The organism is Amycolatopsis tucumanensis (assembly GCF_021654135.1).
Taxonomy (GTDB): Bacteria; Actinomycetota; Actinomycetes; order Mycobacteriales; family Pseudonocardiaceae; genus Amycolatopsis_E; species Amycolatopsis_E tucumanensis.
On sequence record NZ_JAKGSD010000058.1, the window covers coordinates 1 to 50,686 of the forward strand.

Consider the following 50,686-nt stretch of genomic DNA (forward strand, 5'->3'; position numbering starts at 1 on the left):
GCCGCAACGTCATCGAACGCAGCTTCAACCAGCTCAAACAATGGCGCGGCATCGCCACCCGCTACGACAAGTTGGCCACCGTCTACCGCGCCGCCATCCTCATCCACGACGTCATCACCTGGACCGACGCAATGTCAGACACGCCCTAGCCCCGGCAGGCCGGCTAGCCCGGGCACATCGGCTAGCCCGGGCACATCGGCTTGCCCCGGCAGGCTGGCTTGCGCGGGCAGGCCAGCTTGCCCGGGCAAGCCGCCGCGCCGGTGAAGCGAAGAGCTGCCACGCTACGCCCGGCCAAGCGGATCCACCGGACGTGCCACCCCGGGCCAAGCGGACCCACCGGACGTGCCGCCCCCGGCCAAGCAGATCCACCGGACGGGCCGCCCCGCGCAGGCAGATCCTGCCTCGGCGGGGCGCGGAACCTGCCGCGCCAGGCGGAACCTTCACCGAGAGCGCGCACGCCGATGGGCCTCGCGCAGCGAGGCCCATCGAACCCACCCTTGAAGAAGCAGCCCCAGAACCAGCCGACAGGCCAGCGACACCAGCCGACGGGCCAGACCACCTGCCCTCAGGCCGGCACCACCAGCCGTCAGGCCAGACCACCTGCCGTCAGCCAGCGACACCAGCCGACAGGCCAGACCACCTGCCCTCAGGCAGCCACCGGCCGTCAGGCGAGCGACACCGCGACCTGCTCCAGCTTGTCCAGCGACTCCTGCATGCCGCCCTCCATGCCGGACTCCAGGTGCCCGTCGCGGGTTTCCTTGTTCGGGTACTCGGCCAGCACGGTCAGCGTGGTGCGTCCCTCGTGCTCGGTCAGCGTCAGCGTGTTCAGCGACTCCGCGCCGGGCATGCCTTCGAACACCTCGGTCGACACGATCCGCTCGTGTGGCACGATTTCCCGGTACTCACCGTGGAAGGCGACCTCGAAACCGCCGTTCGCGGTCATCACGTTGCGCCATCTCCCGCCGACCCGCAGGTCGACCTCGACGGACGTGACCTCGCCACGCTCGCCCGCCCACCAGCGCTTCACCAGCTCCGGCGTGGTCCACGCCTGCCACACCAGCCGCGCCGGCGCGTTGAACTCACGCACGATCTGGATCTGGTTGTCCGCCGGGAGCGTCACCTTCGCCGTACCGCTGGTCGTCATCGTGCTCATCTCCGTCCTCCAGTTCCCTGAGTTCTTCCAACACCGCGTCCAAGCGGTCGAATCGCTCGTCCCACAACCGCTGGTAACCACTGACCCACTCGTGGATGTCCTTCAGCGGGCGGGCGTTGATGCGGTAGACCCGCTGCCGTCCGGAGTCGCGAACCTCCACCAGACCCACCTCCCGCAGGACCCGCAGGTGCTTGGACACCAGCGGCTGGGCGAGCCCGAGCACCGACACCAGCTCGTTCACCGGCTTCTCCCCGCCGGCCAGCAGATCGAGGATCTGCCGCCGCCGAGGTTCGGCCACCGCGTTGAACGCGTCCGCCGTAGTCGCTGCCCTTGCCATGCACCAAATATATACCCATATGGGAATGCGTCAAGGAATCCAGGCAACTGCATCGATTTCGACCAGGTAGCGGGGGTCGAACAGGGTCTGGACGCCGACCAGCGTGCTCGCCGAACGCGTGGTCACCCCGGCACGCATCGGCGCGAGGATCGCCTCCGCCAGCTCCGGGCGATATCCGGCGACGTAGATCGTGTGCTTGACCAGGTGCTCACGACTCGTGCCGGCCGCGGCGAGCGCGATGTCGATGTTGCGCGCGATCTGCTCCGCCTGCGCGCCGTGGTCACCCTCGCCGACGAGTTCACCCTCCGCGTTCCACGCGACCTGCCCAGACAGGAACACCAGCCGCGACGCGGGCACGGCGACGGACAGGCTGAACATCTCGGGCAGCGCGAAGAGCCCGGCCGGGTTGGCGTAGTGCGGCATCTCATCCTTGGTCATCGACCCAGCCTAGGCTATGTTTGGTCAGTGACCAAGAACATCGTCATCGCCGGAGCAGGCCCGACCGGGCTGTGGCTGGCCGCGGAACTCCGCCTCGCCGGCGCCGAAGTGACCGTCCTCGAACAGCGCACCGAACGGGACCCGCACTCGAAGGCGCTCACCATCCACCCGCGCACCATCGAGGTGCTCGCCTCACGCGGCGTCGAGCAGCCCCTCCTGGCCGAAGGGATCCCCATCCCGCAGGGGCACTTCGCCGTGCTCGACGACCGCCTGGACTTCGCCCTGCTCGACACCGATTTCCCGATCACCCTGGCGCTCCTGCAGGCGCGCACCGAGGAACTGCTGGAAGACCACGCACGCGACAGGGGCGCGGACATCCGGCGCGGCCACCGCGTCACCGGCCTCACCGAACACCCCGGCGAAGTGCGCGTGACAGTCGACGGCCCAGATGGCGGGTACACGATCGCCGCCGCGTACGTCGTGGGCTGCGACGGCACCCGCAGCACCGTCCGCGCCGCCGCCGGGATCGACTTTCCCGGCACGTCGGCGTCCGTGTACGGCTGGCTCGGGGACGTCGTGCTGACCGACCCGCCGTCCGCGGGCTCCTACAGCCGCGCGACCGCGGACGGGCTCCTCCTGGCCGTCCCGCTGCCCGGCGGCCTGCACCGGCTGGTCGGCCACAGCCCCGACGACATCCGCGCCGACCGCCCCGGCGAACTCACCCTCGACGAGCTGCGCGCCAAGGTCACCGCCATCGCCGGCCGCGACTTCGGCATGCACTCCCCCGCGTGGCTGTCCCGGTTCTCCAACGCCAGCCGCCAGGCCACCCGCTACCGCCGGGGACGCGTCCTGCTCGCCGGCGACGCCGCCCACATGCACATGCCGGCCGGTGGCGTCGGGCTCAACGTCGGCCTGCAGGATGCGATGAACCTCGGCTGGAAGCTGGGCGCGGTCGTGCGCGGCGAGGCGCCCGACGACCTGCTCGACACCTACCACGACGAACGCCACCCGGTCGGCGCCGAACTCCTGGAGCACACCCAGGCGCAGACCGCGCTGATGACCGCGTTCTCCCCCGACGGCCGCCGTCTGCGGTCGCTGCTCAGCACCCTCATCGCCGAACAGCCCGCGTTCGCCAAGACCCTCGCCGAGCGGCTGTCCGGTTTGTCCGTCCGCTACGCCGGCGCGCACCCGCTCACCGGCACCCGTGCGCCGAACCTGAAGTTCGGTGACACCACGCTCTTCCGGCTCCTGCACGCGGGACGCCCGGTGCTGCTGGACTTCCGCGACGAGCCCGGCCCCGCTGCCCCCGGCGCGATCGTCCACCACGGACGCCCACTGGACGACCGGCCGGACTGGGCCGCGCTCGACACCGCCCTCATCCGCCCCGACGGCCATGTCGCGGAGGTGACCCCCAGCGGCGAGCCTGACCAGCACCGCTGACGGCCACCTGGCTAGCATCGCCCGGTGATCACCCGGAACGGCGACAGCCGGCGCGACGAGATCGTCCGGGCCGCGCTCGACCTGCTGGACGAAGAGGGCCTGGAGGCCGTCAGCCTGCGCGCCGTCGCGCGGCGGCTCGGTGTCCGGCTCAACACCGTCTCCTGGCACGTCAAGACCAAGGCGCGGCTGCGTGAGCTGATGGCCGAGGCGATCTTCGCCGGCATCTCCTTCGACGGGCTCCCGGACGACTGGCGGGACCGCACCGCCGAGCTGGCCCGCCGCTTCCGCCGCGCGCTGCTGGCCCACCGGGACGGCGCGTTCGCCGTGGCCGGGACGTTCGTCGCCGAGCCGGCCACCCTGCGCGCCGCGGAAGCGCTGGTCGCCGCCCTGCTCGACGGTGGCCTCGAACCGCGCGACGCGGGCTGGACCTGCTGGACGATCCTCTACTTCACGCTCGGCCTCACGCAGGAAGAGCAGGGTGCGGCGGGCGCGGTGGCCGGCCTGCTGGAATCCGCGGTCACCCCGGACAGCCACCCCGCGCTGGCCCGCGTCCTGCCGCACCTCGTGGACAACGAGTTCACCCGCCGCTTCGAGTTCGGGCTCGACCGCATCCTGGACACGGCCGCACGTGGCTAGCCTGAACCCATGACGCCAGGCGAACTCAAACGACTGTGCCTGTCGCTGCCGGGGGCCCGCGAGGAGTTCCCGTTCGGCGAGGCCAACAGCGTGTTCAAGGTCGCGGGCAAGATGTTCGCCCTCAGCCCGCTCGAGTCGAAGCCGCTGCGGGTCAGCCTCAAGTGCGATCCGGACCTCGCGGTGCAGCTGCGCCGCGACCACCCGGAGATCACCGCCGGGTACCACCTGAACAAGCGGCACTGGAACACCGTCGTGCTGGACGGCGGCGTCCCCGAGGACCTGGTGCGGGAAATGGTCGAGGACTCCTACGACCTGGTCGTCTCCGGGCTGCCGCGCCGGGAGCAGGAGAAGCTGCAGTGGGTCGCGCTCAGCCAGGAGAAGACGCCCCGCGGATCCGGCAAGCCGGCCCGGTGACCGTCGAACTGACCCTGCTGCCGCGGGTGACCTGCCGCGGCCGGGAGATCACCGCGCCCCGGCTGCGCGACCTCCTCGCGCTGCTCGCCGCCGACCTCACCACCGGCTGCGGCACCGGGCGGCTCGTGGACGGGCTGTGGCCGGACGAGCAGCCGGAGAACCCGGTGAAGGCGCTGCAGATCCTGGTTTCGCGCGCCCGCTCGCAGCTCGGCCCCGACCTCATCGCCAGCACGCCAACCGGGTACCGCCTCACGCTCGAACCCGCTCAGGTCGACGCCGCCGCGCTGCTCCAGCACGTGTCCGCGGCCCGCGCGGACGATCCCGCGACCGCGCTCGCCGAGGCCGACGCCGGGCTCGCGCTCTGGGATGGCACCGCCGACGACGCGCTGGACCCGCTGTCCACCTTGCGCCGCGAACGCCGTGCCGCCCACCTCTTCCTCGTGCGCGCCCGCGGGCTGGCGCTGTCCCGGCTCGGCCGCCACGCCGAGGCGGTCGAACCGCTCACCGCCGCGGCGGCGGACCGGCCGCGTGACGAGGAAGTCCTGCTGGAGCTGCTGCGCTCGGAGTCCGCGACCGCCGGGCCGTCCGCGGCGCTGGCCCGGTTCGAGTCCTACCGCCGCGAGCTGCGGGACCAGCTCGGCACCGATCCCGGCCCGGAACTCCAGGCTTGGCAACGGGAAACGCTCGCCGGGGAGCGGCCCGCGGTCCGCCACGGCATCCCGCACGAGCCCAACCCGCTGCTGGGCCGCGCGGACGACATCGCGGCGGTCACGCAGCTGCTGCGCCGGTCCCGGGTCACCTCGATCGTCGGTCCCGGCGGGCTGGGCAAGACCCGCCTCGCGCATTCGATCGGCCGGGACGCCGAACAGCCGCTGGTCCACTTCGTCGGGCTGGCCGGCGTCCGCGCCGACGCGGACGTGGCCGGGCACGTCGCGACCGCGCTCGCCGTCGGCGAGGCGCGCCGCACCCCGAGTCCGCCGCCGCCCGACGACCTGACCGGCATCGCCGAAGTCCTCGGCGCCGCACCGGCGCTGCTGGTGCTGGACAACTGCGAGCACGTCCTCGACGGGGTTTCGGAGCTGGTCCGGGCCTTGGTGTCGATGACGCGGGACCTGCGCGTGCTCGTCACCAGCCGCGCGCCGCTCGGCCTGTCGTCGGAGTCGGTGTACCCGCTGCCGGAACTGGACCTCGACACGACGATCGAGCTGTTCGTCCAGCGCGCACGGGCCGCGCGGCCGGACGTCGACCTGCCCGCGGACACCGTGGCCGCGCTGTGCCGCCACCTCGACGGGCTGCCGCTGGCGGTGGAACTCGCGGCGGCGCGGGTGCGCGTGCTGTCGGTCGCGGAGATCGCGCGGCGCCTCACCGACCGGTTCGCGCTGCTGCGCGGCGGCCCGCGCGACGCGCCCCAGCGGCACCGGACGCTGCAGGCCGTCGTGGACTGGAGTTGGAACCTCCTCGACGAGCACGCGCAGGTGGCGATGCAGGCGTTGTCGGTGTTCCCCGGCGGGTTCACCGAGGACGCCGCGCGCCACCTGCTCGGCAGCCGCGACACGCTCGACGTGCTGGAGGAGCTGTCCGGTCAGTCCCTGCTGAAGGTCGTCGACACTCCCGTCGGCGCGAGGTTCCGGATGCTGGAGACGGTGCGCGAGTTCAGCGCCGCCCGCCTCGACGAAGCCGGCGGGACCGCGCGCGCCACCGAGGATTTCCTGGCGTGGGCACGGGATTTCGGCCTGGCCCACCACGAACCGGTGTTCGGTCCCGACCCGTACACGGCGAGCGAGCGGATCCGCGTCGAGCAGGACAACCTCCTGACGGCGATGCGGCTGGGCATCGAGCGGGCGGACGGCGCGACCGTCGCGGCCACGGCGGCGGCGCTGGGCGCGCTGTGGACGGCCGACTCCAACTACTCGCGCATGGCCGCGCTCACCACGGACGTCCCGGCGGTGCTCGCGCACTTCCACCCGAAACCGGAGTTCGTCGAGGTGACCCGCACGGCCGCGACCGTGTGCGCCACCACGACCTTCATGCTCCAGGGTCCGCGCGCGGTGCGGTCGCTGGTCGTCCTGCGGCGGCTGCCCGAAGCGCCGCCGACGACGCTGGTCCGGGCGCTGTCCACCGTCCTGTCCACGCTCCCCAAGATCGATCCCCGCGAACTCGGCGCCCTGGGCGACAGCGATCAGCCGCTGCTCGCGTTCGTCGCGCACGCCGTGCACAGCTACTGGTGGGAGACCGCGGGCGACGGCGAGCAGGCACTCGCCTCGGCGGTGCGGATGCTGGACGCGGCGGGCGATTCCGGTCTGCCGTGGGTCCGGTTGATGGCCCGCGCCCGGCTCGGCGAGCTGTACCTGCAGCGCGGCGAACCGGACGAAGCCACGCGGCACCTGCTGGTCGCGATGCGGGTGCTGGCGGAGCTCGCGCCGTGGCCCGACACGATCGGCATCCGGTGGGGGCTCATGCTCGCCGCCCTGCAGAGCGGCGCGGTCGACGAGGCCGAACGCTGGCTGGCGAAGACGAGCCCGGGCGGCGGCGAGGACCGGTTCGACGTCATCACCTTCGACCTGGGGGTGCGCGCCGAAATCGCCTTGGCGCGCAACGAAATCGACCAAGGGCTCGCGCTGTGGCGGCAGGCGGTGGCCCGTCAGCGGGACAGTGGCGTGCTCCCCCTGCCGGAGGCGCCCGGCCTGGACGCGTGGTCGCTGGAGCTGCTCTGCGTCACCGTGATCGCGCACGCGCAGCACGGCAGGCTCGGACTGGTCGCCGACCTGGTCGCCGAGCTCCCCCCGCTGGCGCCGCCGTTGTTCAGCGAGAGCGCGGCGAAGGTGCCCGCCTACCTGATCGGGATGCCGGTGCGCGGCACCGTCCTGCTCGCGCTCGGTGTGCTCGCACTCGACCGCGGGGACCGCACCGGGGTGCGGCTGGTGGCGCTGGCCGAGCGGCTCGGGTTCCTGCGCAACTTCCAGCCGACCATGACACCCGCCGGGTTCCGGGCCGCCGCCGAGAAAGCCGACGGGCCGGCGTACGCCGACGCGGTGTCGGAGTACGCCGGCCTCGGGCCGGACGAGCTGCGCCTGGCGGCGCTGGACCTGCTCAGCGGGTCGGTTCCCGGTTGAACAGGCGCTTGGACCAGAAGTAGCCGAGGACGGTGATCCCCGCGCCCCAGCCGATGGCGCCCCAGCCGTACCAGCCGATCGGCGTGCCGGCGAGCAGGCCGCGCAGGGTTTCGATGACGGCGGTGAACGGCTGGTACTCGGCGAACCAGCGGATGCCGGCGGGCATCGAGTCCAGCGGCACGAAGGCGCTGGACAGGAACGGCAGCAGGAAGGTCATCGGCAGCACCACGTTGCTGGCGCCCTCCGGGGTCTTGGAGACCTGGCCGAGCGCGGCGGAGAACCAGCTCAGTCCGAGCGTGAGCAGCAGCAGGACGGCGGCCGCGAGCAGCCAGTCGCCGAAGCCGGCCGAGGTGCGGAACCCCATCGCGACGGCCACCGCGAGGACGATCACGAGGCTCACCACGGTCTGGATGACGTTGCCGATGACGTGTCCGGTGAGGACGGACGCGCGGGCGATCGCCATGGTGCGGAACCGGGCGACGATGCCTTCGGTCAGGTCGGTGCAGATCGCGACGGCGACCGGCATCGAGGCCGAGCCGATGGTGAGCAGCAGGATGCCGGGCACGAGGTAGCCGAGGTAGTCGCCGCCGCCGGCCGGGGCGCCCGCGATGCCGTTGCCGATCGCGCCGCCGAAGACGTAGTTGAACAACAGCAGCATCATGATCGGGACGGCGACGACGCTCGCGGTCATGGACGGGTAGCGCATCGCGTGGCGCAGGTTGCGCCGCAGCATGGTGGCGGAATCGGTGAACATCAGCGGGAGACCTTCTCTTCGGTGGGGTGGCCGGTCAGGGCGAAGAAGACGTCGTCGAGGTCAGGGGTGTGCACCGACAGGCCCTCGGGCTCGATGCCGGCGTGGTCCATGCGGTCGAGCAGCGCGCGCAGCGAGCGGACGCCGCCGTCGCTGGGGATCTGCAGGGTCCGGGCCTCGTCGTCGCGGGTGACCTCGCCGAACGTGCGGGCGGCCAGGTCGAGTGCGCGGTCGTCGGCGAAGCGGAGCTCGACGTGCCCGCCGGGGATGCGGCGCTTGAGCTCGGCCGGGCTGCCCTCGGCGACGAACACCCCGTGGTCGAGCACGGCGATGCGGTCGGCCAGCTCGTCGGCCTCCTCCAGGTACTGGGTGGTGAGGAAGACGGTGACGCCGCGGGCGACGAGGTCGCGGATGATCTCCCACATGGTGTGGCGGCTGCGCGGGTCGAGGCCGGTGGTCGGCTCGTCGAGGAAGATGATGCGCGGCTCGCCGACCAGGCTCATCGCGAGGTCAAGGCGGCGCCGCATGCCGCCCGAGTAGACCGCGGCGAGCTTCTTGCGCGCCTCGACCAGGTCGAAGCGTTCGAGCAGCTCGGCTGCCCTGCGGCGGCCCTCGGCCTTGGGCAGGTGGTGCAGGTCCGCCATCAGCCAGAGGTTCTCCTCGGCGGTCAGCTTGTTGTCGACGGCGGAGAACTGGCCGGTGACGCCGATGGCGGCGCGAACGCGGTCGGCCTCCGCGGCGACGTCGTGCCCGGCGATGCGGGCGCTGCCGGAGTCGGCCCGCAGGTAGGTAGACAGGATCTGGACCATGGTCGTCTTGCCCGCGCCGTTGGGCCCGAGCAGGGCGAAGATCGAGCCGGCCGGGATGCGCAGATCGATCCCGCCGAGCACGACCTTGTCCCCGAACGCCTTGCGCAGCCCGGCGACCTCGATGGCCGGGGTGGTCGTGGTGGTGGTCAAAGCCCCCTCCTCCGTGTGCTGTTCCGTTGCTGGTGACGAGCTTCGGAGGAGGCGGCTTCAGGAGGGCTTCAAGCCGGTTTCAGGGGTGGCGGGGCGGGGTTTCAGGGACCTTCGCCGGGACGGCGGTGGCTCAGCCAGCGCTCGCCGAGCGAGTCCCAGATCCCCTGGTACTCGCCGAACATGCGGCGGATCACCTCGCGGTCCACCTGCTCGGGCGGGGTCTCGGCCAGGTAGTAGGTGAGGTCGTCGCGCAGCCGGTAGAAGCGGTACTGCGTCTCCTCCATGAGAACCCACAGCGAGCGCCAGGCGAAGAACGGTTCGAGGGTGTTGACCACGGTCACCAGCGCGACGAGCGCGAAGCCGAGGCCTGCCCAGAAGTCCAGGTCCTGCAGGCCGAGGATGATCGTGGACGCGCCGGACAAGACGAGCGTCGCGACCCGGACGAGCGCGGACCGGCGGCGGAAGCGGTTCTTGCGGACCCGCGCGTAGCGGTTGCCGGTCTCGATGCGGGACAGCAGGTCCTGTGCCAGCTCGGCCGGGCTCAGCCCGGGACGCGGCACCGCCGACTGGATGGGTTCCTCCATCGCGGCAGCTTAGGCGACCGTGATCATCGGGAAGAAGCCTGCGAAGACGCGCCCGGCCTACCGGCTGCGCCACCAGGACACGAGCCGCTCGGCGATGGCGTCCACGTCGGCTGTCAGTCCGAAGTGGTCGGACATCTCGTGGCGCAGGTACTCCCGGATCCCGTCCACGCCGGCGCCCGCGCGCAGACGGGACAGCAACGGCCAGACCAGGCAGTCGTACTCGTCGTCAACGGAATCCGCCACGCCGATCGGATCCCACTCGTTGAGCAGGAGGCGGATCGGCTCGACGGGAAACACGGGACCAGTATGGAGGCATGCGGCACACCCGATGCGCGGCGGTCGACGTGCACTACCCGGACGCCGGTGGCGCCAAGGCGGCGTTGGTGCTCGCCGCCGGGCCCGCCTTCGCCGAGATCACCGGGGAGCACGTGGCGCGGCTGGACGAGGCCGAGCCGTACCGGCCGGGCGCCTTCTACCTGCGGGAGCTGCCGGCGATGCGCGCGGTGCTGCGCCGCGCGGGGCCGGTGGACCTGCTCGTCGTCGACGGGTACGTGCACCTCGACCCGGACGGCCGTCCCGGGCTCGGCGCCCACGCGCACGAGGAGTTCGGCGTCCCGGTGATCGGGGTCGCCAAGACGGCCTTCCGCACCGCCACGCACGCCATTCCGGTGCTGCGCGGCAAGGCGGTCCGGCCCCTCCACGTCACCGCGATCGGCCTCGCGCCGGACGAGGCCGCGCGGATCGTCCGGACGATGGCCGGCCCCCACCGCCTGCCGGACGCGCTGCGCCGCGTCGACCGGCTGTCACGCGAGTAGGGGCCCGTCCCCCCGTGGACGGGCCCCACCACCCCCGCGATCAGACCCGGGCGAGTTCCGGTTCCGGCGCCCGCCGCAGGCGCACCACGCCGGACAGCGCGATCAGCAGTCCGAGCGCCGCGATGCCGGTGATGACCGCCAGCGCCGGGGTCAGGCCGGTCAGCAGGTTGCCCTCACCGCTGCCCGTCAGCACCGCCGTCACGATCGCCAGGCCGATCGCGCCGCCGACCTGCAGCGACGTGTTCAGCAGGCCACCGGCGAGTCCCTGCTCGTTGTCGCTGATGCCGGTCGTCGCCTGGATGTTCAGGGACGAGAAGGCCAGGGTGAAGCCGATGCCGAGCAGGATCATGCTCGGCAGCACCGAACCGGCGTACCCCGAGTGCTCGTCGACGCGCAGGAACAGCACGTAGGCGAGCACGTGCGCCAGCACGCCACCGAGGATCGTGCGCGACGTGCCGACCCGGTCGATCAGCGGCTCGATCCGCGGCGAACCGAACGCGACGATCAGCGCGGCAGGCAGGAACCCGAGCGCGGTCTCCAGCGCCGACCACCCCAGCACGTCCTGCAGGTACAGCATCACCACGAACTGGAACCCGATGTAGGCCCCGAAGAACAGCGCCGCCCCCAGGTTCGCCCGCGCCAGCGGCCCGGAGCGCAGGATGCCCAGCCGCAGCAACGGGTGGCTGCTGCGCTTTTCGATCAACACGAACGCGGTCAGCAGCGCCGCCGCGACGACGAAGGTGATCAAACTCTGCGGCGAGGCCCACCCGGCCTCCGGCGCCTCGACGACACCGAACACCAGCAGCAGCGACCCGGCGGCACCGGTGATCGCGCCGGGCAGGTCGTAGCCCCCCGCCGAGTGGTCCCGCTCGTAGGCCGGGACGACCTTGATCGCCGACACCAGCGCGATCAACGCGATCGGCACCGGCAGCAGGAACGTCCACCGCCAGCCGACCTCGGTCAGCAGCCCGGAGAACACCAGGCCCGCCGAGTACCCGCTGGCGCCGAACACCGCGAAGATGCTGATGGCGCGGTTGCGGGCCGGGCCCTCCTGGAACGTCGTGGTGATGATCGACAGCGCGGCCGGCGCGGTGAAGGCCGCCGCCAGGCCCTTGATGAAGCGGCTCGCGATGAGCAGCGCGCCGTTGTCGACGAGACCGCCGAGCAGCGACGCGACCGCGAACACGGCCACCGCGACGAGGAACACCCGCCGCCGCCCGAGCAGGTCCGCCGTGCGGCCGCCGAGCAGGAGCAGCCCGCCGTAACCGAGCACGTACCCGCTCACGACCCACTGCAACGCGCTGGTCGACAGGCCAAGATCGGCCTGGATGGACGGCAGCGCGACGCCGACCATCGAGACGTCGAGGGCGTCCAGCCCCACGACCGTGGACACGGTGAGCAGCACGGCCCACAGCCGTGCGTCCCACCGCGTCGACGTGGTGGACAGGTGCGCAGGAGAAGTCATGGCAGCCAGGTTACATGCGCGCGCATCTAATGCAAGGGGATTTAATGTCTTTGCATCAGATTCCCGTGCATGCTAAGGTGTCGCCATGGGTGACGTCGCCGAAGGCCGGCTGGTGCAGCAGTGGCACGAGCTGCTGGCCCTGCACGCGACCGTCTTCGGCGAGCTGGAATGCCGCCTGCAGGAAGCGCACGGCATCGGGGTCAGCGAGTTCGAGGCCCTCGAACGGCTCGCGACCTGCGACTTCAAGTGCCGCTCCGCCGACCTCCTGGAGGCGGTGCACCTGAGCCAGAGCGCCACCTCGCGCCTGGTCGCCCGCCTGGAGAAGGAGGGCCTGGTCGAGCGCGCGATGTGCGAGCAGGACCGGCGCGGCATCTTCGTCTCGCTCACCGACGCCGGGCGGCGCCGCTACGAGGAGGCGAAGCCGACCCACCGCGCGGTGCTGCGCGCCACGCTCGGCGAGGCGCATCTGACGAAGGCCGGTTGACCCGCCGCTCCACGGGGTAGCTCACCGCCATCGCGCAGACGCCGACGGTGGGAGTGCAACCGTGAGCGAGCACAACAGGGAAAGCGTTGTCAGCAAGGCGAAGGCCGGCCTCGACCGCGCGGACGCGGTGCAGCAGCAGCACACCGCGCTCTCCGTGCCGGTCGCCGTGGTGAAGAAGTTCGTTGAGGACCAGTCCACGAACCTGGCGAGCATGATCGCGTTCTGGGCGTTCTTCTCGATCTTCCCGCTGTTCCTCGTCCTGATCACCCTGCTCGGGTTCTTCGTGCCGGACGACCTGAAGGGCGACGTCCTCGGGCACGTCGGGTCGATGTTCCCGCTGCTGGACCCCGCCACCATGCAGGGCTTCGGCGGCTCGGTGTGGGCGCTGGTCCTCGGGCTGGTGACCGCGCTGTGGAGCGGGATCGCGGTCGTGCGCGCCACCCAGACCGCGTTCAACTCGGTGTGGGAGCTGCCGTTCCACGCGCGCCCGAGCCTGCCCGAGCAGATCGGCCGCAGCGTGCTCGTGCTGGTGACGATCGGGCTCGGCCTGGTGGTGAGCACGCTCATCAGCGGGTTCGTCTCCAGCGGCACGGACCTGCTGAACCTGGGGTGGCTGGGCCGGATCCTGGGCTACGCCGTCGCGATCGTCCTGGACATCGCGTTGTTCGTCGCCGCGTTCCGGATCCTCACCGACCGCGACATCTCCACCCGCGACGTGCTGCCCGGCGCGGTGCTCTCCGGCGTGCTGTTCTGGGTCCTGCAAACGCTTTCGTCGCTGATCATCAGCCGCTACCTGCAGAACGCGCAGAGCACCTACGGCACGTTCGCCACGGTCATCACGCTGCTCTGGTGGTTCTACCTGCAGAGCATCATCACGTTGCTCGGCGCGCAGCTCAACGTCGTGCTCAAGGACCGGCTGCACCCGCGCGCGCTGGTCGGCGCCCCGGAGACGGACGCCGACCACCGCGCTTACGAGTCCTACGCGGAGGAACGCTCCTACCACGAGCAGGAACGGGTGGACACCGAGTTCCCGCCCGAGCAGCGCCGCTGACTACTCGGCGCCGGTGACGAACGCCTCCCGCTCCGCGGCGGGACGTTCGCGCAGGGCGAGGACCGCGGCCAGCGTCACCAGGCAGGCCACCAGCATGTAGCCCGACACCGACAGCGACGTGCCGGTCTCCCCGACGAGCCAGGTCGACACCAGCGGCGCGAACCCGCCGCCGAGGATGGCGCCGAAGGCGTAGGCGAAGGACACCCCGCTGTACCGGATGCCGGCCGGGAACAGCTCGCTGTAAGCCGCTGCCTGCGGGCCGTAGGTCAGGCCGAGCCCGAAGCCCAGCACGATCACCGCGGCCAGCATGAGCGGCACCGAGCGGGTGTCGAACAGCAGGAAGAACGGGAACGTCCAGGCGCCCATCGCCAGCGTGCCGACGAGGTAGGTCTTCCGCCTGCCCCAGCGGTCCGACCAGTGCCCGGCCAGCAGCGTGAACACACCCCACGACACCGCGCCGACCATGCCGACGAACAACATCGTCGTGCTGGACAGCTTGAGCGTGCGGGTGCCGTAGGAGTTGATGAACGCGATCAGGATGTAGCCGACCATGTTGTTGGCGATGAACAGCCCGATCGCGACGACGAGCTCACGCCGGTTGGTGCGCAGCAGCTCGGCCAGCGGCGCCGACCGGCGGGCGCGGCGGGCGCGCAGCTCGCTGAACACCGGGCTCTCCGAGACCCTGGCCCGCACGAAGAAGCCGACCGCGATCAGCACCACGCTGAGCAGGAACGGGATCCGCCAGCCCCAGCGCGCGAACTGGTCGTCGGTGGTCGCGGCGGACACGCTGAAGAACACCAGGTTCGCCAGCAGCAACCCGATCGGCACGCCGATCTGCGGGAACGAGCCGAAGTAGCCGCGGCGGCCGGACGGCGCGTGCTCCACCGACATCAGCGCCGCGCCGCCCCACTCACCGCCCGCGGACAGGCCCTGCAGCAGCCGCAGCACGACGAGCAGCACCGGCGCGGCGACACCGATCGAGTCGTAGCCGGGCAGCAGCCCGACACCGATCGTGGAAATCCCCATCAGCAGCAGGGTCGCGACAAGAACCGCCTTGCGGCCGACCCGGTCACCGAGGTGCCCGGCGACGATCCCGCCGATCGGCCGCGCCACGAAGCTCACCCCGAGCGTCGCGAACGAGGCCAGCAGCGCCGCGGTCCCGTCCAGCGAGGGGAAGAACTGCTTGCCGAACACCAGGCTCGCGGCCGAGGCGTAGATGAAGAAGTCGTACCACTCGATGGTCGTGCCGACGAGGCTCGCGCCGACGACGCGGCGCAGCTGCCGGCCGTCGTGCGCCGAGCTCGTCCGGGCCGAGGCCTCGGGCGTGTGCGTCATGGGCCATCCCTTCCCGCCATTGGAAAGAAGATCAAAGGTTTGATTAGTTCCCTGGCAACCTAGATCCCACAGTGCCGGAAGACCAGTGGCGGGTGCAGACCTTTACCGTCCTGAGACCTTCGACCGCCCGGTCACAGGAAGTCACGCAGCCGCGCGGCGAAAGCGGCCGGGTCGCCGGCGAAGCCGGTGTGGTCGCCGGGGAACCGGACCGGTTCGACGCCCAGCTCCTTCGCCAGTGCCTCCGACGTGCGTTCGCACAGCTGCCCGGCGGACTCGGTGCCGATGCCGACCACAACGGGGCGGGTGCGCAGGACGTCGAAGTCCGGGATCCAGCGGGTGGTCGGGCGGTACATGTGCGCGTACTGGAAGTCCGCGTCGGCCCGGTCCCGCGGGCTCGGCTCCTGGGCGAAGAACTGCTGGAAGACCGGCTCCGGGAGGTCGATGCCGGCCATCACCAGGAACTTCCGCATGGCGCCGACCGGGTCGCCGCCGAAGTGGGTCGCGATGACCTCCTCGCCCTGCGCGCGGATCCGCTCGGCGTCCGGGAGCAGGTCGCTCAGCGGCGGTTCGTGCGCGATGACGGTGGTGACCAGGTCCGGGCGCGCCTGGGCGAGAGCGAGGACGCTGACCGCGCCGCCGCTGGAACCCAGCACCACGGCCGGGCCGGCGTCGGCGTGCTCGATGAGCCGGGCGAGGTCGTCGGCGCGCATCTCCGGCGTGGAGTCCTGGTCCGGGTCGTCGACCGGGCTGCGGTTGATGCCGCGCGGGTCGGTAGTGAGGACGGTGTGGTCGGTGGCGAGCAGCTCGGCGAGCGGGGTGAACGACCGCGCGTCCATGGGTGCGCCGACGAGCACGACGAGCGGGCCGTGGCCGCGGATCTCGTGGTAGAGCTCGGCGCCGGGGACGCGGAGTGTGCCGGCGATCTGGGACATCGGATCCTCCTCGGGAAGTGGGTTCACAGGTGTGACCGCCGGCGTGGGGCAGAATCATCGCTCGTGACGGAACTGGCCGTTGACCTGGAGCGGGCGCGCGCCGGGGACGACTCGGCGTTCACGCGGCTGGTCGAGCCGCTGCGGCGGGAGCTGCACGCGCACTGCTACCGGATGCTGGGGTCGGCGCACGACGCCGACGACGCGTTGCAGGAGGCGCTGCTCCGGGCGTGGCGGGGGCTGGCGCGCTTCGAGGGGCGCGCGTCGCTGCGGTCGTGGCTGTACACGGTGGCGACGCGGACCTGCCTGGACGCGGTGGAGCGGCGTGGCAGGCGGGCGTTGCCGATGGACCTCGGACCGTCCAGCGAGCACGTGGTCGCCGGTGACTCGCCGCGGACGGACGTCGAGTGGCTCGGGCCGTACCCGACGGGGCCGGACGCGCGGGCCGAGCAGCGGGAGGCGGTCGAGCTGGCGTTCGTGGCCGCGTTGCAGCACCTGCCGGGGAACCAGCGGGCGGCGCTGGTGTTGTTCGAGGTGCTGGGGTTCTCGGCGGCCGAGATCGCATCGATGATGGGCACCTCGGCGGCGTCGGTGAACTCGGCGCTGCAACGGGCCCGGCGCGTGGTGCCGGCGCGGGAGCCGGCGCCGTCGGACGCGCGGGTGCGGACGCTGGCGTCGGACTACGCCAGTGCCCTGGAGCGGGGCGACGCGGACGCGCTGGTGGCGCTGCTGACCGAGGACGTGACGTGGTCGATGCCGCCGATGCCGCACTGGTACCGCGGGATCGACGCGGCGATGTCCTTCGCGCGCCGGTACCCGCTGGCGTCCTGCGGCTCGTGGCGGCACCGGATCATCTCCGCGAACGGGTTGCCCGCGGTGGCGTCGTACCTGCGCTCGTCGCCGGGCGGGGCGTTCGAGAGCTGGTCGATCAACGTGCTCCGGCCGCGGGACGGGCGGATCGCGGAGATCACGTCGTTCGTGGCGCGGGAGCACTTCGCGGTGTTCGGGCTGCCGGACGCGCTGGACTGAACGGGCACGGTCCTCTGTGGACCGGTTTACTGTCGGTGACCCTGGGTAAACCGATGATCCTCCGGTTGACGAGTCAGCGGAGGAGGTGATGCATCGTGGATGACATGGTGCATCGGCCGGATCGGTTCACCAGCGTCGTGGACGGGCCGTCCGAACTGGCGGCCCTCCGGCGGCGGGTGCGGGTCATGCTCGCGGGCGTCGGCGAGGAACACGTCGTCGACGCGCTGCTGGTGACCGATGAAATCGCCGGCATCGCCTGGCTGTCCACGCGCCAGCCGTTCACGTTGCGGCTGGGCTGGGCGGGCGCGGACACCATCCGCGTCGACGTCACGATCGCCGCCGAGCCACCCGCCCGCGGGGAACTCGGCACGTCGGCGCGGGTCCTCGACGGGATCGCCGCCAGGTGGGGCATGACGCCACGCCGCGGCGAAACGGTGCTGTGGGCGGATGTCCCGGTCGCCGCCCCGGTCACGCCGGACGGTCCGGCGCTGGACGCGGTGCACGTCACGGAACCGGCGTGACGGTGGTCGCCGGTGGTCCGGGAACCGGGCCACCGGCGACGGCGGTTAGAGTGTCCGGGCTGAACTGACCGACGATGGAGGAGATCCGTGCCGCAGGCCTTCGCCACCCGCTGGACGCGCGAGGGCAGCGAAGTCATCGTCACCATCGTCGGCGAGGTCGACCTCACCACGGCGCCCCGCGTGCGCGAAGCCGTGAAGGACGCCCGCGACAGCGTCGGGCCGGTCGCGCTCACCACCGTGATCCTGGACCTGTCCGAGGTCGAGCACCTGGACTCCCTCGGCCTGGCGGTGCTGGTCGAGACCGCCGCCGAGTGCCACTCCGCGGAGCAGGCGCTCGCGCTGGTCTGCCCGACGCCGGTCGTGACGCGGCCGCTGGAGATGACCGGCCTCGACGGGATCCTCACGATCACCGCGTCACTGGACGAGGCCCGCGAGGCGGCGCGGGAGTACCTCTCCGGCAAGTCCTAGGCGCTGGTCGTCGAGCCGGGGCGGACGATCATCAGGACCGTGACTACGGCCCACAGGACGTTGAAGATCCCGGTGTACATCGCCAGTCGCGCCGGGGCGCGTGGCTCCGGTTCCGCCTGCTCCGCGATCCCGTCCAGGATGCCCTGCTGGCGCGGCAGCACCACCAGCACGAGCACGGCCGCCGCGATCGCGGTCAGCACGATGGACACGATCACCCACGCGTCGCCCGTCACGCCGAGGCTGCCCGCGGTCGCGAACCCGAACACCGGGATCGCGATGCCGACCGCGGCGTAGACCCGGCAGATGCGGTGCAGCGTGCGCAGCACCGCGAGGTCGTGGTCGGTGCCGCCGGTCGCGCGGCGGGTCGCGGCGGGGAACATGCTGGCCGCGACGGTGACCGGGCCGATCGCGACCAGCGCCGCGAGCACGTGGAGGGAGAGCAGTACCTTCGTCACGCCCCGGGACGGTAACGGCCGCCGGTGATCACCGGAACTGGCTCGATGGCCAACTTCCACAAGATTCTCGCCAACCCGCTGACCAGGGCGGTCCTGGCGCTGCGACATGGCGAGGACCTACGGTGTCGCCATGCACACGGTCGCCGTGCTGGCGCTGGACCAGGTGGTCCCGTTCGACCTGGCCACCCCGATCGAGATCTTCACCAGGACCCGCCTGCCCGGCGGGCGCCCGGCCTACCGGGTGCGCGTCTGCGCCCCGACCCCGGAGGTCAGCGCGGGCACGTTCACGGTCCGGGCCGAGTGGGGCCTGGAGGCGCTCGCCGACGCCGACACGATCATCCTGCCCGGCTGCGCCGATCCGACGGTGCCGGTGCCGGAGGACGTGCTGGACGCCCTGCGCAAGGCGGCCGCCGACGGCACCCGGATCGCGTCGGTCTGCGCTGGCGCGTTCGTCCTCGCCGCGACCGGCCTGCTCGACGGCCTGCGCGCGACGACGCACTGGGTGGCCGCGGACCTGCTCGCCCGGCGGCACCCGGAGATCGAGGTCGACCCGGACGTGCTGTACGTGGACAACGGCCAGTTCCTCACCTCGGCGGGCGCCGCGGCCGGGATGGACCTGTGCCTGCACCTCATCCGGCGCGACCACGGTTCGGCGGTGGCAGCCGACGCGGCGCGCCTGTCGGTGATGCCGCTGGAGCGGGAGGGCGGTCAGGCGCAGTTCATCGTGCACGACCAGCCGCCGGCGCCGCGGGGTTCGGTGCTGGAGCCGGTGCTGCGGTGGATGACCGACCACCTCGACCGGGACCTGACGCTGAACGACATCGCGGCGCGGGCGGGCATGAGCACGCGGTCGCTGAACCGGCGCTTCCGCGAGCAGACCGGGACGACGCCGCTGCAGTGGCTGCACCGTGAGCGCATCCGGCAGGCGCAGTACCTGCTGGAAACGACGCGGCACCCGGTGGACCGCATCGCGGGGCAGGTGGGTTTCGGTTCGCCGACCGCGTTCCGCGAGCGGTTCCGGCGGGTGGTCGGCACGAGCCCGAACGCCTACCGGGCGGCGTTCCAGCGGCGGGAACCGGCGCAGCCGGGCACGCCTTCGTAGCGGTGCCGGGGCTTTGGCGCACTGTCAGCACAAGCGCCACCCCGCCGCGCTCCAGCGGCGGGAACCGGCCCAGCCGCGGTCGTCTTCGCAACAGCCACCCGAGCCGGGTTTCGATTCCCGCGGCGAACCGGCTCAGGCCCCGCGAACCCTCGCAGCAGCGGCTCCACGGCCGATTCCGGTGCGTCGACTCCAGCTGACACCGACCGCGCTGCGGTCAGCAAAGGGAACCTACCCAGCGAGGCACCAAACCTTCCGGCCCGGCGCGCCGTCGCCCTCTCACGGGCCGAACCAGCGGGCCGTCCGCTCCGGATCGGTGACGTCGGCCAACACCTCCTCGACCGGCGCACCGATCTCCCGGCTCAGCATCAGGTCGCTCCCGTCCAGCCGTCCACCCACCCGACCGCTCCTCCCAGTGAAAGGGCGATCCTGACCACGCCAACGATCGAGACGGGGCCGTCCCGTCCACTCCTGGTACTGTCCGGGACATGACCCGGACCCGTCGCGCGCCCAGTGGCGCCGCCGTGCTACGTGTCGAGCTCACGGACGCCATCGTCGAGGTCGTGATCGACGAACTCGCCGAGAAGGGCTACGCCCGCACCTCGATGGACGGCGTGGCCAGGCGGGCGGAGGTCGGGAAGAGCTCCCTGTACCGCCGGTGGCCGTCGAAGCAGGACATGGTGGCCGACGCGGTCTCCCAGCTGAGCGTCCCGCTGGTCGACATCCCCGACAGCGGCTCCCTGCGCGGCGACATCGAGCGCGCTTTCGAGATGGTCGTGCAGTGGCTCAGCGACGAGCGCCTCGGCCGGATCCTGCCCGACCTGACCGCCGAGGCGAAGCGCAACCCGGCACTGGCCAAGGCCATGACCGAGCACCTGGAGGAGCCGCGCCGCGCCAAGGCGGAACCGGTGCTGGACCGCGCGATCGCCCGGGGCGAGCTGCCGCCGGACGTCGACCGGGAACTGGCGCTCGACATCTTCGCCGCCCCGATCTACTGGCGCTACACCGTCCGCCGCACCGAGATCACGCCCGAGTTCCTGGCGACGCTGACCGATTCGACGCTGGCGTTCCTCGGCGCGCGGCCGGCGAAGAAGCGCCGCAGGTAGTTCACCGCAGCACCCGGAACGTGCTGCGGTGGAACACCACCGGCTCCGCGCCGGGGAAGTCCGTCAGCGCCGTGATCCCGAGCAGCGCGATGACGTGGTCCCCGGCGTCGACCTCGCCGGTCAGCCGGCATTCGAGCTGCAAGGCGCTGTCCTCGACCAGCACGGCGCTGCCCCGCGCCACCCACGGCACCTCGGCGAACCGGTCCCCCTCCGGCATCGCCAGGCTGCGGCAGATCCCGCCCTGCCCGGCCGACAGCACGCTGACCCCGAGCTCCGGCGCCGCCCGCAACGTCCGCCAGGTCCGCGACTCCTTCCGCACGCACACCGAAACCAGCGGCGGGTCCAGGGAAACGGCGGTGAACGTGCTCGCGGCCATGCCCACCGGTTCACCGCCGACCAGCGCGCACACCGCCGCCACCCCGCTCGGGAACTGGCCGAACGCCGCCCGCAGTGTGCTCCCGTCGATCATGTCGCCACTCCTTCCAGCTCGAACGCGCCGCGGAGGAACTCGACCGCCGGGCCAACCACCTCCGGGCTGCTGAACACCGCCGTCGCGTGGTCCGCGCCCGGCACGACCTCCAAAGTGGACTTTCCACCCGCGGCGAGCACCGCCTCGTGCAGCCGCCTGCTCTGCCCCAGCCCGCACCGGCGGTCGGCGTCGCCGTGGCTGATCCGGAACGGCGGCACCCGCGACGCCGCCGCCACCGCGCGGGACACCGCCGCCCCGGCCACCACACCGGGCCGCGAAGCCAGCGGGAACCCGAAGAACTGCGACCCGACGTCGACCATGTTCCGCAGACCGGCCTCCGTCGGCTCGAACGCGTCCTCGGTGATCGTCGAAAAGTCCGTGACCGGGTAGTGCAGCACCACCGCGGACAGCCGCGCGGACACCGCCGGGTGGTCGCCGACCGGCCGTCCGATCCGGTCGGTGAGCGCGGCCAGCCCCATCAGGTACCCGCCGGCGGAACTGCCCCACCCGGCGACGCGCGCCGGGTCCAGCCCGTACCGGTGGGCGTGGACGCGGACCCACCTGATCGCGGCGAGCACGTCCTCGACCGGCTCCGGGTACCGCGCCTCGCCGGCGAGCCGGTAGTCCACCGACGCCACCGCGATCCCGTACCGCGGCAGGCTCGCCCACGGCCCCATTTCCTTGACGCCGCCGAGGAAACTGCCGCCGTGCGCGTAGACCACCACCGGCACCGGGCCGGTCGCGCCGAGCGGGACGTGCAGGTCCAGCGTCAGCGGCCGCCAGCCGACCGGGATCGCGTACTTGACGTTCAGGTACGACTCGGCGTCGTCGAGGACCCGCACCGGCCGGACCGTCCACAAGCGAGGGTCGGCCATGTGGTGCGAGGCGGGCCGCGCGAAGGCGACGTCGGACGGGTGCGGCAGCGTCATGCCTTGCGCACCCCCGGCAGGTAGCGGCCGGCGTCGGGGATCTCGCCGCTCAGCTCGGCGGCGCCGACGAACGCGTTCTTGGCGTCGATGCTGTCGTGGCTGGCGAACGTGCGCGCGTTGCGCCAGAACCGGTCCAGCCGGTACTTGTTGGCGGTGCTGCGCGCGCCGGTGAGGTCGTGCACGCGTGCCGTGACGTCGAGCGCCGCCGTGGTGCACACGACCTTGACCTTGAAGAACTCGGTCATCAGGGCGCGCAGGTCGGTGGTGTCGTCGGAGTTCGCCAGCTTCCGGCAGGTGTCCAGCAGGTAGGCGCGGCCGGCGGCGAGTTCCGCGGCCATCTCGCCGATCTGCCGGTGCATCAGCGGGTCCTCCATCGCGGAGGCGAACATCGGCATGCTCGCGCGGTTCAGCCCCCGCAGGTACTCCAGCATCGCCGCGTACGCGCCTTCGCCGATCCCCTGCAGCAGCAGCGCGTGGCCGGGCAGGACGAGGTCGACGAACACGACCTCCGACTCGGGCGCCGCGTAGTGCCAGCCGTCGGGCACGAACACCTCTGCGTAGGTGATGGTCTGGCTGATCGTGCCGCGCTGGCCCATGTTGTCCCAGTCGCCGTGCACCTCGACGCCGGGCGCGTCGAGCCGGATCAGCGCGTGGTGCCGGGTTGTCGCACCGTCCGGCCCGGTGAGGCGGAAGCTGACGTTCGCCAGGTCGCGGCCACCGCCGCCGCTGTTGGTGTTGAAGGTCTTCACGCCGTTGACGACCACCCCGCCGTCCACCCGGCGGCCGGTGACCGGTCCGGTGCCGCCGGTTTCGGCGTTGGAGGCGACGATCCGGCGCCCCTCGGAGATCAGCTCGTCGGCGAGCGCCTGCTTGGTCGACGCGGGCAGCGGCGCGGACATCACCTCGCGGGCCTGCAGCGCGGTGGTCGACCAGCACTGGCCGGTCGACCCGTCGCCCGCGGTCACCTCCAGCGCCGCCTCGACCACCCGGTCCCAGCCGGCGAAGGTGCCGCCCGTCCACAGACCGCCGAACTCGACGGGGACGTTCGCGCGCTGCAGACCGGCCTCGCCGAGCAGGCGCATCGCCTCGGTGGGATCGACGCCGCGTGCGTCCACCTCGACGCCCAGCTCGGCGATGCGCGGCCGGAGCGCCCTGGCGCGCTCGACGACCTCGTCGTAGCTCGCGGGTGCCGAGGGCCAGGCGGGGATTTCGCGGAATTGCGTGGAAACGGACATGAACGCCGTCCTTCCGGGAGGAATCAAGAAATGGACGAGACGGTATCGTCTCGACCACGGTAACTCGTCCGGAGCGGACCAACAAGAGTCTGGACACGCCGGGAGCGCCCGGCGTACGCTGCTCGGACGCGACGATACCGTATCGACCATTCGCGAGCGCTGTTCCGTGGCGTGGTGGGGGGACCGCCATTCACCCCGGATGTCCAGGAGTGCTCATGAACCCAGACGGAAACCACCACCGGTTGCGACCCAACGCGGTGGGCATCTTCGACATGATCCTCATGGTGATCGCGGTGACCGCACCGCTGACCGCGGTCGCCTCGAACCTCTCGCTGAGCCTCGCGTTCGGCGCCGGCACCGGCACGGTCGGCGTGCTCGTCCTGGTGCTGGCGATCCTGCTGGTGTTCTCCGCGGGCTACGTGGCGCTGAGCCGCCAGGTGGTCAACGCGGGCGCCTACTTCGCCTACATCGGGTTCGGCCTCGGCCGTCGCATGGGCGGCGCGTCGGCGCTCGTGGCGACGCTGGCCTACAACGTCGCGGCGGCCGGGATGTCCGTGGCCGTCGGGTACTTCGGCCACGCCGGGCTGTCCGCCTACCTCGGGGTGGACGTCCCATGGTGGGTGATCGCGCTGGTGGCGGTGGCGGCCACCTGGGTCGTCGGCTACTTCGGCGTGACGATCGCGGGCAAGGTCAACGTGTTCGTGGCCGTGACCGAGTTCGCGGTGCTGCTGGCGTTCGCGATCGCGGTGCTGGTGCGGCGGCCGGGCGGGTTCTCGTTCGACGTGCTCGCGCCGGGCACCGTGTTCGGCGGGAACTTCGGGCTCGCCGTGGTGTTCTGCATCCTGTCCTTCGCCGGGTACGAGGCCGCCGCCATCTACGGCGAGGAGGCGCGGTCGGCGCGGCGGAACGTCGGCCGGGCAACGTACTCCGCGCTGATCGTGCTGGCCGTGACGTTCGTGTTCGTCATGTGGGCGATCGCGGCGGCGTTCCCGGACGCCTCCGCGGCGGCGCAGGCCGATCCCGGCGCGCTGCTGGTCTCGGCGATCACCGCCTACCTAGGCGGGTGGGCCGGGCCGGTGCTGAGCCTGATGATCACGTTCAGCTTCTTCGCCGCGGCGCTGTCCTTCCACGCGATCGCGTCGCGGTACATGTTCTCCCTGGCGCGCGACGGGTTCCTGCCCCGGTCGCTGAGCCGGGTGCACCACCGGCGGCGGACGCCGGTGTCCGCGGGGACCGTGCAGCTGGTCGTGTGCGTGCTGGTGGTGGTGCCGTTCGCGGTGGCGGGCGCCGATCCGATCGCGACGTTCTTCCCCGCGGTCTCCGGGATCACCGCGCTGGCGATCATCTACCTGATGGCGGCGTGCTCGGCGAGCATCGTCACCGCGGCCGCGCGCGGGCGGATCAGCGGGTCCACGTGGGCGGTGCGGGTGGCGCCGTCGATCGCGTGCGTGGCGCTGGTGAGCTGCGGGGTGGTCATCGTCGCGCACTACACGGAAATCACCGGCAGCGATTCGCCCGTCATCAGCGCACTGCCGCTGTCCCTCGTCGTCGCCGCGGTCTACGGCTGGCTCGCGGCGCGGACCCGGACCGTCACCGAGGAACCGGCTCTGGCCTGAAAGGAAGTCCGATGAGCTACACCCCCAATCCCGGCGACACGCTGGTGTTCGAGAACGACCGCGTGCGCGTGTGGTCGATGACGCTCCCGCCGCGCGGGATGTACGACTGGCACCAGCACCACCACGACCACCTGATCATCTGGCCGGACCCGGGCCGCGCGGAGGCGCAGCGCCTCGGCGACGAGGACTGGACGCTGCGGCAGACCGCGGAGGCCGGGTACGTGGCGTTCAAGACCGTCGGCAGCGGCGGACCCCTGACGCCGCACCGGATCCGCAACCTGGAGGACCACGCCGTGACGCACTACATTGTGGAGCTGATCAGCGAACCGTCACCGAGCCCCGTGGAGCTGCCGTCGGAGACGAACGACCGCGGCTCGGCGGTGGACGTCCGGACGGGCGAGCCGTTCTAGGGAGGTCATGTGCGAGTCGCCCTGCGCTCAGCGTTGAGCAGCGCGACGGCTCGCTCTACCTGAGACGGATCGAGCTCTGCCGGACCGGCGGCTGCGGAACGCCTTGATCGGCTACGGCATCATGATCCGCGTGAAGCGTGGATCTTTCTTCCGGACAGCAGCGGTGGTGGCGGCGGCGCTGACCGCCTCGGCGTGTGGATCGTCCTCTTCGGACGCTCCGGCCCCGCCTGCGACGAGCAGCAGCGCCCCGCCGCCCATCGTGGAACCCACGACGCCGCCGGGCACTTCGCTGACCGTCGGGCAGCGCGCGGTGGTCAGCTACTCCGACGGGATCGACGAGGGCCTGCTGGCGATCACCGTCACCGCGATCGAGCAGGCGGACCAGAACGAGTTCCGGACCGCGTTCGGGGACCGGGCGCAGGGGCTGGCGCCGTACTGCATCCGCTACACCGTGGAGAACCTGACCGGGATCGACTTCGGCACCAAGGTCGGCCCGAAGCTGGAGGCCCTGGTCGGCGACGGGGAGACCACGGGAACGTTCATCACGGGCGACATCCCGAGCTGCGCCCCACGCCTGTCCCCCGGCGACTTCGACCACCCCGGCGCGCGGTACGAGAACGCGGACCTGGACGCGACGTCCCCGGACGCCCTGGTGGTGGCGGCCCGCTACGACGGCAACGACTACGACGGCAATCCGCTGGTGTGGCGCATGCCCTGACCCCCGGTGTGTGGTGTTGGCGCGGTGGTGGTCATGGTGACCGCCGGGTACCACCACCCCCGACGCCGCGGCCACGGTGCCGAGCGCCGCTGCCGACGGGCCACGCCACGACCGAGCGCCGCTGCCGGACGAGCCACGCCACGACCGAGCGCCGCTGCCGGACGAGCCACGCCACGACCGAGCGCCGCTGCCGGACGCGCTGCTCGTGGGCGGCATCGCCGCCGGGAGGGCCGCCCGGCGGCCCTCCCGGCAAGCAGCGCCATGGCTCCGCGCCGCCGCCGCAGAGCGCGCCGCGAGCGGGTGGGACCGGCAACCAACGGTCCCACCCGTGCGGAGTCCTACCCCGCCACCGGCTCCAGCACCTTCGCGCCCGTCTTCTCGCGCAGCTCCTCCTCCGTGACGCCCGGCGCGAGGCGCACCAGGCGGAGGCCCTCCGGTGTCACGTCCAGCACCGCGAGGTCGGTGATGATCCGGTCCACCACGCCCGCGCCGGTCAGGGGCAGCGTGCACGTCTCGACGATCTTCGGGCTGCCGTCCTTCGCCACGTGGTCGGTGATCACGATGATCCGCTTGGTGCCCGCGACCAGGTCCATCGCGCCGCCCATGCCCTTCACCAGCGCGCCGGGCACGGTCCAGTTCGCCAGGTCGCCGTTGGCGGCCACCTGCAGCGCGCCGAGGATCGCGAGGTCGATGTGCCCGCCGCGGATCATGGCGAACGACGTCGCCGAGTCGAAGAAGCTCGCGCCGGGCTGGACGGTCACCGTCTGCTTGCCGGCGTTGATCAGGTCGGCGTCCTCCTCGCCCTCGAACGGGAACGGGCCGAGGCCGAGGATGCCGTTCTCGCTCTGCAGGGTCACCCGGACGCCGTCCGGGATGTGGTTGGCCACCAGCGTGGGGATGCCGATGCCGAGGTTCACGTAGTCCCCGTCGCGCAGTTCCGCCGCCGCCAGCGCGGCCATCTCGTCGCGGCTCCAGCCCATGGTCACGCCTCCGTCCCGGCGAGCGCCCGCGGGCGCACCGTGCGCTTTTCGATCTCCTTCTCCCGCGGCGTGGCGACCACCAGGCGGTCCACGAACACGCCGGGGGTGATCACCAGGTCCGGGTCGACGTAGCCGTCGAGCAGGACCTCGGTCTCCACCACGGTCACCCGGCCGCAGGTGGCGACCACCGGGTTGAAGTTGCGGGCCGCCATCCGGTACACGAGGTTGCCCTCCCGGTCGGCGGTGTGCGCGTGCACCAGCGCCAGGTCGGCGACGATGCCGCGCTCCTGCACGTAGGTCTCGCCGTCGAACTCGGCGTGCGGCTTGCCCTCGGCAACGGGCGTGCCCACGCCCGTCTTCGTGTAGAACGCCGGGATGCCGGCGCCGCCCGCGCGCATCCGCTCGGCCAGCGTGCCCTGCGGCGCGAACTCGACCTCGACCGAACCGTCCAGGTACTGCTGCGCGAACAGCTTGTTCTCCCCGACGTAGGACGCGATCACCTTGCGGACCTGCTTGTTCTCCAGCAGCAGCCCGAGGCCCTTGCCGTCCACACCCATGTTGTTCGACACGATCGTCAGGTCGCTGACCCCGGCTTCGCGGACGACCTCGATCAGGTCGTAGGGGATGCCGGACAGACCGAAGCCGCCGACCGCGATCGTCATGCCGTCGCGCAGCGCGCCTGCCATCGCGTCGGCGGCCGCGCCGAACACCTTGGACACGTGAACTCTCCTTCGAGCGTCCGTGGGATGAGCACCTGCCCGCAGTCAAGACGACCTGGGGAAACCCGGTCAAGCGCGCCTTCTGGATCTCTCGTCAGGTGAACGACTCGAGGCATGGCGTTCACTGAGTGGACGTACCATGGGGACATGCCGCCCGCCCATCTGATCGGCCGGGCCGCGCTGGTGCTTCGCGCGCTGTCCGCGGCCGGCGAGCCCGGCGCGTCGACCTCCGACGTGTCGCGGCTGACCGGGCTCGCCCGGCCGACGGTCCACCGGCTGCTGGCGGCGCTGGCCGACGAGGGGTTCGTCGACCGCGACCAGCGCAACGGCCGCTGGTACCTGGGCCCGGAGCTGTACCTGCTGGGCGAGTCGGCGGCCGCGCGCTACGACGTGACGCAGCACGCGCGGGCGAGCGTGCACCGGCTCGCGGCGGCGACCGGGGAGAGCGCGTTCTTCTCCGCCCGGCGCGGCGACGAAACGGTGTGCCTGCTGCGCGAGGACGGCGACTTCCCGATCCGGTCGTTCGTGCTGTACGAGGGCGCGCGGTTCCCACTGGGCGTGGTCTCGGCCGGGCTCGTCGTGCTGTCGCTGCTGTCCGACCGGGAGATCGACGACTACCTGGCGCGGGTCGACCTGACGGAGCGGTGGGGCGAGGCGCACGCGCCGGGGCCGCTGCGGGAACGGATCGCCGAGACGCGGGAGCGGGGGTACGCCGTCAACCCGGGCCTGGTGGTCGAGGGCAGCTGGGGCATGGCGGCGGCGGTGTTCGGCTCGTCCGGGGAGCTGGCGTGGGCGCTGACGCTGACCGGGGTGGAGTCCCGCTTCCGCGAGCCGCGGCGGGCGCAACTGGGCGCGCTGCTGCTCAAGGAGGCCCACGCCCTGACGACGACGCTGCGCGCGGACCGGCAGCGCGGCGGGCTCTGACGCGGGCGCCGGTGTTCGGGTGTCGCAGGTCGGCAGGGGCGGCCCTTGATGAGCCGCCCCCGCCGGGCCTCAGCCGCGCGTCACCGGTCCAGCGTGCGCAGCGCCCGCTGGTACAGCCGTCGCGCCTCGGTCAGGTTTCCGTGCGCCTGGTGGTCCATCCCGAGCGTCGTCAGGCCCGCCGCGGACACCTCGGGCGCGCGCCGGGCCAGGTGGCGGACCACGTACTCGGCGTCGCGGCCCGCTCCGCCCACCAGCATCGAGCTGAACGAGTGCAGGAACGGCAACCCGACGAAGTACAGGCCGGGCACCGGCGTCACGCCGCGCTCCTGCTCGGGATAGCCGTCCTCGCCGGTGACGGGCAGGTCGATCCAGCCGTAGTCGGGGCGGAAACCGGTGCACCACACCACGTTCGCGACATCGAGCACCCGCCCGTCCGCCAGCACGGGCATGCCGTCCCGGACGCCGGTCGTCTTGTCGACGACCCGCTCCACACCGGCCTTGCGCAGGTCCTCCTTCTTGACCCGGATCAGCGGCCCGCCGTGCCCGCGCACCTCCTCACGCAGCTTGCGGCCCACCGACCGGTTCACGGTCAGGACCCGCGTCGCGGCGAACCACAGCACCCGCAACGCCACCGACGCGACACGGCTTTCGAAGTAGAACGGGATCTCACCGGTGTCCGTGCCGGACAGGATCGTCGGGTGCTCGCGGGCCACCTCGTAGGCGATGTCCGCGCCGGAGTGGCTCGCGCCGACGACCAGCACCGGCCCTGGCCGCAGCTGCGAAGGGTTCCGGTACTCGCTCGAGTGCATCTGGCAGATCTCCGGGCTCAACTCGCCCGCGAAAGCCGGGACACGCGGGACGCCCCACACCCCCGAGGCGACCACCACGTTCGCGGCCTCGAACCGCTCACCGCCCGCGGTCACCACGAACTCTCCGTCCTCTTGCGACAGCCGGTCCACCCGCGTGCCGCAGCGCACCGGCAGGTCGAACCGCCGCGCGTAGGCCTCCAGGTAGTCGGCCATTTCGTCCCGCGTGGGGAAACTGCCGGGTGGCGCGGGGAACCGCATCCCGGGTAGCCCGTCGTAGCGCGCCGGGCTGAACAGCCGCAGCGAATCCCAGTGCCGCCGCCACGAGTCGCCGATCCGTTCGTGCGCGTCGAGAATCACGAACCGCCTGCCGTCGCGGGCCAGGTGGTACCCGGCCGAGAGCCCGGCCTGCCCACCGCCGATGACCACCGTGTCGAACCTCATCGTCCACCTCCTGTTTCGAGGAGACCGACGCTAGGCCGCGGCGCGCCATGGGAACTTCGGGCGAACGACCCAATTCCCGCCGCCGGGCATGGGTAGTTCTGCCCAGTCAGCCGATCCGGTGCTGGAACGCGTACGCCGCCGCCGCGGTCCGTGAACCCACCCCGAGCTTGGCGAAGATGTTGCTGACGTGCCGCGCCACGGTCTTCTCGCTCAGCACCAGCTCCCGCGCGATGCCGCGGTTGGTGGCGCCGGCGGCGAGCAACCGCAGCACCTCGGTCTCCCGCGGGCTCAGCAGCGACGCGCCGCGGCGGGCGTCGCGCACGCGGGCCAGGTCCGGTTCGGCGCCAAGCCGCGCGAACACCTCCGCGGCCGCGTCCAGCTCCACCTCGGCGGCGTCCTCGTCGCCGAGCGCGCGGCAGACCAGCCCGACGAGGCACCGGGTCCGCGCCGCCTCGTAGGGCGCGTCCAGTTCGCACCACAACCGCAACGCGGTCCGCAACGGCGGCAGCGCCGCGGACTCGTCACCCGCGGCGAGGTGCGCCGCGCCGGTCGCGCCCGACGCCAGCGCACGCAGGGCGGGCGTGTGGAACCGGCCTGCGATCGCGGTCAGCTCGGCCGCCGCCGCCCGGGCGCACTCCGGGTCGCCGTTGCCGATCGCGGCTTCCACCTGCGCGGGCAGCAGGCGGGACCGGCTGATGTCGTCCTCGGCCTCGGCCAGCGCGCGGCGCAGGGACACGTCCGCCGCGTCGGCGCGGCCCTGTGCCAGGCGGAGCAGCGCCAGGCCCGGCTGGACCTCCCACCCGCTCTCGCCGGCCCGCCGGTACGAGCGCTCGGCGTCGGCGAACTCGCCACGCAGCCGGTGGATCTCGGCGAGCTGGTAGTAGGCCATGCCCGCGACCACGTGCCCGTACCGCTGGTCCAGCCGCGCGCACGCCGTCCGCGCCTCTCGGACCGCGTCCGGCCAGTCGCCGACGAGCTGCAGCAGTTCCGAGCGGTGCACGCGGCAGATGCCGGAGTAGGCGCCGGTGAACTGCGGCATCGCGTCGCACCAGGCGTTCACCGCGGCGGTCCACTCGCGGGCGCGGCCCAGCTCGTGCACGTCGCGGCAGGCCGCGATCATGCTGCAGTACATCCACCCGGTCACCTGGGAGGAACACGCGCCCGCGGCGATGTCGAGCATCGCCTCGTCCAGCAGCGCGAGCCCCTCGTCGACGCGGCCCTGCGCGAGCCGGGCGCGGCCCTGGACCTGCACCCCGATGGTCACCAGATCCCGGTCGCCGCACCGGTTCCCCAGCTCGACGGCTTCCGCGGCGGTGGCGAACGCGGCGTCCCCGGTCTGCCGCTCGGCCTCGCCGATCAGCAGGTAGCCGCGCTGCGCGCAGTCCGGGTCGTGCGCCAGCAGCCGCGCCGCCCGCGCCATCCAGCCCTGCGCGCGGGAGAACTCGCCCTGGAACGCGCACACTTCGCGCAGCCAGAAGGCGCACCGCACGGCCCGGCCGATCGCGCCGGCGTGCACGTGCTGCTCGTAGCAGCGGCGGAACGCGTCGGCGGCCTCGTCCGGGCGGCCCAGCAACAGCGCCAGCTCGCCGAGCCGCTCCAGGTCCGGCAGCGCGAGCGGGGTTTCCCGGTCGGCGGCGGCCAGGGTGTCGCAGGCGTCGGCCCAGGCCCGCCGGTCGTAAGCCGCGCCGGCCCGTTCGAGCAGGACGCGCGTGTCCACCGGGTCATTAAACGCCCGCGATGTCCTTGTCACCAGGCCCGTCGGTCAGGCGGCCGCGCAGCTTCGCGGGCGCGACGGCGAGCCACCCGTCGGTGAGCGCTTCGCGCAGCGCGGTGCGGGACACCTTCCGCAACTGGACGAGCACCGCCGCGTAGCCGTCGAAGTGCGGGATGGTGAAGAAGCCGTCCGGGTTCGCCGCGAGGACCGCTTCCTTCTCGCCGAGGTCGTCCACGCGGATCGCGAGTATCGGCCCGTCCGGCGGGATCTCGTCGCCGAACCGGCGGAGGTCGGCCTTGCTGAACGGCCGCACCCAGGCGAACGCCTTACCGGCGACGAACCACGTCTGGTGACCGTGCCGCTCCCCCTCGGTCACCTCCGGCAGCTCGGAAACCAGCCGTGCCACGTCGCCGACAGTCGCCATCGCCGAACGGTACCGCTCTCACGGCGCGCCCGGCAGCTTCCGCCGCTCGAAGCTCTCGCGCAGGGCGGCGCGGCGGGCGTGGCCGCGCTCGTACAGGCGCCCGAACACGAACGCATCGGTCACCGAATCCCCCGTTCGCTGCCGGAGGAGCTCGCCCGCGCTCACCAGGTCGTGGTACTCGCCGAGCTCGCTCTGCACCTCCTTGACCGCCCGCCGCCACGAGCGCACCCGCTTCCCCAGCAACGGTTTCGCCACATCGGCCGCGTACCGCGCCGCCTTCGCCTTCTTGCGCACCTCGTGCAGGGCGGAGTCGGGGTCGCGCGCGTCGCGCACCGCCTCCGCCGCGGCCGTCAACCGCCGGTTCGCGCGGCGGAGGGCCTTGCGCAGCTCGCGGCGCCCCGACTCGGCGGCGGTCGTCAACGGCGGGTCGGCCACCCACTCGTCGAGCGCGCCCAGCAGCCGGGCGTAGCGCTCGCCGGTCAGTTCGGCGAGCAGCGCCTGCCGGTCCCGCTCGCTTGCTTCGTCCAAATGGGACACGAGTGTGCGGCGGGCGTGCTCGGTTTCCGGCTCGCGCGGGAGGTTCGCGAGCTCGGCGAGCAGGGTTTCGCGGCGGACCTCACCGTCCCGCGCCGGGGACAGCACCCGGCCGGCCCATTTGAGTTCGTCCGCCAGCGCCTTGGCCCGGTCACGCACGAAGAGGCGCCGGTAACCGCGCAACGCGCTCCGCAGCCGCCGCATCGCGACGCGCAACTGGTGCACCGCGTCGTCGTCGCCGCGCCGGACGCCCTCGTCGTGCCGCCGGATCGCCTCGACCTGGGTGCGCACGTAGGTCATGACGGTCTCCCCGGCGTTGCCCGGCTCGTCGTCGGCGGCCAGGTCGGCGGCGAGCAGGCGCCGCAGCTTCGACGGCCAGTGCGCGGGCCGCACCCCGCCCGCGACGAGGGCTTCGGTGAGAGTGTCGAGGAGTTCCGGTTCCGCGTCGTCGAGTTCGACCTCGAGTTCGCGCCAGTGGTCCAGGTGCGCCTGGTCGCCGGCGCGCTCGCCGTGGACGTGGTCGTCGGTCAGCACGGCCAGCCGCCGCCCGTCGGCGTCGGTGAGGTCGTGGGTGAAGCGGTCGACGCGGAGGCGTGCGATCTCGACGAGGTCCGCACCACCGGTCCACTCGCGCGCGGCGTCGGCGAGTTCCGGCGGCAACTGGTCGCCCGGCGGCAGCTGGGTCTCCTCGCGGACCCCGGCGGTCGCCGGGCGCTTGAGGTGCCAGCCCGCGTCGTCCCCGCCGGTGCGGCGGCGCAGGGTCACGCCGGCGCGGGCCAGGCGGAGGTCGCGGGTGTCGTAGTAGGTGTTGTCGAGCCGGGACTCCCTCGGCGGGGCCTGCTCCGCCACCGGACCCACCCCGGCCAGCCGCGGCACCGGCCGGCCGTCGTCGAAGTCGAACTTCCGCTCCCGCTCGGTGACCGTCTTGGCGCCCATGGCGAGGAGTTCCCGGGCGACGACCGGCGAAAACCCGCGTGCGGCACCAGCGGAGCGGCCATTGGCAGGCGCCTCGCCTACCGCCGGCGGACGCCGGTGCAGGCGATCAGCTCCGCGCAGCCGGGCCGCAGGAACAAGACGAAAGCCCACACGCCGTCGGGAGCAACGACCTGCCCGAGCGCCAGCTGCTCGTTGCCGAGCTGATCGAGGGCCTCGACGGTGTCCCGCAGATCCAAGGTCTCGACGCCACGCCGCTCGGTGTTGCGCAGCCGTGACCGGTAGGTACTCGCCAATCGGTAGGCGGGCACTGGACTCTCGTCCCAGACCCGGTACTCCCCGCCCCGCCGCAGAGCGAGCCGCGCGGCGCGGCAAGCCGCGGACGGCCGGTCGAGCAGCTCCGCCAGCGCTTCCCGGTCCAACCGCGCCCCCTCCCGTCGCGCCGGACGCCACCCGCCTACCGCAACCCGCCTGCCCGTTCAGCAGATCGCGTACACGTCCAGCACCACCGCGTCCGGGCGGCGCAGCGCCGAGCCCACCGCGACCACGTGGTTGAGCCACGCGTGCTCCGGCGAGTCCTCGGCCGTCTCGAAGGTGATCGCGGTGCGGAAACGGTACGTGGACGGGTCCGGGCACTGTCCGGCGAGCAACGCGGTCATCACCTCCGGCGGCCCGTGCCGCACGCCCCGGCTGATGATCGACACCAGCGAACCGTCGTCGGTGCGGGCGGTGTAGCGCGCCTCGACGCGCACCCAGCCGCCGGTCTGCAGGATCTGCCAGTCCGCGCCGCCGGGCAGGACGTCGGCGGACAGCCGCGGGCCGTCGACGCGGCCGCCGGTGATCGGCACGACCCGGCGACGGCCGTGCGGGGTGCCGCCCAGGTCGAGCACCTCGTCCAGCGTCACCTCCGCCCTGGCGAGGAACTCCAGACCGGGTCGCGGTGGCTCGTACGGGGTCGCCATGACCCGGCAAACTATCAGGGATTCTGATCGAGAACAGCCGTCGCGCGGAGGACGAGGTCCCGCAGGTACCGGTGCTCGGGATCGTCGTCGTACATCGGGTGCCACCACATCGCCTCGCGCAGCGGGCCGATCTCCAGCGGGCACGGCAGCGCGCGCACCCCCAGCTCGGCGGGCACCCCGGCGGCGAGCCGGCGCTGCAGCAACGCGACCCGGCCGGTGCCGCGGACCAGGCTCGGCACGGTCAGGAACGTCTCCGTCACCACCTGCACGTTCGGCTCGATGCCGAGCATCCGCATCTGCCGCGCGGCCGGAGTGGACGCCGTCGGCCCGTGGTAGGTGACCACCCATGGCATCGTCTTCAACTGCTCGACGGTCAGCTCCTCGCCGACGTCCGGGTTGTCCCGCGACACGAGGCACACCCAGTCGTCCAGGTACAGCTCGCGGTAGGGCAGGTCGGTGATGAACCCGTGCGGCATCAGCAGCAGGTCGTGGTTGACCAGGGCCTGCGCCGCCTGCTCGACCAGCGACGGGGTGTTCGCGGTCAGCCGCAACCGGGTGCCGGGCGCCTCCGCGGCGAGCAGCGCGGCGATCTCCGAGCCGAGCACCGCGACGCCGTAGTCGCTGATCAGCAGCGAGAACTCGCGCGCCGAGGACGCCGGGTCGAAGTCCGGTTCGGCGGCGAACACCCGCTCCACCCCGGAAATCGCGACGCGCACCCGTTCCTTGAGCTGCACCGCCAGCGGAGTCAGCCGGTAGGAGTTGCCGACCCGGATCAGCAGGTCGTCGCCGAAGTGGCGGCGCAGCTTGCCCAGGTGCGCGGACACCGCGGGCTGGCTCAGGCCCATCCGTTCGGCCGCGCGCGTGACGCTGCGCTCCTGCAGCAGCGCGTGCAGCGCAACCAGCAGGTTCAGGTCCAGGCTCGCGAGGTTCACCAGCGCAGGCTACATCAGCCAGGCTGATACCTCCCATAACCGATTTCGTCTTCCCTGATACCGCAGCGGTGCCCGACAGTGGACGAGTCGCTCAAGGAGGAACCGACGTGATCCACGACCGCACCGATCCCGAAGGCGCGATCGCCGCCGCGGCCAAGCGGTGCTCCAACTGGGGCCGCTGGGGAGCCGGGGACGTCCTCGGCACGCTGAACTTCCTGGACGAGGCCAAGCGCCGCGAAGGCGCCGCGCTCGTCCGGCAGGGCAAGAGCTTCTCGCTCGCGCAGCGGTTCGAGGCCGACGGCCCGCAGAAGGGCTGGCGCCGCCGCACCAACCCGGTGCACACGATGCTCGACACCGGCCTGGACGCCGAACGCGGCCAGGGTTTCCCGCACGGCCTCGGCGGCGCGGACGACGTCGTGTTCATGCCGCTGCAGGCCTCGACGCAGTGGGACGGGCTCGGCCACATCTTCGACCACGGCACCGCCTACAACGGCCGCCGCGCCGGCGACGTCGTGACCAGCGAGGGCGACCAGGTGACCGGCATCGAGACCACCGCGGGCCGGATCGCCGGCCGTGGCGTGCTGCTCGACGTCGGGCGCGCGATCGGTGAGGACGGCGAGCTGCCGGACGGGTTCGCGATCACCGTCGAGCACCTGGAGGACACCATCGCCGCACAGGGCGAGACCGCACGCGTCGGCCGCGGCGACCTGCTGCTGGTGCGGACCGGACGGCTCACCCGCGCCCGGCGCGAGGGCTGGGGCGACTACGCCGGTGGCGACGCGCCCGGCCTGTCCTTCACCACCGCGGACTGGCTGCACGGCACCGAGATCGCCGGGATCGCCACCGACACCTGGGGTTTCGAGGTGCGGCCCAACGAGTTCGACGTCGCGTTCCAGCCACTGCACCAGGTCTGCATCCCGCACATCGGCCTGTTCCTCGGCGAGATGTGGGACCTCGACGCGCTCGCCGCGGACTGCGCCGCCGACGGCGTGTACGAGTTCTTCCTCGCCGCCGACCCCATCCCGGTGACCGGCGCGGTCGGCGCCCCGGTCGCACCCGTCGCCGTCAAGTAGGAGTTGCCATGCCAGCCGTGAACAACGTCCTGGTGGTCGGCAGCGGCCTCGCCGGGACCGCCACCGCGATCGGCCTCGCCGCGCACGGCGTCGCCGTCGACCTGGTCGAGCTCAAGCCCGACATCGCCGCCATCGGGTCCGGGATCACCTTGCAGGGCAACGCTTTGCGGGAGCTGCGGAACCTGGGCGTGTGGGAACGGGTGCGCGCCGAGGGGTTCGGTTTCGACAGCCTCGGCCTGCGCGCGCCCGACCCCGCGGGCACCCTGCTCGTGGAGATCCCGGACGCCCGCACGGGCGGGCCGGACCTGCCGGCCACGATGGGCATGCCGCGCCCGGCACTGGCGCGGATCCTGCTGGAGCGCGCGGCCGAAACCGGTGTGAAGACCCGCTTCGGCGTCACCGTCACCGAGCTGGAGACCGACGGCAGCGTGGTGTTCTCCGACGGCTCGTCCGGGCGCTACGACCTGGTCGTCGGCGCCGACGGCATCCGCTCGTCGGTGCGCCGCATGCTCGGCGTCGAACTCGAGACCCGCGCCACCGGTATGGGCATCTGGCGCGCGTTCGGGCCGCGCCCGGCGTCCGTCACGCGCACCGACCTGTTCTACGGCGGCCCGTGCTACATCGCCGGCTACTGCCCCACCGGGGAGAACTCGCTCTACGCCTACGTCGTCGAGGACGCGCAGGACCGCTCCGCGCTCACCCCGGACGAGCGGCTCGCCACGATGCGCGAGCTGGCCGCGGCCTACCACGGCCCGTGGGACGAGATCCGGGAGACGCTGACCGACCCGTCCCGCGTCAACTACACCTGGTTCGAGACCCACGTGCTGCCGCCGCCGTGGAATCGGGGTCGCGTCGTTCTCATCGGCGACGCCGCGCACTCCTGCCCGCCCACCCTCGCGCAGGGCGGCGCGCAGGCCCTGGAGGACGCCGCCGTCCTCACCGAACTGCTGCTCGCCGCCGACGCGCTGGACGACACGCTGTGGCAGGCCTTCACCGACCGCCGCTACGAGCGGGCCAAGGCCGTCGTCGACGCGTCCAACCAGCTCGGCCAGTGGCTCCTCGACCGCGAACAGGGCGACGTGCCGGGCCTGATGGGCCGCGTCGCCGCACTCGTCACCCAGCCCGCCTGATCCAGGAGGACCCATGACCGACCGACTCATCACCCACCTGCGCCACGTCGACCTCGCGGTGCCGGACCTGGCCCGGCAGCAGGACTTCTTCACCGGAGCGTGGGGCCTGACCACCGAGCACACCGACTCCGGCATCGCGTTCCTGGCCGCCGAGGGATCGCCCGAGCAGTACGTGATCCGGCTGCGCCAGGCCGACGACAAGCGCATCGACCTGATCTCGTTCGGCGCCGCCACGCCCTCCGATGTGGACACCCTCGCCGCGCGTCTGGCGTCCTCCGGCGTGCGGCTGGTCAGCGAGCCCGGCGCCATCGACACCCCCGGCGGCGGTTACGGCTTCCGGTTCTTCGACAACGAGGGCCGCACGATCGAGATCAGCGCCGACGTCGCCGTCCGCGCCCACCGCAAGGTCGAGGAGGGCGAGTCGATCCCGGTGCGGCTGTCGCACGTCGTGATCAACTCCGCCGACCCGGAGGGCACCCGCGCGTTCTACGAGAAGCACCTCGGGTTCCGGCTCTCCGACATCCTGATGCACCCGCGGATGGGCGAGATGATGTGGTTCATGCGGGTGAACTCGTGGCACCACAGCATGGCCATCGCCCGCTGCCCGCACCCGTCGCTGCACCACGTGTCGTTCGAGATGCGCGGCCTGGACGAGTACATGCGCGGCACCGGGCGGCTGCTGCGCGCCGGGGTGGAGAAGATCTGGGGCCCCGGCCGCCACCTGGCAGGCAACAACACGTTCAGCTACTTCCTCGACCCGCACGGCAACACGATGGAGTACACCACCGAGCTGGAGCTGATCGACGAGGACACCTGGCACCCGCACCTGTACGACTTCAGCGACCCCGAGGTGTCCGACCAGTGGGGCACGGCTAACGCGATGAACGAGTTCGTCGCCCAGAAGTCGTTCAACGACCCGGACAAGGGCCTGTTCGTCGCCCCGCCGGTGTGAGGAGGTCCTGATGCGTTTCGCCACCTACTCGCTGGACGGCGCGGTGCGGGCCGGTGTCGTCGACGGCGACGGCATCCACCCGCTGCCGCCGGACGTGACGGTGCTCGGCCTGGTGCGGTCCGGGCTGCCGGCCGCGCTGGAGGCCGGTTCGGCGGTCCTGAGTGGACCGTCCGTGCCGCTGGATCGCGTGCGGTTGCTGCCGCCGTTGGAAGCGCCGACGGTCCGGGACTTCGTCGCGTTCGAGGAGCACGTGGAGGGTGTGGTCGCGAGCGTCTCCGGCGGCTCCGGGGTCGTGCCGGAGTGGTACGAGGCGCCCACGTTCTACTTCACCAACCCGTACGCGCTGCTCGGCGCGTTCGACGACGTGCCGGTGCCGCCGGGCTCACGGCTGTTCGACTTCGAGTTGGAGGTCGCAGCCGTGGTCGGGCGGGACGGCTCGTCGCTGGCGCCGGACGAGGTGGAGATCTTCGGCTACACGGTGCTGAACGACTGGTCGGCCCGCGACCTGCAGCGGCGCGAGATGAAGGTGCAGCTCGGCCCGGCGAAGGGCAAGGACTCCGCGACGACGCTCGGCCCGTGGCTGGTCACCGCCGACGAGCTGGAGTCCTATCGCGACGGTGACGGGTTCCTGGAGCTCGACCTGCGGGTGTCGGTGAACGGCACGGAGATCGGCCAGGACCTGCTGTCCAACATGGGCTGGCCGTTCGAGGAGCTGGTCTCCTACGCTTCACGCGGCACCTGGGTCCGGGCCGGGGACGTGCTGGGCTCCGGGACCTGCGGCAACGGCGGCTGCCTCGCCGAGCTGTGGGGCCGCGGCCGGGAGCTGCCGCCGCTGGCGCCGGGCGACGTCGTGGAGATGACCGTCGAGGGCATCGGGACGATCCGCAACACCGTCGTCGCCGGGGTGGAGCTGCCCCCGGTGCGGGCCGCGCGGCCCCGGCCGCGGAAGCGCAAGCGATGAGGGTCGCCGGCAAGGTCGTCGTCGTGACCGGCGCCGGGCAGGGGCAGGGCGCGGCGGAGGCGCGGCTGCTCGCCGAGGAGGGTGCCCGCGTGATCGGCGTCGACCTGGGCGCCTCGCCGGTGGAGCCGTTGCCCGGGGTCGAGTACCTGCAGCTCGACGTCACCGACTCGGCGGGCTGGGCCGCGCTGGCGTCCCGGCTGGATCGGGTGGACGGGCTGGTCGCGAACGCCGGGGTCACCTGGCGGGCGCGGCTGGACGAGGTCGACCCGGCCGACCTGGCGCGCGTGCACGACGTGAACGTCGGCGGGGTGGTGCGGGCGATCCAGGCCGTGCTGCCGCTGATGCCCACGGGCGGGTCGATCGTGACGGTCGGGTCGGTGGCGGCGCTGACCGGGCACTACCCGGTGGCGTACACGGCGAGCAAGTGGTCGTTGCGCGGGCTGACGCGGGCGGCGTGCCTGGAGCTGGGCGCGCGCGGGATTCGGGTCAACGCGGTGCACCCCGGCTACATCGAGACACCGATGACCGCGTCCGCCGCGGCGGCCTTCCGGGACGCGAACATCGCCGAAACCCCGCTGGGGCGCACCGGAACCGTCGACGAGGTCGCGCCGCTGGTGGTGTTCCTGCTCTCGGACGAGGCGTCGTTCATCACGGGCGCGGAGATCCCGGTCGACGGCGGCCTCACCGCGCACGGTGGCGTGAAATCGATCAGTGACAGACTTCTGAAGGGTATCTGATGTTCGAGTACTTCCCCGGCAACTACGTCTGGAACCTGGGCGTCGTGGCGACGCTGAACAGCGGCGGGCTGATCGACGAGGTCGACCGCGCGTGCCGCCCGATCAAGGAGGCCGCGCAGCGCGGTGAGGACGCCGGGACGGCCGACTTCCTGACGGCGTGGACCGCGCTGACCGACCAGCTCGTGGGGCAGGCGGAGGAAGCGGAGGCGGCGGGGCACACCCGCACCGCGCGGCAGCTGTACGCGCGGGCGACGAACTACCTGTGCCAGGCCGAGCGGATGCAGAGCGCCTCGGCGCCGGGACGGCTGGACACCTACCGGCGGGTGCTTTCGTTGCAGGAGAAAGCGTTTGCGCCGGGGGTGTCGCGGGTCGAGATCCCGTACGAGGGCACGACGCTGCCCGCGTACTTCAGCGCGGCGCCGGTCGACGGTCCGGCGCCGGTGATGATCATGTGGAACGGGCTGGACTCGACCAAGGAGCACATGTACTCCTCCGGACACTGGGAGGAGCTGGCGGCGCGCGGGATCTCGTGCCTGATGGTGGACTGCCCCGGTTCCGGCGAGGCGTTGCGGCTGCAGGGCCTGACGGCGCGCGTGGACACCGAGGCGTGGGCGTCGGCGTGCGTGGACTACCTGGCCGGGAGGTCCGATGTGGACTCTTCGCGGATCGGCCTGGTGGGCTGGTCGCTGGGCGGCTACTACGCGCCCCGCGCCGCCGCCTTCGAGAAGCGGCTCGCGCTGGTGGTGGCGTGGGGCGCGAACCACGACTGGGGAGCCGTCCAGCGGCGGCGGCTGGAGCGCGAGGGTGAGCGGCCGGTGCCGCACTACTGGGAGCACGTGCTGTGGGTGTGGGGCCACGACGACCTGACGGAGTTCATCGACTTCGCGGACGCCGTCAACCTGGACGGCGTGGTGGAGAAGATCGACGTCCCGTTCCTCATCTGCCACGGCGAGAACGACCGGCAGATCCCGCTGGCGTATGCGCACCGGTCGTACGAGCAGGCCACCGCCAGCCCCCGGCGCGACCTGCGGATCTTCAGCGCCGCCGAGGGCGCGACGGAGCACATCGGGCTGGACCACCTGCCCCACGTGAGCAGCTACGTGGCCGACTGGGTGGCGGACGTGTTCGAGGGTCGCTGACCGAATGGTGGTGTCCCCGCCTCAGGGCGGGGACACCACCGAGCGGAAAGGCGCGCCCGTGCGTCCACCGCCGGGCCGCGCGACCCGCACCCGGTCAACCGGCCAACCGCGCCCGCGCGTCCATCAGCGCGAAGCCCAGCAGGTTCAGCCCCGGCCACCGCTCCGGCTCCCCGGCGCGCGGATCGTCCGCCGCGACGCCGATACCCCAGATCGCATCCACCGGGCTGGCCTCCACCAGCACCCGCGAACCCGTGCCCAACAAGAACCGCCCCAGCTCCGGGTTCTGGCCGAACTTCGCGACCGATCCGGCGACCACGATGTCGTACCCGGACGCCTCCCAGCGGGCCGGCTCGAAGCCCGCCACCTGGCGGCCCAGCTCCTTCGCCCGCCCGGGGTGCAGGGCGCGCAGCACCTCATCGGCCACCGCCGCGTCGCCGAACAGCTGCGCCTTGCGCCACATCATGTAGTGCTCCGCCGTGTCGAACTCGCGCCCGTCCACGGTGAACGGCGCCGGCCACCACTGGCTCAGGCACCCGCGCCCCGCACTGCCGTTCGGCTCCGGCCGGTGGCCCCAGAAGAACAGGTACTCCACCCGCTCGCCCCGCCGCACCCGTTCGATCAACTCCGCTCGCACAACCGGCAGTATCGCCGATCAGAAGCCGGAGATCACCGTCTTTCCGACGGTCCGCCCGGTCTCCGTCAGCTCGTGCGCCTGCCGCACCGTCGAAGCGTTGATCGGCTTCAGCTCGGTCGTCAGCGTGGTCCGGACGGTACCCGCGTCGACCAGTTCGGCGACGTGCGCGAGCAGGTTGTGCTGGGCGATCAGGTCCCAGCCGTGCAGCGGCCGGGTGAACATGAGCTCCCAGTGGAAGCTGATGCTCTTCCCCTTGAGCGGCAACAACTCCAGCCCCGGCGGCTCGTCGATCGCGGTGATCGCGCCACCCGGCCGCAGCAGCTCGGCGAACTCCTCGATCCGGCCGGCGGTGTTCGGCGAGAACACGTAGTCCACGCCGTCCGGCGCCACCTCCCGCACGCTCGCGACCAGGTCCCGGTGGTCGGCCACGTGGTGGGCGCCCATCGAGCGCGCCCACTCCCGCGACTCCGGCCGGGACGCGGTCGCCACCACGGTCAGCCCGGTCAGCGCCCGCGCCAGCTGGATCAGGATCGACCCGACCCCGCCCGCGCCGGCGAGGACCAGCAGCGTGCCGGTGCTGTCCGGGCCGACCCGGAACCGGTCGTGCAGCGTCTCGTACGCGGTGATGGTGGTCAGCGGCAGCGCCGCGGCCTGCGCGAACGACAGGCTCCGCGGCTTCGGGCCCACGATGCGCTCGTCGACGACGTGGTACTCGGCGTTCGTGCCCGGCCGGTCGATCGTGCCCGCGTAGTAGACCTCGTCACCGGGCTGGAAGAGGGTCACCTCGGCGCCGGTCGCGGTCACCACGCCGGCCGCGTCGAAGCCGAGCACCCGCGGCTCGCCGCCCGGGTCGGAGCCGGCACGCACCTTCGTGTCGACGGGGTTGACCGACACCGCCTCGACGCGCACCAGGAGGTCGTGCGGCCCCGGCTCCGGGACCGGCAGTTCGACGTCCTCGAATGCGGCGGGATCGGTAATGGGCAGGGACTTGCGGTAGGCAACCGCGCGCATGGTCGTCATACCGGTGACGGTAGTAGGAAGGTAGTAGTTACCTGCAAGGCGTACAAGTTCCCATCGGGTACCATCGCAGCGTGCAGACCTGTGGTCCGAAGGACGTCTACGCCGCCGCGTGCCCGTGCCGGGACATGCTCGACCTGCTGGCGAACAAGTGGAGCGCGCTCGTGCTGGGCGCGCTGGAGGGCGGCCCACAGCGGTTCGGCGCGCTGCGGGCGCGGCTGCAGGGCATCAGCCCGAAGGTGCTGACCCAGACGCTGCGCAAGCTCGAGTCGCACGCGCTGATCGAGCGCGAGGTGTTCCCGGACGTGCCGCTGCGGGTGGAGTACCGGCTGACCCCGCTCGGCGCCGACGCGGCCGTCCCGCTGGCCGCGCTGCGCACCTGGGTGGAGGACAACATCGACCGCTTTCCGCAGCCCGCCTGAGAAAAGCGCGCTTGACCTCGAGTTAGCTCGAACTTCTAACGTCGTGACCATGACGGATGCGACGGCGACCGCGGTGCGGATGCCACCCAGGACACTCCTTCTCACGCTGCTCGGCGTCAGCACGATGACGATCATGGCCAGCGCCACCATCACCCCGGCGCTGCCGGGCATGGAACAGCACTTCGCGGCCACCCCGAACGCCGCGCTGCTGGTCCGCCTCGTCCTCACCCTCCCCGGGCTCGCGATCATGCTCGCCGCGCCGGTGCTCGCCCGGCTGAGCGGCCGCGCCGGGCGGGTCCGGGTGCTCACCGCCGGGCTGGCGCTCTACGTCGTCGGCGGCGGGTCGGGCCTGGTGCTCGACTGGCTGCCCGGGCTGCTGGCCGGCCGCGCCCTGCTCGGCGTCGGCATCGCGGCCATCATGGTCACCTCGACGGCGCTGCTGGCCGACCACTACCCGGCCACCGAGCACGGCCGGGTGCTGGGGCTGCAGGGCGCCGCGATGGGCTTCGGCGGCGTCGTCGCGCTGCTGCTCGGCGGGGTGCTGGCCGACCTGAGCTGGCGCGGGCCGTTCGCGGTGTACCTGCTGGCGGTGCCGATGGTCGTGCTGGTCCTGCGGTTCGTGCCCGAGGCGCCGAAATCCCCGCCCGCGCCCGGCGGTCCACAACGGACACCGCGGTTGTTCGGCCTGTACGCCCTGATGTTCCTCGGCGTGGTCGTCTTCTACACGGTGCCCACGCAGGCGCCGTTCTGGCTGGGCGCGGTCACCGGCGCCGGCCCGGTCGTCGTCGGCGTGCTGATGGCCGCGCTGAACCTCGTCATGACGCTGGTCGGCCTGAACTTCCGGCGGCTGCGCGCCCGGTGGGACTTCCGCGTCCTCGCCGCCGTGCTCTTCGCCGCCTACGCGGCCGGGTTGGTCGTGCTCGGCCTCGCGGGCGGCATCTGGATGGCGGCACTCGGCATGCTCGTCACGGGCGTCGGCATCGGCCTGCAAAATCCGGTGATGAACGGGTGGGTGGTCGCCTCGGTCGACCCCGCGGCCCGCACCCGCGCGCTCGGGATGCTGACGTCCGCGTTGTTCCTCGGCCAGTTCGCCTCGCCGCTGCTGGCGCAGCCGGTGGTCGACGGCGTGGGCCTCGGCAACACCTTCGTCCTCGCCGGCGCCCTCGGCCTGGTGGTTTCCGTGGTCCTGGTTTTCCTGCGCGGGCGGGCAACCTCGGATTCTCCCGCCGCGTGAGGAGGTGCGTAGGCCCACGAAAGGGAGGAAAGGGCATGCGCATCAAGGGAATTCTCATGGGTACGGCGGCCGGGGCGATCGGGCTGGCATTGTTCGCGGCACCTGCCGCGAACGCGGCGGCGCCGGTGGACTGCGACCCGAACCCCGGCTCGACCGGCTCGTGCGGGTGGGTGAACGTGGTGCCGGAGGTGGTCCACCGCGGGGACGTGGTGGACGTGGAAGCCAACTGCCTCAACGCGGTGGCGCTCCCCGAGTCCGACGTGCTGCTGAACTTCACGCCCACCGGCGAGCCGACGCACTGGTCGGCGACGGTGTCGCCGAAGGCGAAGCGGGGCGCGCACACCGTGTCGATCACCTGCCCGGAAAACACCTACACGAAGACGTTCTACGTGGTCCGATGAGGACGGACGGCGCGCTCGCCCGGCCACTGGCCGGGCGGCGTGACCGCGGGTAGCGTCCAGGCCATGAGGCCCGCTCGCCACCAGCAGGATCCGGCGCACGCGCAGTGGATCCTCGTCGACGCCCGGCACGGGCCGAAGGTGGGTCTCCTGCTCGCGATGGGGAACGCGAGCTACCACGGGGTCGCGCCGCGCAACGCGCTCGACCACCGCGTCGCCCAGTACCTGCTGCGGCAGCGGCTGGACCAGGCCGTCCGGACGGGCCGCCCCGCCGACGCCGCACGCGTCGCCTACGCGGGCCGCGAGTGGCAGGTCCGCGTCCGGCCGGTCCGGGCGCCCGTCTCCGCCGCGGTCGTCGGCGCGCTCGCCTGCTACATCGAGGCCTCCGCCGACTGGGCCGACCACCCCCCGCCGGTCGTGGGCAGCTGGGAATGGCGCATCACCGAGGGTGGCACCGACCACCGCAACGTCGTCGCGTGGAACGACGAGACCTTCGAGCTGTACGGGCTGGCGCCGCCGGAGGACCGCTCCGCCCCCGCGGACGCCCAGCCCCGCTTCCCGCACGGCCGCTGGTGGGACGGCACGTACTACCTGAACAACCTGGTGATGGACTCCTGGCGGCCCGCGGTCCGGGAGTTCCGCGACGCGCTGCTGCGCGACCGCGCCGGCGAACTGTACCTGTGCAGCTACAAGGCCCAGCACCGCGCGTCCGGCGAACCGGTCGCGCTGCGGCTCGCCGGCCGGGCGGATCCGGACCGCCCGGGCTGGTTCCGCGGCCTGGTCACGCGGGACGCCGGGGCGCGCGAGAACGTCCCCGTCCCGGCGCCCGGGCCGCTGGTCCGCGCGCTGCTCCTGGCGTCGCGGGATCCGGTGGTCGTGGTCGACCGCGTGCTGGAGGAACTGGAATCGGCCAACGCCCTGTTCGACGCGCTCAACCTCGCGGTGCCGTCGGACCACCACATCCGCAAGCTGGTGCACCCGTTCGACGTCCCGGCCATGTCGAAACTGCTCAACGCCGCGGCCGCGGACCCGGACCACGTGGTGGGCCCGCAACGCCTGCGGCTGGCGACGCTGTCCGCGGAGGTGTGGCGGGAGTTCGACGTGATCGCGGTCGGCGGCGCCGCGAGCGACGGCCCGGCGCGGCACGTGGTGTGCCGTCTCGCCGCGGTCTAACCCGGCACCCGCGCGACCGCGCCACGCATCGCGCGTTTGGCCCAGTCGGTGTAGCTGACCTGCCGTCCCGGTTCGGCGAGGCAGTCCGTCAGGTAGGTCACCGGCGTGACCAGGGACAACCCGTCGAAGAACCGCTCGACCTGGGACACGTTGCGCAGCACGTACGGCGTGCCCAGTTCGCGTTCGTAGACCTCGGAGAGCAGGTAGAACGGCGGCAGCGACTCGGCGGGCATGTCCTCGCCGCACCCGATGGACAGGGTGAAGCAGCTGCCGGGGGCCAGCCGGTCGGTGTACTGGCGCACGACGTCGTAGAGGTCCTCGCCGTGGCAGAGGCGGACGAACGACAGCACGCACAGCATCCCGAGCCACACCGGCTCGCCCAGGTCCAGCCGCTCCGCGGCCTGGGCCAGCACGCGTTCCGGCTCACGCAGGTCGGCGTGCAGGACGTGCGTTTTCCCGTTGCCGGACAACAGCTTCCGGTACTCCTCCACCGGCCCCAGCTCGTAGTCGACGTAGACGACGCGGGCGTCCGGGTGGCGGGGCTGCGCGACCTCGTGCACGTTGCCCCACCGCGGGAACCCGCAGCCGAGGTCGAGGAACTGCCGGATCCCCTGGTCGAGGGCGTAGCCGACGGACCGCACCAGGAACTGGCGGTTGAACCGGGCCGCCCGTTCCGGCACGTCCCGCTGCCCGGCGGGGAACTCGGCGACCATCCGGCGCGCCGCTTCGCGGTCGTGGCGGGTGTAGCCGCTGCCGCCGAGGTGGATGTCGTAGACGCCGCCGCAGGTCGCGCGATCCGTCGTGCACCGTGGCCCGTACGTCACCGGTCACCTCCCAGTCCGGCCAGCCGGGCGGTGAGCCCGGCGATCAGCAGGTCCAGCCCCGCCCCTCGGGACATGCAGATCTCCACCAGTACCGCACGGGCCGCCAGCCCGCTCTCCGCGCCGAAGCCGGCGTCGGCGAGGCGCGCCGCGACGGCCTCCAGCAGCGGAGCGGCCGGGCCGGTTCCGGTGGCCGCCACCGCACCGACGCCCGGGTACCGGTCGAAGACCGCGTGCATCCGGCAGGCGAGCGCGCGGATCCAGCCCGCCCACTCGCCGTGCGCGGGGAGGCTGATCCCGGCGCACACGTCCGCGACGACGGCCGCCTCGACGTCCGCCCGGTTGCCGACGTGGTACCGGATCACGTTGGTGCGCGCGCCGACCGCGGCAGCCAGGTTCCGCATCGTCCAGCCGGACAGGCCCTGCCTGCGGGTCAGTTCCAGGGCGGCGGACACGACGACCGAACGCGTGATCGGCGCGCGCTCACGGATGGGCGTCGTCATCCCGGCCCTCGATCGCGTGCGGCCGGAGCGGTCCCAGGTGGGGGCGGTCGCGGAGGGGGTGGACGAAGCCCGGCACAGCAGGATCCCGTTCGGCGAGGGGTCACGGCTGCCACACCCCATGATCGCGGGGACGGGCTCACCTCTTTCTATACCAGGAGCACCGCCACCGCCAACCCCCGTGCGGGGCAGGTCCGCCCCGTACTATCGACCGGCACTCATCGTGGTCGATGGGAGGACTGGTGGTCGCCGAGGAGGAGCCGGCGGGCGGGCGTGCCCTGTGGCGTGCCCGGCGCGCCCCGGACGCCGCCGACGTCCTCGCCACCGCACGGCGCGTCGCCGGGCACCTCGCCGACGGGCTGTCCGGGCCGGGCGCCCGTGCGGCGGCGAAGGGCGTCCGGGCGCTGCTCGGCGTGCCCGCGGCCGGGCTGGCCGACCTCTCCGGCGCGACCACCTGGGCCGGTCACCCCTCCGACGAGAACGCGGCCCGCGAACTCGTCTCCGCCGTCCTGCACAGCGAGACCCCCGCCGGGAAGGCGCCGCTGCGAGCGGTGCCCCTCGACGTCGACGGCGAGCTCGCCGGGGTGCTCGTCGTCGACGGCGAGGCGCCGCGCAAGGCCGTGCAGGAGGTGGCCCGGCTGGTCGCCGCCGCGCTGGAACGGGGCAGGCTGGAGGCCTCCGCGGAGCTGGCGGCCCAGTCGGAACTGCGGGCGCTGCGCGCGGAGATCTCCCCGCACTTCGTCTACAACGCGCTCACCGTCATCGCGTCGCTGGTGCGCTCCGACCCCGACCGCTCCCGCGAACTGATGCTCGACTTCGCCGACTACATCCGGCACAGTCTCGCCAGGCACGGCGAGTACACCGCGCTCGCGGACGAGTTCCACGCCATCGAGACCTACCTCGCGCTGCAACGAGCCGTCCTCGGCGACCGGCTGCGCGTGCAGATCCGCGTCGCGCCGGACGTGCTCGCCGTGCCGGTGCCGTACCTGGTGCTGCAGCCGCTGGTCGAAAATGCCATCCGGCACGGGATCGAGCCGCTCGGCAGGCCCGGCACGGTCTCGGTGCGCGGCGAGGCGGAAGGGAACGACTGCGTGATCAGCGTGGAGGACGACGGCGTCGGCATGCCGCCCGCGGACGCCGAAGCGGTGCTCTCCGGCGACGGCGAGCGCGTCGGGCTGGCCAACGTCGACCGGCGGCTGCGCAGCGTGTACGGCCCCTGGTACGGCCTGGTCGTGGAGACCGCGCCGGGCGCGGGCACCCGCGTCGTGGTGCGGGTGCCGATGTTCCAGCCCGGGGTGGTCCTGCCGTGACCGGGTTGCGCGTGCTCGCGGTGGACGACGTGCCGCCCGCGCTGGAGGACATCTGCCAGCTGCTGCGGGAGGCGCCCGAGGTGGCGGAGGTGACCGGCGCCGGTGACGCGCTGACCGCGCTGCGGATGATCCAGAGCGAGCGGTTCGACGCGGTGTTCCTGGACATCTCGATGCCCGGCCTGGACGGGCTGGAGCTGGCCGGCCTGCTGGCGAAGCTGAGCGAACCGCCGGTGATCGTGTTCGTGACGGCGCACGACGGGCACGCGGTGACGGCGTACGGCATCGGCGCGGTGGACTACCTGCTGAAACCGGTGCGCGCGGAGCGATTGTCGGCTGCCCTGGGGAAGGTGCTGCGGATGCTGCCCGCGGGCGCGCCGAGGTCGCCCGGACTGGCCGACGCGCTCGCCGCGCTGCCGGTCGAGTCGCGGGGGCGGACGCGGTACGTGCGGCGCAGCGAGGTGCTGTTCGTCGAGGCGCAGGGCGACTACGTCAAGCTGCACACCCGCGGCGGCGTGCACGTGGTGCGGATGCCGATCTCGCGGCTCGCGGAGTACTGGGAGGGCAGCGGGTTCGTGCGGGTGCACCGCGGTTACCTGGTGGCGCTGGACGCGGTGCGCGAGCTGCGGAGCGACTCCGTGGGCGGGCTGCTGGCGCACACGGCGGCCGGGGACGTCCCGGTGAGCCGGCGGCACGCCCGCGAGCTGCGGGAACGCCTGTTGCACGCGGCGCAGCGCAGCGAGCTGAACCAGCGGGGGCGGTGATGGTGAACGCTTGGCGGGTGCTCCCGGGTCGCGCGGGGTGGATCCCGGGACCGCCGCGACGCCGGGGGCGCCCGCAGCGCGGCGGCATCTCCGCGCCCCGCAACACCCGCGGCCCGGCGGAGCCCTCCAATCGGCGACCGGGCAGGTGCCCGGCGGCTGCCGCGCGCCCCTGGCACGGTTCCCAGATGCCCTCACAACACAGGTGCAAGGCCGGGGTACTGGCCGCTACCCCGTGGGGAGGTGCTGAATGCCCAACCGCCGCGTCGCGGTGATGAGTCCGCAGACCCGGCTCGCCCATGCGCGTCGTAGGCAGCGCGGACGCTGGCGCCCGCCGCGGCTCGAAGCGGCCGACGCCGAGCGCGCCTTGCAGAACTACCGCAGGCAACGCCGCCGGGCGGTCGCCGCGCTGCTGCTGCTCTTCGCGATCCTCGCGGGGCTGCCGGTCCTGTTCGCGGTCTGGCCCGCGCTCGACCACGCCCGCCTGGCGGGGGTGCCGGTTTCCTGGCTGGTGCTGGCGGTGGTGCCGTACCCGCTGCTCATCGGGCTCGGGCACTGGCACCTGCGCCGCGCCGAACGAGCCGAGAAACGTTGATGGCCGGCCGCTCCGCACCCGCCTCACGCCGAACAAGCCAAACAGCGCTGATGGCGGGCCACCGCGCACCCGCCCAGCACGCCCGAGCACTGCCCCCGCAGCGAACAAACCGAGCGGCGCTGACGGTCAGCCACTTCGCGGCCAGCACCCCCGGGCACCTGTCCCGCGCCGAACGAACCGAGCAGCTCTGATGATCGATTTCCCCGCGGCCGCCCCGAACCCCGCTGCCCGCCACTCCCGCCCGCTGGCCCCGCGCCGAACAATCCGAGCGGCCCTGATGATCGATCCCCTCGCCACCGCCCCGAACCCCGCTGCCCGCCACTCCCGCGCACTGGCCCCGCGCCGGACAAACCGAGCAGCCCTGATGCTCGATTCCCTCGCCACCGCCCCGAACCCCGCTGCCCGCCACTCCCGCGCACTGGCCCCGCACCGAACAAACCGAGCAGCGCAGATGAACAGCCACTCCGCACTCGCCCCGCACCCCGCCGCCCAGCACGCCCA

56 protein-coding genes are annotated in these 50,686 nt (G+C 72.5%); 29 read left to right on the top strand and 27 right to left on the bottom strand.

All coding sequences use genetic code 11. The features are described from left to right. Positions 1 to 664: 664 nt before the first annotated feature. Genes L2C96_RS36660 through L2C96_RS36670 form a run of 3 tightly spaced genes read right to left on the bottom strand, consistent with a single transcriptional unit; the run spans position 665 to position 1,928 of the window. Complete coding sequence (locus L2C96_RS36660) at positions 665 to 1,144, bottom strand: SRPBCC family protein (RefSeq protein ID WP_237339451.1); 480 nt, start codon at positions 1,142 to 1,144, stop codon at positions 665 to 667. Continuing rightward, positions 1,080 to 1,490, bottom strand: a complete 411-nt coding sequence (locus L2C96_RS36665) for an ArsR/SmtB family transcription factor (RefSeq protein ID WP_039791908.1) — start codon at positions 1,488 to 1,490, stop codon at positions 1,080 to 1,082. The genes L2C96_RS36660 and L2C96_RS36665 overlap by 65 nt, the downstream gene beginning before the upstream one ends. A 30-nt stretch (positions 1,491 to 1,520) precedes the next feature. Further along, a complete protein-coding gene (locus L2C96_RS36670) occupies positions 1,521 to 1,928 on the bottom strand; it encodes a RidA family protein (protein ID WP_237339452.1) in 408 nt (135 codons plus the stop codon). Between the two features lie 27 nt (positions 1,929 to 1,955). Between L2C96_RS36670 and L2C96_RS36675 the strand changes: the two genes are divergently transcribed. From L2C96_RS36675 to L2C96_RS36690, 4 genes are read left to right on the top strand one after another with little or no spacing between them, the layout of a single operon-like run. Beyond that, positions 1,956 to 3,368: an FAD-dependent monooxygenase gene (locus tag L2C96_RS36675; RefSeq protein ID WP_237339453.1), complete on the top strand. Its 1,413-nt coding sequence runs from the start codon at positions 1,956 to 1,958 to the stop codon at positions 3,366 to 3,368. Positions 3,369 to 3,392: 24 nt separating this feature from the next. Then, positions 3,393 to 4,004 (top strand): TetR/AcrR family transcriptional regulator C-terminal domain-containing protein, encoded by a 612-nt coding sequence (locus tag L2C96_RS36680; RefSeq protein ID WP_237339454.1) that lies wholly within the window; start codon positions 3,393 to 3,395, stop codon positions 4,002 to 4,004. A 9-nt stretch (positions 4,005 to 4,013) separates the two neighbouring features. Then, a complete protein-coding gene (locus tag L2C96_RS36685; protein ID WP_237339455.1) occupies positions 4,014 to 4,418 on the top strand; it encodes an MmcQ/YjbR family DNA-binding protein in 405 nt (134 codons plus the stop codon). Next, positions 4,415 to 7,531 (top strand): ATP-binding protein, encoded by a 3,117-nt coding sequence (locus L2C96_RS36690; RefSeq protein WP_237339456.1) that lies wholly within the window; start codon positions 4,415 to 4,417, stop codon positions 7,529 to 7,531. Before L2C96_RS36685 ends, L2C96_RS36690 begins: the two co-directional genes overlap by 4 nt. Here L2C96_RS36690 and L2C96_RS36695 read toward each other — a convergent pair. The 4 genes from L2C96_RS36695 to L2C96_RS36710 form a co-directional block, all read right to left on the bottom strand. Continuing rightward, on the bottom strand, positions 7,509 to 8,285 hold the full coding sequence (locus L2C96_RS36695) for an ABC transporter permease (protein ID WP_237339457.1): 777 nt from the start codon (positions 8,283 to 8,285) through the stop codon (positions 7,509 to 7,511). The genes L2C96_RS36690 and L2C96_RS36695 overlap by 23 nt on opposite strands. Then, positions 8,285 to 9,241 carry a daunorubicin resistance protein DrrA family ABC transporter ATP-binding protein gene (locus tag L2C96_RS36700; protein ID WP_020422030.1) on the bottom strand — a complete coding sequence of 319 codons (957 nt, stop codon included), beginning with the start codon at positions 9,239 to 9,241 and terminating at the stop codon, positions 8,285 to 8,287. The genes L2C96_RS36695 and L2C96_RS36700 overlap by 1 nt, the downstream gene beginning before the upstream one ends. Positions 9,242 to 9,342: 101 nt before the next feature. Next, positions 9,343 to 9,825, bottom strand: coding sequence for an SLATT domain-containing protein (locus L2C96_RS36705; protein WP_020422031.1), 483 nt, complete (start codon positions 9,823 to 9,825; stop codon positions 9,343 to 9,345). Between the two features lie 57 nt (positions 9,826 to 9,882). Then, on the bottom strand, positions 9,883 to 10,122 hold the full coding sequence (locus tag L2C96_RS36710) for a hypothetical protein (RefSeq protein ID WP_237339458.1): 240 nt from the start codon (positions 10,120 to 10,122) through the stop codon (positions 9,883 to 9,885). A gap of 17 nt (positions 10,123 to 10,139) precedes the next feature. On the opposite strand from L2C96_RS36710, the gene L2C96_RS36715 reads away from it, so the two are divergent. Next, positions 10,140 to 10,640, top strand: coding sequence for an endonuclease V (locus tag L2C96_RS36715; protein ID WP_237339459.1), 501 nt, complete (start codon positions 10,140 to 10,142; stop codon positions 10,638 to 10,640). Positions 10,641 to 10,680: 40 nt separating this feature from the next. Here the strand turns inward: L2C96_RS36715 and L2C96_RS36720 are convergent, their stop codons facing one another. Then, positions 10,681 to 12,105, bottom strand: coding sequence for an MFS transporter (locus L2C96_RS36720; protein WP_237339460.1), 1,425 nt, complete (start codon positions 12,103 to 12,105; stop codon positions 10,681 to 10,683). A gap of 85 nt (positions 12,106 to 12,190) precedes the next feature. Between L2C96_RS36720 and L2C96_RS36725 the strand changes: the two genes are divergently transcribed. Continuing rightward, positions 12,191 to 12,589, top strand: coding sequence for a MarR family winged helix-turn-helix transcriptional regulator (locus L2C96_RS36725; protein WP_237339461.1), 399 nt, complete (start codon positions 12,191 to 12,193; stop codon positions 12,587 to 12,589). 61 nt (positions 12,590 to 12,650) lie between these two features. Next, positions 12,651 to 13,640, top strand: coding sequence for a YihY/virulence factor BrkB family protein (locus tag L2C96_RS36730; RefSeq protein ID WP_020422036.1), 990 nt, complete (start codon positions 12,651 to 12,653; stop codon positions 13,638 to 13,640). On the opposite strand, the gene L2C96_RS36735 is transcribed toward L2C96_RS36730, so the two are convergent. After that, on the bottom strand, positions 13,641 to 14,975 hold the full coding sequence (locus L2C96_RS36735; RefSeq protein WP_237339462.1) for an MFS transporter: 1,335 nt from the start codon (positions 14,973 to 14,975) through the stop codon (positions 13,641 to 13,643). It abuts the gene before it with no gap. 131 nt (positions 14,976 to 15,106) lie between these two features. Continuing rightward, the gene (locus L2C96_RS36740; protein ID WP_020422038.1) at positions 15,107 to 15,907 is read right to left on the bottom strand and encodes an alpha/beta fold hydrolase; all 801 of its coding nucleotides are present in this window, start codon (positions 15,905 to 15,907) and stop codon (positions 15,107 to 15,109) included. Positions 15,908 to 15,970: 63 nt separating this feature from the next. Here L2C96_RS36740 and L2C96_RS36745 point away from each other — a divergent pair, with 63 nt between their 5' ends. The 3 genes from L2C96_RS36745 to L2C96_RS36755 all read left to right on the top strand — a co-directional run bounded on the left by L2C96_RS36745 (position 15,971) and on the right by L2C96_RS36755 (position 17,922). After that, positions 15,971 to 16,933: a sigma-70 family RNA polymerase sigma factor gene (locus L2C96_RS36745; protein WP_237339463.1), complete on the top strand. Its 963-nt coding sequence runs from the start codon at positions 15,971 to 15,973 to the stop codon at positions 16,931 to 16,933. Positions 16,934 to 17,037: 104 nt separating this feature from the next. After that, positions 17,038 to 17,454 carry a hypothetical protein gene (locus L2C96_RS36750; RefSeq protein ID WP_237339492.1) on the top strand — a complete coding sequence of 139 codons (417 nt, stop codon included), beginning with the start codon at positions 17,038 to 17,040 and terminating at the stop codon, positions 17,452 to 17,454. A gap of 87 nt (positions 17,455 to 17,541) precedes the next feature. Further along, the gene (locus L2C96_RS36755; RefSeq protein ID WP_237339464.1) at positions 17,542 to 17,922 is read left to right on the top strand and encodes an STAS domain-containing protein; all 381 of its coding nucleotides are present in this window, start codon (positions 17,542 to 17,544) and stop codon (positions 17,920 to 17,922) included. On the opposite strand, the gene L2C96_RS36760 is transcribed toward L2C96_RS36755, so the two are convergent. Then, the gene (locus tag L2C96_RS36760) at positions 17,919 to 18,377 is read right to left on the bottom strand and encodes a DUF2269 family protein (RefSeq protein ID WP_017984222.1); all 459 of its coding nucleotides are present in this window, start codon (positions 18,375 to 18,377) and stop codon (positions 17,919 to 17,921) included. The two genes, L2C96_RS36755 and L2C96_RS36760, sit on opposite strands and share 4 nt — an antisense overlap. A 130-nt stretch (positions 18,378 to 18,507) precedes the next feature. On the opposite strand from L2C96_RS36760, the gene L2C96_RS36765 reads away from it, so the two are divergent. Continuing rightward, positions 18,508 to 19,479 carry a GlxA family transcriptional regulator gene (locus tag L2C96_RS36765; RefSeq protein WP_020422043.1) on the top strand — a complete coding sequence of 324 codons (972 nt, stop codon included), beginning with the start codon at positions 18,508 to 18,510 and terminating at the stop codon, positions 19,477 to 19,479. A 485-nt stretch (positions 19,480 to 19,964) separates the two neighbouring features. Next, complete coding sequence (locus L2C96_RS36770) at positions 19,965 to 20,582, top strand: TetR/AcrR family transcriptional regulator (RefSeq protein WP_237339465.1); 618 nt, start codon at positions 19,965 to 19,967, stop codon at positions 20,580 to 20,582. 1 nt (position 20,583) lies between these two features. On the opposite strand, the gene L2C96_RS36775 is transcribed toward L2C96_RS36770, so the two are convergent. Genes L2C96_RS36775 through L2C96_RS36785 form a run of 3 tightly spaced genes read right to left on the bottom strand, consistent with a single transcriptional unit; the run spans position 20,584 to position 23,215 of the window. Continuing rightward, a complete protein-coding gene (locus L2C96_RS36775; protein WP_237339466.1) occupies positions 20,584 to 21,051 on the bottom strand; it encodes a flavin reductase family protein in 468 nt (155 codons plus the stop codon). Further along, a complete protein-coding gene (locus tag L2C96_RS36780) occupies positions 21,048 to 21,980 on the bottom strand; it encodes an alpha/beta hydrolase (protein WP_237339467.1) in 933 nt (310 codons plus the stop codon). The genes L2C96_RS36775 and L2C96_RS36780 overlap by 4 nt, the downstream gene beginning before the upstream one ends. Further along, the gene (locus L2C96_RS36785) at positions 21,977 to 23,215 is read right to left on the bottom strand and encodes an acyl-CoA dehydrogenase family protein (RefSeq protein WP_237339468.1); all 1,239 of its coding nucleotides are present in this window, start codon (positions 23,213 to 23,215) and stop codon (positions 21,977 to 21,979) included. Before L2C96_RS36785 ends, L2C96_RS36780 begins: the two co-directional genes overlap by 4 nt. 215 nt (positions 23,216 to 23,430) lie before the next feature. On the opposite strand from L2C96_RS36785, the gene L2C96_RS36790 reads away from it, so the two are divergent. From L2C96_RS36790 to L2C96_RS36800, 3 genes are all read left to right on the top strand, one after another. Next, positions 23,431 to 24,831: an APC family permease gene (locus L2C96_RS36790; protein WP_237339469.1), complete on the top strand. Its 1,401-nt coding sequence runs from the start codon at positions 23,431 to 23,433 to the stop codon at positions 24,829 to 24,831. Positions 24,832 to 24,842: 11 nt separating this feature from the next. Beyond that, a complete protein-coding gene (locus tag L2C96_RS36795; protein ID WP_020422050.1) occupies positions 24,843 to 25,241 on the top strand; it encodes a cupin domain-containing protein in 399 nt (132 codons plus the stop codon). A 130-nt stretch (positions 25,242 to 25,371) separates the two neighbouring features. Further along, on the top strand, positions 25,372 to 25,959 hold the full coding sequence (locus tag L2C96_RS36800) for a hypothetical protein (protein ID WP_237339470.1): 588 nt from the start codon (positions 25,372 to 25,374) through the stop codon (positions 25,957 to 25,959). 338 nt (positions 25,960 to 26,297) lie between these two features. On the opposite strand, the gene L2C96_RS36805 is transcribed toward L2C96_RS36800, so the two are convergent. Continuing rightward, positions 26,298 to 26,939, bottom strand: coding sequence for a CoA transferase subunit B (locus tag L2C96_RS36805; RefSeq protein WP_037323002.1), 642 nt, complete (start codon positions 26,937 to 26,939; stop codon positions 26,298 to 26,300). A 2-nt stretch (positions 26,940 to 26,941) separates the two neighbouring features. Next, positions 26,942 to 27,658 carry a CoA transferase subunit A gene (locus tag L2C96_RS36810; protein ID WP_020421184.1) on the bottom strand — a complete coding sequence of 239 codons (717 nt, stop codon included), beginning with the start codon at positions 27,656 to 27,658 and terminating at the stop codon, positions 26,942 to 26,944. A gap of 147 nt (positions 27,659 to 27,805) precedes the next feature. Here L2C96_RS36810 and L2C96_RS36815 point away from each other — a divergent pair, with 147 nt between their 5' ends. Beyond that, complete coding sequence (locus L2C96_RS36815) at positions 27,806 to 28,582, top strand: IclR family transcriptional regulator (protein ID WP_237339471.1); 777 nt, start codon at positions 27,806 to 27,808, stop codon at positions 28,580 to 28,582. Between the two features lie 80 nt (positions 28,583 to 28,662). Here L2C96_RS36815 and L2C96_RS36820 read toward each other — a convergent pair whose 3' ends face one another. From L2C96_RS36820 to L2C96_RS36850, 7 genes are all read right to left on the bottom strand, one after another. Beyond that, positions 28,663 to 29,832, bottom strand: a complete 1,170-nt coding sequence (locus tag L2C96_RS36820) for a flavin-containing monooxygenase (RefSeq protein ID WP_237339472.1) — start codon at positions 29,830 to 29,832, stop codon at positions 28,663 to 28,665. A gap of 106 nt (positions 29,833 to 29,938) precedes the next feature. Next, the gene (locus L2C96_RS36825) at positions 29,939 to 31,549 is read right to left on the bottom strand and encodes a LuxR C-terminal-related transcriptional regulator (protein WP_237339473.1); all 1,611 of its coding nucleotides are present in this window, start codon (positions 31,547 to 31,549) and stop codon (positions 29,939 to 29,941) included. Between the two features lie 7 nt (positions 31,550 to 31,556). Next, positions 31,557 to 31,970, bottom strand: a complete 414-nt coding sequence (locus L2C96_RS36830; RefSeq protein WP_237339474.1) for an MmcQ/YjbR family DNA-binding protein — start codon at positions 31,968 to 31,970, stop codon at positions 31,557 to 31,559. Between the two features lie 18 nt (positions 31,971 to 31,988). Beyond that, positions 31,989 to 33,440: a CYTH and CHAD domain-containing protein gene (locus L2C96_RS36835; RefSeq protein WP_237339475.1), complete on the bottom strand. Its 1,452-nt coding sequence runs from the start codon at positions 33,438 to 33,440 to the stop codon at positions 31,989 to 31,991. A 77-nt stretch (positions 33,441 to 33,517) separates the two neighbouring features. After that, on the bottom strand, positions 33,518 to 33,859 hold the full coding sequence (locus L2C96_RS36840; protein ID WP_237339476.1) for a hypothetical protein: 342 nt from the start codon (positions 33,857 to 33,859) through the stop codon (positions 33,518 to 33,520). Positions 33,860 to 33,916: 57 nt separating this feature from the next. Further along, the gene (locus L2C96_RS36845) at positions 33,917 to 34,399 is read right to left on the bottom strand and encodes a DUF3237 domain-containing protein (RefSeq protein ID WP_237339477.1); all 483 of its coding nucleotides are present in this window, start codon (positions 34,397 to 34,399) and stop codon (positions 33,917 to 33,919) included. Positions 34,400 to 34,413: 14 nt separating this feature from the next. Further along, on the bottom strand, positions 34,414 to 35,331 hold the full coding sequence (locus L2C96_RS36850; protein ID WP_237339478.1) for a LysR family transcriptional regulator: 918 nt from the start codon (positions 35,329 to 35,331) through the stop codon (positions 34,414 to 34,416). A gap of 107 nt (positions 35,332 to 35,438) precedes the next feature. Here L2C96_RS36850 and L2C96_RS36855 point away from each other — a divergent pair, with 107 nt between their 5' ends. Genes L2C96_RS36855 through L2C96_RS36880 form a run of 6 tightly spaced genes read left to right on the top strand, consistent with a single transcriptional unit; the run spans position 35,439 to position 41,323 of the window. Then, entirely contained in the window at positions 35,439 to 36,404 is a 966-nt protein-coding gene (locus L2C96_RS36855; protein ID WP_237339479.1) for a cyclase family protein, read from the top strand. Between the two features lie 8 nt (positions 36,405 to 36,412). Then, positions 36,413 to 37,534, top strand: coding sequence for an FAD-dependent oxidoreductase (locus tag L2C96_RS36860; RefSeq protein ID WP_237339480.1), 1,122 nt, complete (start codon positions 36,413 to 36,415; stop codon positions 37,532 to 37,534). Between the two features lie 13 nt (positions 37,535 to 37,547). Then, entirely contained in the window at positions 37,548 to 38,486 is a 939-nt protein-coding gene (locus L2C96_RS36865; protein WP_020421195.1) for a VOC family protein, read from the top strand. Positions 38,487 to 38,496: 10 nt separating this feature from the next. Further along, a complete protein-coding gene (locus tag L2C96_RS36870; protein ID WP_237339481.1) occupies positions 38,497 to 39,447 on the top strand; it encodes a fumarylacetoacetate hydrolase family protein in 951 nt (316 codons plus the stop codon). Then, on the top strand, positions 39,444 to 40,184 hold the full coding sequence (locus tag L2C96_RS36875; protein WP_237339482.1) for an SDR family NAD(P)-dependent oxidoreductase: 741 nt from the start codon (positions 39,444 to 39,446) through the stop codon (positions 40,182 to 40,184). The genes L2C96_RS36870 and L2C96_RS36875 overlap by 4 nt, the downstream gene beginning before the upstream one ends. Beyond that, complete coding sequence (locus L2C96_RS36880; protein WP_237339483.1) at positions 40,184 to 41,323, top strand: alpha/beta hydrolase family protein; 1,140 nt, start codon at positions 40,184 to 40,186, stop codon at positions 41,321 to 41,323. Before L2C96_RS36875 ends, L2C96_RS36880 begins: the two co-directional genes overlap by 1 nt. 94 nt (positions 41,324 to 41,417) lie before the next feature. On the opposite strand, the gene ybiA is transcribed toward L2C96_RS36880, so the two are convergent. Next, positions 41,418 to 41,957, bottom strand: coding sequence for a riboflavin biosynthesis intermediates N-glycosidase (ybiA, locus tag L2C96_RS36885; RefSeq protein ID WP_237339484.1), 540 nt, complete (start codon positions 41,955 to 41,957; stop codon positions 41,418 to 41,420). An 18-nt stretch (positions 41,958 to 41,975) separates the two neighbouring features. Further along, positions 41,976 to 42,977, bottom strand: coding sequence for a zinc-binding alcohol dehydrogenase family protein (locus L2C96_RS36890; protein ID WP_237339485.1), 1,002 nt, complete (start codon positions 42,975 to 42,977; stop codon positions 41,976 to 41,978). A 71-nt stretch (positions 42,978 to 43,048) separates the two neighbouring features. On the opposite strand from L2C96_RS36890, the gene L2C96_RS36895 reads away from it, so the two are divergent. The 4 genes from L2C96_RS36895 (at position 43,049) to L2C96_RS36910 (ending at position 46,201) form a co-directional block, all read left to right on the top strand. After that, positions 43,049 to 43,396: a winged helix-turn-helix transcriptional regulator gene (locus L2C96_RS36895; protein ID WP_027936319.1), complete on the top strand. Its 348-nt coding sequence runs from the start codon at positions 43,049 to 43,051 to the stop codon at positions 43,394 to 43,396. A gap of 49 nt (positions 43,397 to 43,445) precedes the next feature. After that, the gene (locus tag L2C96_RS36900) at positions 43,446 to 44,630 is read left to right on the top strand and encodes an MFS transporter (RefSeq protein ID WP_237339486.1); all 1,185 of its coding nucleotides are present in this window, start codon (positions 43,446 to 43,448) and stop codon (positions 44,628 to 44,630) included. 35 nt (positions 44,631 to 44,665) lie between these two features. After that, positions 44,666 to 45,031: a hypothetical protein gene (locus tag L2C96_RS36905; RefSeq protein ID WP_157358742.1), complete on the top strand. Its 366-nt coding sequence runs from the start codon at positions 44,666 to 44,668 to the stop codon at positions 45,029 to 45,031. A 63-nt stretch (positions 45,032 to 45,094) separates the two neighbouring features. Then, entirely contained in the window at positions 45,095 to 46,201 is a 1,107-nt protein-coding gene (locus L2C96_RS36910; protein WP_237339487.1) for a hypothetical protein, read from the top strand. Here L2C96_RS36910 and L2C96_RS36915 read toward each other — a convergent pair. Next, the gene (locus tag L2C96_RS36915) at positions 46,198 to 47,025 is read right to left on the bottom strand and encodes an SAM-dependent methyltransferase (RefSeq protein WP_237339488.1); all 828 of its coding nucleotides are present in this window, start codon (positions 47,023 to 47,025) and stop codon (positions 46,198 to 46,200) included. The genes L2C96_RS36910 and L2C96_RS36915 overlap by 4 nt on opposite strands. Beyond that, positions 47,022 to 47,525 (bottom strand): TetR family transcriptional regulator, encoded by a 504-nt coding sequence (locus L2C96_RS36920; RefSeq protein ID WP_237339489.1) that lies wholly within the window; start codon positions 47,523 to 47,525, stop codon positions 47,022 to 47,024. The genes L2C96_RS36915 and L2C96_RS36920 overlap by 4 nt, the downstream gene beginning before the upstream one ends. 227 nt (positions 47,526 to 47,752) lie before the next feature. Between L2C96_RS36920 and L2C96_RS36925 the strand changes: the two genes are divergently transcribed. From L2C96_RS36925 to L2C96_RS36935, 3 genes are all read left to right on the top strand, one after another. After that, entirely contained in the window at positions 47,753 to 48,832 is a 1,080-nt protein-coding gene (locus tag L2C96_RS36925; protein WP_272883785.1) for a sensor histidine kinase, read from the top strand. After that, a complete protein-coding gene (locus L2C96_RS36930; RefSeq protein ID WP_237339490.1) occupies positions 48,829 to 49,593 on the top strand; it encodes a LytR/AlgR family response regulator transcription factor in 765 nt (254 codons plus the stop codon). The genes L2C96_RS36925 and L2C96_RS36930 overlap by 4 nt, the downstream gene beginning before the upstream one ends. 247 nt (positions 49,594 to 49,840) lie before the next feature. Then, the gene (locus tag L2C96_RS36935; protein WP_237339491.1) at positions 49,841 to 50,185 is read left to right on the top strand and encodes a hypothetical protein; all 345 of its coding nucleotides are present in this window, start codon (positions 49,841 to 49,843) and stop codon (positions 50,183 to 50,185) included. Positions 50,186 to 50,686: the final 501 nt, after the last annotated feature.

Excerpts from the sequence above, each read along its gene's own strand:
- L2C96_RS36660 (WP_237339451.1), bottom strand. The coding sequence starts at position 1,144 with ATGACGACCAGCGGTACGGCGAAGGTGACGCTCCCGGCGGACAACCAG.
- L2C96_RS36665 (WP_039791908.1), bottom strand. The coding sequence starts at position 1,490 with ATGGCAAGGGCAGCGACTACGGCGGACGCGTTCAACGCGGTGGCCGAA.
- L2C96_RS36670 (WP_237339452.1), bottom strand. The coding sequence starts at position 1,928 with ATGACCAAGGATGAGATGCCGCACTACGCCAACCCGGCCGGGCTCTTC.
- L2C96_RS36685 (WP_237339455.1), top strand. The coding sequence starts at position 4,014 with ATGACGCCAGGCGAACTCAAACGACTGTGCCTGTCGCTGCCGGGGGCC.
- L2C96_RS36695 (WP_237339457.1), bottom strand. The coding sequence starts at position 8,285 with ATGTTCACCGATTCCGCCACCATGCTGCGGCGCAACCTGCGCCACGCG.
- L2C96_RS36705 (WP_020422031.1), bottom strand. The coding sequence starts at position 9,825 with ATGGAGGAACCCATCCAGTCGGCGGTGCCGCGTCCCGGGCTGAGCCCG.
- L2C96_RS36715 (WP_237339459.1), top strand. The coding sequence starts at position 10,140 with ATGCGGCACACCCGATGCGCGGCGGTCGACGTGCACTACCCGGACGCC.
- L2C96_RS36720 (WP_237339460.1), bottom strand. The coding sequence starts at position 12,105 with ATGACTTCTCCTGCGCACCTGTCCACCACGTCGACGCGGTGGGACGCA.
- L2C96_RS36725 (WP_237339461.1), top strand. The coding sequence starts at position 12,191 with ATGGGTGACGTCGCCGAAGGCCGGCTGGTGCAGCAGTGGCACGAGCTG.
- L2C96_RS36735 (WP_237339462.1), bottom strand. The coding sequence starts at position 14,975 with ATGACGCACACGCCCGAGGCCTCGGCCCGGACGAGCTCGGCGCACGAC.
- L2C96_RS36740 (WP_020422038.1), bottom strand. The coding sequence starts at position 15,907 with ATGTCCCAGATCGCCGGCACACTCCGCGTCCCCGGCGCCGAGCTCTAC.
- L2C96_RS36750 (WP_237339492.1), top strand. The coding sequence starts at position 17,038 with ATGGTGCATCGGCCGGATCGGTTCACCAGCGTCGTGGACGGGCCGTCC.
- L2C96_RS36765 (WP_020422043.1), top strand. The coding sequence starts at position 18,508 with ATGCACACGGTCGCCGTGCTGGCGCTGGACCAGGTGGTCCCGTTCGAC.
- L2C96_RS36770 (WP_237339465.1), top strand. The coding sequence starts at position 19,965 with ATGACCCGGACCCGTCGCGCGCCCAGTGGCGCCGCCGTGCTACGTGTC.
- L2C96_RS36775 (WP_237339466.1), bottom strand. The coding sequence starts at position 21,051 with ATGATCGACGGGAGCACACTGCGGGCGGCGTTCGGCCAGTTCCCGAGC.
- L2C96_RS36780 (WP_237339467.1), bottom strand. The coding sequence starts at position 21,980 with ATGACGCTGCCGCACCCGTCCGACGTCGCCTTCGCGCGGCCCGCCTCG.
- L2C96_RS36785 (WP_237339468.1), bottom strand. The coding sequence starts at position 23,215 with ATGTCCGTTTCCACGCAATTCCGCGAAATCCCCGCCTGGCCCTCGGCA.
- L2C96_RS36790 (WP_237339469.1), top strand. The coding sequence starts at position 23,431 with ATGAACCCAGACGGAAACCACCACCGGTTGCGACCCAACGCGGTGGGC.
- L2C96_RS36795 (WP_020422050.1), top strand. The coding sequence starts at position 24,843 with ATGAGCTACACCCCCAATCCCGGCGACACGCTGGTGTTCGAGAACGAC.
- L2C96_RS36805 (WP_037323002.1), bottom strand. The coding sequence starts at position 26,939 with ATGGGCTGGAGCCGCGACGAGATGGCCGCGCTGGCGGCGGCGGAACTG.
- L2C96_RS36815 (WP_237339471.1), top strand. The coding sequence starts at position 27,806 with ATGCCGCCCGCCCATCTGATCGGCCGGGCCGCGCTGGTGCTTCGCGCG.
- L2C96_RS36820 (WP_237339472.1), bottom strand. The coding sequence starts at position 29,832 with ATGAGGTTCGACACGGTGGTCATCGGCGGTGGGCAGGCCGGGCTCTCG.
- L2C96_RS36830 (WP_237339474.1), bottom strand. The coding sequence starts at position 31,970 with ATGGCGACTGTCGGCGACGTGGCACGGCTGGTTTCCGAGCTGCCGGAG.
- L2C96_RS36835 (WP_237339475.1), bottom strand. The coding sequence starts at position 33,440 with ATGGGCGCCAAGACGGTCACCGAGCGGGAGCGGAAGTTCGACTTCGAC.
- L2C96_RS36845 (WP_237339477.1), bottom strand. The coding sequence starts at position 34,399 with ATGGCGACCCCGTACGAGCCACCGCGACCCGGTCTGGAGTTCCTCGCC.
- L2C96_RS36860 (WP_237339480.1), top strand. The coding sequence starts at position 36,413 with ATGCCAGCCGTGAACAACGTCCTGGTGGTCGGCAGCGGCCTCGCCGGG.
- L2C96_RS36865 (WP_020421195.1), top strand. The coding sequence starts at position 37,548 with ATGACCGACCGACTCATCACCCACCTGCGCCACGTCGACCTCGCGGTG.
- L2C96_RS36870 (WP_237339481.1), top strand. The coding sequence starts at position 38,497 with ATGCGTTTCGCCACCTACTCGCTGGACGGCGCGGTGCGGGCCGGTGTC.
- L2C96_RS36875 (WP_237339482.1), top strand. The coding sequence starts at position 39,444 with ATGAGGGTCGCCGGCAAGGTCGTCGTCGTGACCGGCGCCGGGCAGGGG.
- L2C96_RS36880 (WP_237339483.1), top strand. The coding sequence starts at position 40,184 with ATGTTCGAGTACTTCCCCGGCAACTACGTCTGGAACCTGGGCGTCGTG.
- L2C96_RS36890 (WP_237339485.1), bottom strand. The coding sequence starts at position 42,977 with ATGACGACCATGCGCGCGGTTGCCTACCGCAAGTCCCTGCCCATTACC.
- L2C96_RS36900 (WP_237339486.1), top strand. The coding sequence starts at position 43,446 with ATGACGGATGCGACGGCGACCGCGGTGCGGATGCCACCCAGGACACTC.
- L2C96_RS36905 (WP_157358742.1), top strand. The coding sequence starts at position 44,666 with ATGCGCATCAAGGGAATTCTCATGGGTACGGCGGCCGGGGCGATCGGG.
- L2C96_RS36910 (WP_237339487.1), top strand. The coding sequence starts at position 45,095 with ATGAGGCCCGCTCGCCACCAGCAGGATCCGGCGCACGCGCAGTGGATC.
- L2C96_RS36920 (WP_237339489.1), bottom strand. The coding sequence starts at position 47,525 with ATGACGACGCCCATCCGTGAGCGCGCGCCGATCACGCGTTCGGTCGTC.
- L2C96_RS36925 (WP_272883785.1), top strand. The coding sequence starts at position 47,753 with ATGGGAGGACTGGTGGTCGCCGAGGAGGAGCCGGCGGGCGGGCGTGCC.
- L2C96_RS36935 (WP_237339491.1), top strand. The coding sequence starts at position 49,841 with ATGCCCAACCGCCGCGTCGCGGTGATGAGTCCGCAGACCCGGCTCGCC.